Source organism: Rhizobium sp. SG570 (assembly GCF_012275345.1).
GTDB lineage: Bacteria > Pseudomonadota > Alphaproteobacteria > Rhizobiales > Rhizobiaceae > Rhizobium > Rhizobium lusitanum.
The window spans coordinates 1-56,444 of the sequence record NZ_JAAZQI010000014.1; the positions used below are offsets into that span (position 1 = coordinate 1).

A 56,444-nucleotide genomic window follows, 5' to 3' on the forward strand; every position below is an offset into this window, starting at 1 on the left:
AGCGTGTCGATGCCGGAGATCTCCGTCGTCAGCGACCGCGTGCCGATCAGGCCCATGACCCAGGGAATATGCACGGCATAATGGGTCTCGCGCGCCTCCTGGTCCGGAAAACCGAAGGCGGTGAAGGCAGCCGGCGCCGGCTCGGTCGTCCACATGCCCTCGATCGCCGCGAGCTTCATCTTCTGATGTTCGGTCGTCAGATAACCGCTTTCGTCGCCAAGCACGACGACCGACAGTGCCGAGGCGAGACCGAAGGATGCTGCGACCGTCATCGAGCGCTTGGCGATCTCGATATGCCGGCCTTTCAGCATGTACCAGGCGGAGACGCCAAGCACGAAGACCGAGGCACAGACGTAGCCTGCCGAAACGGTGTGGACGAATTTCGCCTGGGCGACCGGATTGAAGACGACATCGAAGAAGCTGGTGATCTCCATGCGCATGGTCTGCGGATTGAGCGCCGACCCAACAGGGTTCTGCATCCAGCCATTGGCGATCAGGATCCACAGTGCCGAGAAGTTCGAGCCGAGCGCGACAGCCCAGGTGGCCACCAGATGGCCGACCTTCGACAGCTTGTCCCAGCCGAAGAAGAACAGGCCGACAAAGGTCGCCTCCAGGAAGAAAGCCATCAGGCCTTCGATCGCCAGCGGTGCCCCGAAAATATCGCCGACATAATAGCTGTAGTAACTCCAGTTCATGCCGAACTGGAATTCCATCACGATGCCTGTGGCGACACCGAGCACGAAATTGATGCCGAACAGCGTCCCCCAGAACTTCGTCATCTGCCGCCAGATCTGCCGCCCGGTCATGACATAAGTCGTTTCCATGATGGCAAGCAGCACGGACAGGCCGAGTGTCAGCGGCACGAACAAGAAGTGATACAGCGCCGTCATGGCAAACTGCAGACGCGATAGCGCCACGATATCAAGGTCCATAGTCTTTCTCCAACGCCTCAAAGGGTGGTTGATGCACCTTGGCCTCGAACGGCCTCGGTTATGATTGATCGATCAGACGTCTCAGTCCTGCCTCAGCCGGGCGAGCGCTGCGTCGAATTTGGTTTCTCCTCGCCGCGCGGTCGCGACGATGCGGCCCTTGTCGAGAACGACGATCCGGTCGGCGATCTCTGCTTCACGGCGAATATGGGTGGCGATTACGAGCGACCGGCCGCAACCGTGACTGGCAAGGCGCCGCATTACATCCCGTCCGGTTTCGCGGTCGAGACCTTCGGTCGGCTCATCGAGCAGCCACAGTTTGGCGCCGCGCAGGAACAGACGGGCAAGCGCCAGGCGACGGGATTGTCCGCCGGACAGACCAAGGCCGCCTTCACCGAGGGGCGTGTCGATGCCTTTCCGCAGAGCCAATACGTCTTCAAGGAGGCCGGCATCCGCAAGCGCGGTGTAGAGCATCTGGTCGTTTGCATCCGGGGCAGCAAGACGCAAGTTATCTCGCAGACTGTCTTGGAACAGCTCCGTGCGCTGGGTCAGCATCGCGGCCGTTGCGGTTTCGACCGTGCCTCTTACGGTGGCGAGTTCGCCGGCGAGAATGGCAAACAGGGTTGATTTTCCGGCTCCGCTCGGGCCGATCACCGCGAGATGCTCGCCCAATGCCAGAGAAAGCGTGATATCCTCAAGCGAAGCCATCGCCGCTCCGTCATATCGGGCGGAGACACCGGAGACCCGGACGGCCAGGCCTTCTGGCGGCATCAGATGTGCAGGGGGGTGAGCAGTCTGTACTAGGCGAGGTGAAAGGCGGCGGGCGGCAAGCACGGTACGGCCGAGTTCCAGCGCCCCACGGCGCAGTGCTGCAAAGGGTTCGAGCGCCGCGAGGGCAATCAGCAGGCCGAGTGCGGCAACCGGTGCACCGATAATGCCGCGTTCGGCCAGCGAGGTGACTATCAGCAAACTGCCGGACAGCAGCGCTGCGGAGGCGAGGCCAAACCCCGCTGTTACTCCGCTTTCGATCCGGTTCAGTCTGTCGTCTGCCTCGCGCAGGCGGCGATCGGCGGCGGCGATCGCTGAGCATTGGGCCTGCAATCTCCCGGCCATGACGAGTTCGGTCTGTCCGGCGACGAGATCGACCGCGCGCGAGCGCAGCGCCTCGATCGCATGTGCGCGCCGCCGCGCCGGTTTCAGTGCCAAGCGTCCCGCAATGATTGGAATGCAGAGACCGGCAGCGAGCAACCACAGGCCAGCGAGCAGACCGAACGGAACCGACAGAAGCATCAGCGCGATGCTGACCGCCAGGCCCGAGACGATAGCGACAGCGGCCGGCACCAGGACACGCAAATAGAGGGAATCGAGCGCATCGATATCCGCCGTCAGCCGAAAAAGCAGCTTGGCTGGCCTGCGCATCAACATCGTTGCCGCATTGGGTGCCGCCCAGCCGCGAAAAAGATTTTCGCGCAGCGCGGCAAGGACGCCGAGCGTCGCGTCATGGGTGGTCAGCCGTTCGCCATAGCGCGCAGCGGTGCGAAGGATCGCCAGCAGCCTGATGCCCGCCGATGGAGCAAAGACGTCGAAGGTGATGGCTGTCGCCGTGAGGCCAGCGAGCGAAGCCGCCGTGATAAACCAGCCCGAGAGCCCGAGCAGTGCGATGCCGGCGAACACGGTCAGGGCTGACAAGAGTGCGCCGAGCAGCAATGCGCGCCCGCGCGCTGCCAGGAAAAGGCGAAAGACGGGATAGAGGGCGGAGAATGTCGATGTCATGCCGCTTTCTCCCGGGCCGATGCGTCAATATGGATGATCCGGTCCATTCTTGCGGCCAGAGCCGGATCATGGGTGGCAACAACAAGCGTCCGTCCATGCGCAACGGCCAACAATGCGTCGGTGACATCGCGCGCGGTTTCTGCGTCGAGATGAGCGGTCGGCTCGTCCGCGAGGATGATGTCGGCATGCGGGGTCGCGGCAGCGCGGGCAATCGCCAGCCGTAGGGCCTCGCCTCCGGACAGCCCCGCCCCACCTTCGCCGATCGGCGCCCCGCCACGCTGAATTGCGATCCGCCGGAGAGAGGCAAGATCGATTGCTTGTTGTACGTCATATGGAGTGACTTCGGGGCGGCCGAGCGTGACGTTGCTGTTCATCGTGCCGGCAAAAATATGCGGTCGTTGCCCGATCCAGGCCATCCGGGCGCGCAGTGTCGCGGCGGACGTGTCATCAAGCCGCTCTGCGCCGACATGGATCGTACCGCTCTGTGGAGGGGCCAGACCCGCGATCAACGACAGCATCGTTGTCTTGCCCGCACCGCTTGCTCCCAGGAGCGCCACGTGTTCGCCAGCTGCGATTGCAAGGCTGAGATCATCAAAAACAGGCGCAAGGTCGGGACGATGCCGGAAACAAAGGCCACGAATGTTGATTGTCGGCAATGGACGATCTCGGCCGGTTTCCATCGCCTTCTCGTCGCGCCAGCCCGACATAACCATACCAGTACCTGACAGTGCGTCGAGCGCCTCCAGCGCCGCTTCTCCCGCCGCCCGGTCGTGCCAGACTGCCGACAGTTCGCGCAACGGCTCGAAGAAGCTCGGAGCCAGCAAGAGAATGAATAGGCCGTGGGTCAGGCTCAACCGGCCGGACCATGTGCCGACATCGATCGCGCCGAGCAGGCTGAAGCCGACATATACGGCCACTGCGGCAACGCCCAGCGCGGCGAAAAGCTCCAGTACCGCGGAGGATAGAAAGGCAATTTTGAGCACCGCCATGGTTCTTATTCTGAGCTGTTCGGCATCGGCCCGCAGCCGCAAGGCGGTACGGTCGACTGCGCCGAGTGCGCGAATGGTGGCAAGCCCGCGCAGCCGGTCGAGCAGGAAGGCATTGAGCCCGCCGGTCTCAGTCAGTTGTTTCTCGCTCGCCGCCTTGGCGCGCCAACCGATCAGGGCCATGAACACCGGGATCAAAGGCGCCGTAAAGAGCAGAATAAATGCGGCTATCCAGGAAACCGGTGCAACGCAGATAAGAATGACAAGTGGTACCGCACTCGCCTTCAGCTTTGCGGGACGGAAGCGGGCAAGGTAGGGCACGATGGTTTCGGCCTGCTCGGCGATGAGACTGGCGGCAAATCCGGATGCGGCACGGTTACTGTCCAATGGTGAGCGGGCGGCAAGGGCTGTCGCCGCAATGTTGCGCCGAAGGGTTAGTTCGGTGCGCGCTGCTTTAAAGGCCAAACGTCCGCCGAACGCATCCAGCCCAGCGCGGAGTGCGCCAAGAAGAAAGATGAGCAGGGCCGGTATCGCCATGGCGGGTATGCTATGTCTGTCGGCGATCACACCTATCCCGCTGGCAAGCGAGGCAGCCTGGGGAATCCAGAGAAGGGCTGACAGGGTCTGCACGAGCGCAGCCAGCGATAGCTTGGCGGGAACTATCCTTCGCGATGGGACCTCCGTAGATCCCGATCGGGTCGAGACTTTGGCGACCTCGGTATCAGGCTCTTGTCCGGCTTCGGGTATTGCTCCTAGGTCGAAGAAAGCGCTGGTCATCACCTTACCCCTTGTCGGTGGGTGTGGTTCGTGCGCCTCCGGCTGAGCGAAACCATGGGTTTGTTCAGCTCCTCGACAAGTCCGAAATGAGGAATGAAGGATTGGACGAAAGGCGGAGGCATCGCGGTGATTGCCATCGCTGCCTTGCCTTCCGCCGGTTCAGAAGACCGGGCATTTCGTTCGAAAGCTTTGGCGAATGTGATGTCACTCATGCGTCGGTCCAGGCCGTTTGCGTATTGGTCTTGACGTTTTCTAGTTTGCCTGAGCGGACCTCGCTTTGACTTAGGTCAACCTCGAGAATTATGGGAGACATAGGCCTTGCCACGCGCGCCCACCATTTTCGCAAGATCCCAGTCGTCACGAACAAATAGGTTCTGGTTGCACAAGGCGCCCGAATAGCGACTAAACGGTCGGGAGGGGGTTCGAGCCAATCGATCGCCACCCGCCCCGCCGTCCTCCCTTACGCCGATAGAGATTGCACGGTTCAGACTGTTTCAGTCGGCGCCGGCATTGCAACGCCAAGATAGGGGTCGATCCATGCGATCTGATCGGTAACAGACTTGACGCCTGGCACGTTCTCCGCCGCAACCTTGGCAGCCAGTCGTTCTCGTTCGTCGAAGATGCTACCGGATAGTTCGACAACGCCGTTCTGAACGCTCACCTTTATGAAGCCATTCTGGCTCCAACTCTGATGCGACAGTTCCGCAATGACCGCCTCGGCGATCTGATCGTCGCTGGCCTGCGCCTTCTCCTTTGGCAGCATGTTGGCCAATGCCCGTAACAGATCCGATCGGCAGACGATGCCGATCACTTTGCCTTGTACGACGACGGGCAATCGCTTGATCCCATGCTTCTCCATCAGATCGACGGCATCGGTGAGCGCGGCTTTGGGGGCAATAGTGACAACGTCCGACGTCATCACTTCTCCGACGCTACGGCCATGCGAAAGCACATACTCATCAGCAAGCTTGCCGGGGCTGGTCAGAAACTCGAGCAGCCAGGATCGCTTGCGCTCCGTCTGCAATTCCCCGCGGCGAAGGAAATCGCCTTCGCTGACAATGCCGACAAGCTGTCCGCCGGCATCGACGACCGGAAGACCGCTGACGTGACGATCGAGCATAATCGTGGCCGCGTCCACGACAGATGTCTTGGGGCTTACGGTGATAGCTGGCGCGTTCATGATTTCTTGAATGAGCATGGTCGTCTCCGGGCGATGATTTGGCTTGTGGTTGCCGATAGGGGTGGCATGTTCCATGCCGAGAAAGTTATGGCGTGCAGGATGGCTATGCTTTGATCGACATCAAATGAGCAGGATTAGTTGAGGTCATTGGCAAGCTTTGTTTGCGCGACAGCCGAACGCTTGCTTGAAAGCAGTGCGGCAACTTCAAATGACCACAGCGGGAGAATGGCGGGGCGGCCGCTATGAGACGAACATCATTACGGCTGCGACCGCCATCAATGCGACCGTGGCCCAGCCGATGCATGCTGCCAATATCCCTATCGTGTATGGACCCATGACCTTTGGGTTTGCCGCCAACAACAGAATGACGGCAATCAGGGGAACCGCCAGCAGCCCATTTATGACGGCGCTCCAGAACAGTGCGCTCATCGGATTGATCGGCGAATACTGTATGACCAGAGCCAACAGCACACTTATGGCGATCACACCGTAAAAGCCTCGGGCATCGTTAGGAGTGCGCTCCAGTCCGAATTTCCAACCCATGGCCTCTGCAAGTGCATAACCGGCGGAACCTGCGAGAACAGGCACGCCGATGAGGCCGACACCTAAAATTCCGAGCGCGAAGATAAGAGCGGCAAACGGTCCGGCCAGTGGCCGCAACGCACTTGCCGCTTGCGCGGCGGTGTCGATCTGCGTGATGCCGGCGACATTCAGCGTCACGGCGGTTGCCAGTATGATGAAAAAAGCCGTGAGGTTGGAGTAGAGCATGCCGCTCCAGGTATCCCAGCCAATCCGTCGGAGCTCTTTGGGGGCTGACGCATTGTCTTTGGACAACGCCGTCGCATCGGACTGCGCGTTCATATCCTCCACCTCCTCAGATGCTTGCCAGAAGAAAAGATAGGGGCTGATTGTGGTCCCGAAGACGCCGACGACCACAGCGGCGTAGGCTGGTGTCGGGGTGATGGTCGGCCAGATGGTTCTCAAGGCGACCTGCTGCCAGTCAATATGGACGGTGAAAAGGACGGCCGCATAGGCCAGGAGCGAAACTGTCAGCCACTTCAGGAACGCGACATAGCGGTGGTATGGAATGAAGACCTGAAGCGCGAGCGTCCCGAAGACGAAGAGCATCGTCATCAGATGCCGGTTGAAGCCTGTGACCAACTCCGCGACTTCACCCATGGCCGCAACATCCGCGGCAATATTCAGAATATTGGCGATCAGAAGCGAGAACACCACGACATAGAGCACGAAGGGCGGGAAGGTTTCCTTTATGTTTGCCGCCAAGCCCCGCCCAGTCACACGCCCGATCCGCGCGCAAGTCGCCTGGACGACAGCCATCATCGGAAACGACACCGGCATGGTCCAAAGCATGTTCAGGCCAAACTGCGCGCCTGCCTGGGAGTAAGTCGCGATGCCGCTCGGGTCATCGTCGGCAACGCCGGTAATGAGACCCGGCCCGACGCTGGCGAGCGGGTGCTCGCGCAGACGAGCCAGCCGACCCGATATGCGCGAACGCCACGAGGTTTGTTGAACAGTGGTGAGTTCCTGTGTCATCGGCCATCGTCGGGGGTGGCTGAGAAGCTGACAACGTTCGAAGGGGAGAGTATTGTCCGATCAACATATCCGCCGACACCTCGAATGTTCTCCACAAGTATCCGGATCGCCTGACGTTGGATATCGGAATCGAGGTTTCCGCGCACCTCCACCTGTCCGTCTTTAACGGTGACGTCGACCCTGTCGCTCCCAATCCCCAGATCCGTTACCAACCGGGTTCTGATGGCGAGCCTCACGGCATCGTCACCAATGGCGATATTTTGAACAGGCGCGTCAATGATCAGGTTGAGCAGATCGCTCCGACTGACGATACCGACAAGGCGATGGTCACTGATGACCGGAACTCGTTTTATCTTGTGAGATAACATCAGGCCGCCAATCCGCCCGACATCGGTATCCGGGGCGACGCTTATAACGTCGTGGCTCATGGCCTCGCCGACCGACCAGCCGTACATTTGAATATAAGTGTTCAAACCATGCTGATCGTCACGTTTCAGGGTGCCATTCACAGCCGACGCGCAATTATTGCCAAAGCGTCGCATGAGATCCCCTTCAGTCAGCATGCCACACACCTTGCCATCGTCATCTATTATCGGCAAGCCGCTGATATCATTGGCGCGCATCAGCAATGCCGCATTTCGAACGTTCATTGTCGGCGGTGCCGTGATGACGTTCCGTGTCATGATGTCCTTCGCTTGCATTGCTCTCATCCCTGGTTGCTATGGATATTCCTGTTACAGTCGTGCTTACGGAAGCTGTAGCGCGGCGAAATGAACATCAGGCGTTCCCCGAGCCGCTCGATCTTCCGAGCGATCAGCAGGCATGTTTTCGGGTTTTCTCCAGATCGATCGCTTGTTCTTGTGCGCAAGCCAGCAAACCTTCCGCATATTTCTCGGCAGACTCAGTGTCGGTTCCGCACAATCTGGCATCATGGCATTTTCGATCGATGGCGTGCCGCATCGCTTTCATGAGATCGCCTCTCTCGCCGGCGTCATGAAGGCGTATCAGCCGAGTGAGCGCCGTCAGCGCGATGAGTTCGAGGATCATCATGCGACCTACTACATCGCCGAGGGAGGGGATGGCCCTAGAGGCTGCACCGCCGAGGCTATCGCGCTTGGCTCTGAGCATTGACTTGTTCCTTCATGGGTTGTTTGCATGAAACAGTTTGTCAACAATCGTTGCGGCATCATTGATCGGTATCAATGATGCAAGGAATCTTTCCGGCCACGCGAAAGTGTTAGTCAGGCGATTTATCTCTTAGGACAACTGTGTATTGGAGGCTGGTCTTGCCTCGGCATTCCTGCGGTGCCTGGATGAACCATCCTCCAATTCAGACGATAGTCCCAAAACGCGCAACGCATTCAAGATGACCGCGACGTCGATGGCTTCCTGCAGCAGAGCCCCATGCAGCGGCGGCAGATATCCAAACGCTGCGGCGATCATGCCGGCGACCGAGAGACCAAGCCCCACCATGACGCTTTCGCGCGCGATCGTAACGGTCCGGCGTGCGATGACCAGCGCATTTGCCAGAGGATCGAGCCGATCCACGAGCAGGACGACGGATGCCGCCTCCGAAGACGCTGCTGCTCCACGTGCGCCTAAGGCAACACCCACGTCCGCGGCCGCCAGCGCCGGAGCATCGTTGACGCCATCCCCCACCATCATAACCGGGCCGAAGCTTCTCGCGGCAACGACGGCGTCAACTTTCGAAGCGGGCGTCTGTTCGCCGAGCACCCGTTCAATGCCAAGTATGCTGCCGACATGCGAGGCAACATCCAAACGATCGCCGGAAGCAAGAATGATTTTCTCGATTCCAGCGCTGCGCAATCGCTGCAGAACGCCCACCGCTTCCGCACGCACCGGATCGGCCATGATGATACTTCCTGCGACCATACCGTCGATCGCGACCGTCACAACAACCTCGCCGGCGCGATGATGACCTTCAACGGTGTAGGATGGGCGCTCAGAGCTTCGACTTTTCACAAACCGGTCGCCGCCGACCACAACTCGGCGTCCATCGACCGTTCCTTCAAGCCCGGTTCCACCGATCTCTTCGACGTTGGTCGGCGGCGAGAGTGTCAGATGGCGCGCCTGCGCTTCTGCAATTAGCGCGGCCGCCATGACATGACTCGAGGCTTGATCAACCGAAGCGGCAAGACGCAACAACTCGTGCTTGTCGATCCAGTCGCTACAGCGAATGGCCACGATTTGTGCCTTACCGTGTGTGAGCGTGCCGGTCTTGTCGAGCACGGCAACCCGCACTCGGCTGAGAGCTTCAAGAGCGCCACCGTCTTTTACCAGGCAGCCGATCGAGGCGCAGCGCGAGATGCCCGACATAAGCGCGACCGGGACCGCCAGGATAAGCGGACATGGCGTCGCTATGACCAGTACCGCCAAGGCGCGCCGCGGATCGTCGGACAACAGCCAAGACGACGACGCTATCGTCACCGCCATGAGCAGAAACACCAGGCCGTAGCGGTCGGCAAGGCGTGTCATGGGCGCTTTGCTGTTCCGCGCCGTCTCGACGAGGCGCACGACCGCAGCGTAGGTGCTCTCAGACGCGGGGCGCAGTGCCTTGAGGGTAAACACAGGACCTATCGATGCGCTCCCGCTTAGAACCTCTTCGCCGGTCAGATGATCCACCGGCAGCGCCTCGCCCGTCAACGCTGACTCATCGAGGACAGCTCGGGGAGACAGGAGAATGCCATCAACGGGCAGAACTTCTCCTTGGCGAATCATGATGCGATCGCCTGCGCCGATCGCCTCGATCTGGATCAGTTCCAATTGGTCGCCAGAATAACGAAATGCAGTTCGTGCCACTCGTCCGACAAGGGCCGCCATTTCACGAGCTGCGCGGCCGGATGCATATCCTTCCAACATCTGTCCGCCCGCATACATCAGGGCTACGACATTGGCGGCCAGATACTCACCAAAGAAGAGCGCGAATGCCATCGATAGAGCGGCCAAGATATCGAGCCCAAAATCGCCGCGGCGCAAGGAACGGAAAGCCTGCAGCAACAATGTAGCCAGGATCGGCAAGGTAGCGAAAGTCCAGATAAGAGAGGCAAGCGCAACACTGTCGATCGATAGAAGGGTCAAGCCTGCGAGAAGCCCAGATGCTGCGATCAGCAACAACAATGCCCCTTCGATCTTAAGCGAGGATGCGAGAATGCTGATCACTCCGACGAATGGCATGTTTTGCTCCGGTGCTGCCTGTAGCCGATATGCGGCTCAACCAATCGGCTCATTGAAACCGGATTCCTCGGAACAGACATTGATCCGTCGCAATGTGGCCGGCTCCCCGACATCGCAATTTCACCGAAGGCGGCAGTCGTTCGTGTGTCGCCGCCTCTCTGCCAAGTATCGAACTTCTTTTTTGATCGCCTTTCGCGTGTCACGGCTGGTTGACCTTGATCAATGAAGCGATCCTCGCGCGGCCCTATGCTTCTTCAGTCAATAGAGTTTTAAGGAGGTGGCCATGGACGACATCGCTCTCAGACAGAATATTCTGGATGAACTGGAATTCGAGCCGAGAGTGGATGCGGCCGATATTGGTGTCGTCGCACGCGACGGCATCGTCACTCTCACCGGACATGTTGGCACATATGCGGAAAAGGATGCTGCCGAGAAGGCCGTGAGACGCGTCAAAGGCGTCCGCGCCATAGCCCAGGAAATGGACGTTCGGATCTTGGGTCCAAGGCGCACCGATGACGACGACATTGCCCGTCGCGCTGTCAAAATGGTGGACTGGAATATCTCCATTCCAAAGCAAATGGTGCAGATCCGCGTATGCAAGGGCGTCGTCACGCTTACCGGCAAGGTGGAATGGCAGTACCAAAAGAATGCTGCCACTGCCGCTGTCAGGGATCTCGCCGGAGTCGTCGGCGTCTCCAATCTCATAGATGTCGTTCCTGGCATCAGCGCCGACGACGTCAAGAGGCGCATTGAAAATGCGCTGGAACGCGACGCGGAATTAGAGGCCCAGGCAATCCAGGTCGATGTTTCCAGTGGCAAAGTCACCTTGAAGGGCAACGTCAGGACCTTGTCCGAGCGTCGTGCGGCGGAACGTGCCGCATGGTCGGCTCCCGGCGTCCACACGCTCGATGATCAGCTGTCCATCAGCTGATCCGCGTTCGACATTAAGAGAGGATGCAAAAACATGAGCACGGATTGCACACGAACGGGGGAAGCTCTGCTTGCAGGTGCAGGATATCCCCTCCCGCACCACCAGGACTGCGACTTTCGCCTCGACCGAGCAGACAGCGACGAATGGGAGATTGCGGTCCTGTCGCCTTGCGCCCAAGCGTGGGTTCGCGACGAACTGTGCTATCCTTTGGGCCAATCTCTGGGCGGCAGCTTCAAGGTAGACATACTGAGTGCGGACCGGTTTCTGAAGCAGGCGCGCGCGCGAGGATTTCGAACCGAATTTGTCGGCACGGGCGGTAAGGATCTCTTTTGAGAGGTGGGGGCATGTATAAGACAATCGTCTGTGCCATTGGTCCTGGATCGAAGGAGAGGGCCGAGCATCTCCTGCGTACCGCCCACGCGCTTCTCGATGCCGATGGCACCCTGCATCTCGCTCACTCCGTCGAGCGTTTTCCGTCTCTTGGCATGCAAGGACCGGATGATCGGGCTGTCTCTATCATCAGCGAGGCGGAAGAAAAGCTCTCGCAGCTTTGCAGGAAGCTTCCAATGCCGGCGCCTGTCCATGTTTCCACCGGCCGTGCCGCCGATGCGGTCCTGGCGATTGCCGCCGACGTGAAGGCCGATCTGATTGTCGTGGCCGCTCACGAGCCCGACATTCTCGATCATGTCTTTGGATCGACGGTCGATCACATTGTCCACCATGCAAAATGCTCCGTTCACATCGATCGGATTCCCCCGGCGCCGAGACAATAAATATCCAACCTATTCAGATGCTGGACTGCGTCGTCGCATTGGCCGTTCGATCGCTCAAGCGTAGGCTTGATGGCGTGTGTTGTGACCATTCACGGCCCTCGATCTCAAGACATATGGTTTGACCTCAGACGAGGTGGCGATACGCTGCCAGACAACAGCAAGTACGGATGTCGACAGGATCACCGTGCCTCAACAATCTTGTGTTCAGTCAATGCGGGCCATCCGTCGCCGATCTGAATGCTATCGCCGGCCTCGCACCTCATTGAGACATGTCAAAGTGTCCGTTCAAGCGCCTTGCTAAGCATGACATGTGCAACCATTCCGCTGGGATTTGCCCGCCCTTGCGTGGTTGCTGATGTTATCGCGCTGTGGAGACCATGCGCTATGAAATGGCATACATCGCATCAGTTTCCCGCGCTGAGGCTTGTCGTGCGCTCCGGTGAGAAATGCAGGGTCGTCAAAACCGTTTGGGATGCGGCGGTAACTTTGATCTCGGACTGGCCAACCGACGATGGCGAGGAATATGTCGTGGCGATAAGGGCATGCCTAGATGCCTTGCATGACGTCATCCCCCCGGAAGCGGTCAGGGAAGCTCTCATCCGCGCCGCTGCAGAAGAGCGGATCCTGTATATTTCGGTCATCGAATGACGAGGCTTTGCGCACACGAGGCTTACTCGCTTCACCCAACGACGCCGAACTTTGGCCTGTTGATGTATATCAAGGCCCCAAGTTCCAAGATCGCCTATCAATTAATGACGAATGCTCAGCGGAAATCTCATTGTTTGCTGTGACTTCAGGACGATAGATTCGTGACAAGGAGAAGAACATGCGTGCGGCTTTGCTGATCGCCGTGATAGCAGGTGCTATGTTCGGTGCTTACGCGTACCAATCCAGCGGCTCCGACAAACCAAAAGAACCGAGCCAACAGTCGTCGACCAATACGGGTAACGGTGCTGCCAAGCCTAAGCTCGGCTACCCGGATCCCTATATTCCCCCGACAAAGGGTAATGGCTTTTGACTTCTGACGACATTCAAGGGATTGGATAATGTCAATACGTAGCCCGATTATTGTGGTCAAGCGTCGGCGCCCCCGTGCGCCGAGATTGGCCAGGAGCCTATCCGAGACTTCGAACTTCCGTCCACCAGATGGGTCTCCCTCGAATACGCAAAATCTGCGAACTCGTCGGGTGCTCCATCTGTCGGCCATTCCTTCCAACGATGTGACAGCTCGTTTGCCGTGGCTGAATGCCCGAGCCCAGGCTTCTGACGAAGCCTGACGCCCTATCGATCTTCAGGTCATCCACATCGGGCACTGCAATTTTCACAGCCATCGGCCGAATTTCTAAGACACACAGGCGGGGAATACGGTCCCTATCGATATCGGGGACCTCCTCAGGCACGCTGTCGCTGTGCATCATCGATTTTTCTCTCAATATCCACGCGAACACGTTCGCTTCGCGGTTGCGGCAGTTGTCTCCGACATAACTGGTCGGACGCGAGATCCCCGATCAACATCGGCGAGAAGTGCAGTTTGCAGCACGGCTGCTCGACCGATCAATCCAGATACAGGTTTGCCACTTTCCGCAATATCCTGATCCCGGTGTCCGAGATCACCTGCGGAGGCAACGAGCCATTTTCAAGTCTCAGGAGCGAGCCGCTGGAAATGGGGTAGAGCCTGGTAATTCGCCCGCTATAGCGGTGCCAACCTGAGCGGAATTGTATATGAGGCCGTACTTCACCTGTGTCACACGCAGATCGCGATACCAGTTGACGAGATCGCCCCATGGGTCGTTTATTTTCGACAGACCGGATATGAAAGCGACGACAGTCCCGATTTCGGTCTTCCCGCTGACCACGAAATACCCGCCCATCGCGAAGATTCCTGCGTAACCCATCTGGGTCATCAGGTTCATCATGAAATTCATCGTGAACTTGATTTTGTAGATGCTCATGTTGATGCGGAAGACACCTCCGATACGCGACGCCTGAAGGCCGTTTGTGTCAATTGCTTGCCCCATTTGGACGATATCCTCGCTGACGTTGCGCATGATGCCGATCCTTTTCCCGACGCGCCGGTTGATCGCTGCCTGCATGATCGGGACGAAGCCACTTTGCGGAAGAAAAATCGTGACGACGATGATCGTCATGAGTGGCTGCAGATAAACCAGATAGCCGCAAACAGCTGTTAATATGCCGATCTGCAACAAAGGCTCTGAGACACTCGTGCCAACGAAGCCACCGACAGGCTCGGCTTCGGCCAGGATGATGGAGAGCTGGACACCTTCGCTGGCCATCATGGTGCCGTCCGTCAACGATGTTTGTGATGCCTCGAATACTTGGAGACGGAGCCATCGGACGGCCGCTTCTCCGATCCAACTGCTGTAGATATTGAGCCCAAGTTTCACGGCTCCCTCGATCAGAGCCAAAAGGACGTATATCAGCACTAGAATAGCGATCGTTCTATAGGAACCATTCTCTGTTGCTGCATTCACGATGCGTCGCTGTATCTCCAGCGGTATGGTTCCTGCCGTAAAGAGCACGATGGACAGCATTGCGACGGCAAGCTGATGCCATCCCGATACTCGAAAGACGAAACCGTAGAGCGTCCGGGGCAGAACTATTTCTTTCGGGATCTGGCGCGATGTCGCCGCCTTCGAACCTCGAAATTTTTTCAGGATGGTCATTGCGTTGCCGATTTCTCAAGCGCCGCCTGTCGCCCGGTGCCGGCGATCGGCTCCACCCATAGAATGCCGATGATCGTGGCAATCATGACGATCAATATGATCAGCAATAGCTTTTGCACCGATGCCCTCCTGGCGTGCCATACAATTTGGCCTGTCTTTGGACGTTTTCACGTTCTTGCTATGCGCGCGTTGATCCGGGTCAAAGCCGAGGCAGCATTTGTGTGGGAGGAGAAGGGTGGTAGATCAAACTGCTCGCCGGAGTGATCCAGTGGCGGAAAAGGTTGCTTGAAACGCAGATGGACGCGCCGTTTCTCGGCTTCTTCTTCCGACATTGAGCTTCGAAACGAGCCCCAATTTGGATGGGCTTCAGCCATGAAAGCGATGGTTCTTCGACAAATCGGGAAACCGCTGGAATTTGTCGAACGTGATAATCCAAGGCCTGGCCCAGGCGAGCTGAGGATCAAGGTTGAGGCCTGCGCCGTCTGTCGTACTGATCTTCATGTTGTAGACGGTGACCTCGACAATCCAAAGCTTCCGCTCGTACCGGGTCATGAGATCGTGGGTATTGTCGATGCTGTGGGCTCCGGCATCGAAAGCGCCAAACTTGGTCGCCGCGTCGGCGTTCCCTGGCTTGGCCACACATGCGGAACATGTTCTTTCTGTCAAATGAAGGCTGAGAACCTATGTGACCGGCCGCAATTCACCGGCTACACCCGCGACGGCGGTTTCGCGACGCATGTTGTGGCCGACGCAGCCTTTGCGTTCGATCTCGATGCGGACGCCAATCCGGTATCGCTCGCGCCACTTCTGTGTGCCGGATTGATTGGCTGGCGTTCGCTCAAGAAGGCCGGCAATGGCAAGAGCATCGGTCTCTTCGGCTTTGGTGCCGCCGCGCATATCCTGACCCAGATCTGCATCTGGCAGGGGCGTGACGTCTATGCGTTTACGCGCAGCGGCGACCATGCAGCGCAACAGTTCGCGCTGGAGCTGGGCGCGGTATGGGCCGGCTCGTCGGAAGAGAACGCTCCAATTCTGCTCGACGCAGCCATCATCTTTGCACCCGCAGGCGATCTGGTGCCGACAGCGCTCAAGGCTATTCGCAAGGGCGGGGTAGTCGTGTGCGGCGGAATTCACATGAGCGACATACCGTCCATGCCCTACGCTGTTCTATGGGGGGAACGCGAGCTTGTCTCGGTCGCCAATTTGACACGCGCGGACGCAGCTGAGTTTTTTCCGATTGCCCAGAGCGCCGGCGTGCGAACCCACACCACGGCCTATCCACTCGAGAGGGCCAATGAGGCGCTCGCCGATCTGCGCGCCGGGCGTCTTGTCGGTGCAGCGGTATTGGTGCCCAGGGCAAGCTGACCGGATATGAAAATGGGCTTTACCATACTGCCGACACCATCATCCCCGGCGGAAATAAATTCGTTTCACCAGCTCAAGCGTCGCCGCGTAGAGTGCCGAGATCGCGATCAGCCCTCCCATCAACGGAATGGGGAGCGGTGTGAAATCGAATATGCTCGCGACCAGCGAAAAATAGGGCAACACGAGGGCGATGAGCGTGATAAGCGCAGTCGACCAAAGGAGTAGGGGACCAGGCCTGTCCTTCCATGCCGCCATGGTCGTGCGAACGATCAGCATGGTCACGAGCTGCGTAATGAGTGATTCGACAAACCAGGCCGTGCGGAACTGACTGGTTGTCACGTGCACGACAAACAACAGAAATCCGAACGTCACGAAATCGAACAACGAGCTGACCGGGCCAAAGAAGATCATAAATCGTTGGATGCCACGAATGTCCCATCGCCTCGGACGCTGCACTTGCTGTCGATCGACCCTATCCGTGGCGATTGCCATAGATGGAATGTCCGCAAGCAGGTTGTTGAGCAAGATCTGTTTGGCGAGCAGCGGCAGGAACGGGAGGAATAGAGAGGCGATCGCCATGCTGATCATGTTGCCGAAGTTCGCGCTCGTCGCGATCGATATGTATTTCATGGTGTTGGCGAAGGTTCGCCGACCGTCGTCCACGCCGCGGATCAGCACGTTGAGGTCCTGTTGCAACAGCACGAGATCAGCAGCCTCCCGGGCGACATCGACCGCGCCGTCGACAGAAATGCCGACGTCGGCGTCGTGGAGGGCTGGAGCGTCGTTGATACCGTCACCCATATAACCGACCACATGACCGGAACGCCGCAACGCTTTGATAATGCGCTCTTTCTGGTTGGGATCAATCTCGACAAACAGATCTGTTTTGGGCGCACGGGCGAACAATGCATCGCTGCTCATCGATGCCAGCTCTCCGCCGGTCAAAACATGTTTCGTTCTCAGCCCGATCGTGTCGGCCAGGTGTTTGACGATGTAGCGATTGTCGCCGGATATGATCTTGATACCGATGCCGCGATGTTTCAGTCCTGCCAGCGCATCCTTGATGCCTGCCTTCGGCGGATCAAGAAACAGGAGAAAGCCCTCGAGGCAGAGCTCGCGCTCGTCGCCAACGTCATAAGATCCCTTGTCTTGAGCGAAGCGCCGAGTGGCGATTGCGATCACGCGAATGCCATCCTCGCCCCATTTGCGATAAAGCGCGTCGACGGCCGCACGCGACCGGTCATCGAGAGGCTCGACAGCATCGCCTGTCCTGACGGAGGTACAGACGGAAAGGATATTGGCGACGGCACCTTTGCAGACCATCATCGTATCCTGGCCGGCGCTGTTGACGATGACCGATAGGCGTTTGCGCATGAAATCGTATGGAATCTCGTCTTTCTTCACAAAGGCTTTCAGATCTGCGCCAATTTCGCCGGATGCCAGTATGGCATCGTCGAGCGGGTTTTTGAGGCCGGCCTGCAGCGATGCGTTCAAAACGGCGAGTAAATGGACCTGCTGCGAGCGCTTGCCGCCCGGATCGACGCAATCGTCGAGTTTTATGATGCCTTCCGTCAGCGTGCCGGTCTTGTCGGTGCACAGAAGGTTCATGCTCCCAAGATTTTCAATGGCGTCGAGCCGACGAATGATGACGCCGCCGGCAGCCATGGCGCGCGCGCCGCGGGCGAGCGTCATGCTGATAATCGCAGGCAGAAGCTCAGGAGTCAGCCCGACAGCCAACGCCAGAGAAAATAGCAGTGAGTCGATCAGCGGCCGGTGCAGGAGCAGGTTGGCAACAAAGACGGTAATGACGATCACCAACATGATGCGCGTCATCAAATAGCCGAAGCGACGTATACCTCGTGAAAAATCCGTTTCGGGTATCTGTTTCGCGATTGCGCCGGCGATGGTCGCGTACTCGGTGCGTCCACCTGTTTCGACAGCGACGACGGTTGCCGTGCCGCTGCGAACCGACGTGCCGGTGAAAACGCAATTGGACCTGGCGGCGATCGGAGCGTCGGGTGGACAGACACCGGCAAGCTTGCCGACCGGGAAGGTCTCGCCCGTCAGGGTGGCCTCGCTGACGTTCAAGTCACGCGACGAAAGGATCACACCATCGGCCGGAACAAGACTGCCAGCTGCAAGCTTGATGATGTCACCGGGGACGATGGTGTTTGCCGGCACGAGGGATTCTATTCCGCCCCTTACAACTGTTGCGGACAACGAAATGCTTTTCTTCAGCGCCTCCAACGCCTTCGTCGCTCCGTACTCTTGAGAAAAGCCGAGCAGACAGCTCGCAAGGACGATGAGGCTTATGATGATGGCATCATGCATCTCCCCGACCAGCGAAGATACCGTCGCGGCGAAGATAAGAATGAGAACGAGGGGATTCAGAAATTGCCGTGCCAGAATATGAAGCGCATTCGTGTGCGTCGTAGCGACGACGGTGTTCGGGCCGTAGTTCCTTAACCGGGACGCTGCCTCCTCGGGCGAAAGACCCCTTGCCTGTGAGCCGAGATCGTGCAGCAGGAGGTCTTCGGCCTTCGACCAATAGGGCGAGGTCGACGTCGTTGTATCTTGGCTTGCGGAAGCCCGATCTTTAAGCGGAGCGTTCATGTCAATTGACCCCTTGAGTGTAACTGACGTTAGCCGGTCCATCCCCATCGCTTCATTGACGCTCATCAAAACTCGCGGTTCATAGTGTTCGACGTCTTCCCGTTCAGAGACGTCGCGCGGGAGAAAACGCCGAATAGGTCGAAGCGGGCGCTAATCGAGCGACTTGCGAAACCGCATCACACTCAGTGTCAGCATTCCAGTTCCGAGGATTGCCATCGCGGCGAAATCGGGCCAGAGAACATCGATACCGGCTCCTTTGAGGAACACGGCGCGGATGACGACCAGGAAATAGCGCAGCGGATTGATGATGGTCAGCCATTGCAGGACTTTCGGCATGGCTGAGATCGGAAATGCAAATCCTGAAAGAATGAACAATGGATTGAGCAGAAAGAAATTCAACGCGAAGGCCTGCTGTTGCGTCCGCGAAAAAGCCGACAACAGAAGGCCGAGGCCGAGTGCTGCCAAGAGGAAGAGACAGGCGCCCAGAAGCATGATCCAGGGACTTCCGACAAATGGCACGCGAAACCAGAGCACCCCGATCGTCGCCACGAGAGCGATGTCGCCGAGGCCGATCAGGAAAAACGGCAAGGTTTTGCCCAGGATGAATTCGAAGGGGCGAATGGGGCTGACCATGACCTGTTCGAGTGTTCCCACTTCGCGTTCACGCACGATCGCAAACGCCGTGAGGCTCATCACCTGCATCAATGTCAACGTGCCGATAACGCCGGGAATGAAGAACCAGCGATCGTCCAGGCTCTCGTTGAACCAGGGGCGCTCTTGCAGCGACACGGTGACCGTGCGAGGTGCCACTTGGGTGTCCGGGCGCCTGTCGTCTGTGGAATTTTCTGCTTCAAACTGGGCAACGATCTGACTGACATAGCCGGCTGCGATCAGTGCCGTGTTGGAATTGGTGCCGTCCACCACGACTTCAAGAGCTGCGGAGCGTCCATTGTTCAGGTCCTGCTCGAATCCGGGATGGATCAAAACCGCGACGGTTGCTTGATCCGTGTCGATATCATGGGTGATCCTGCGTTCATCGTCCGTGCGGTCGACGATGTCAAAACGCCCCGCAGCCGCGAAATGGGAGATGAGATTGCGGCTCGCCTGGCTTCGATCCAGATCGAGTACGGCGGTCGCCACATGATTGACGGTAAACGTTGCGGCATATCCATAGATGACCACTTGGAGGACCAGCGGGACGACCAGCCGGAAAATCGCCCAACGATCACGCTTGAGTTCGATGAACTCCTTCATCAGCATAACGTATAGGCGCTCGAGCATGGCTAATCCAACCGTTTGCGAAAGGCGATGGCGGCCAGATAGGCAATCACGGTTGCAAAGATCACCAGCCCGAGAAGCGGGCCTGCCAGATCCGCTAGGGAGCTGCCCTTCAGAAATATGGAACGAAGGATGCTGACATAGTACCGGGCATAAACGAGGAACGTCACGGCGCGGACGGGTGCGGGCATCTGGTCGATCGGGAAAGTGTAACCGGACAACATGGTGGTCGGCAGCATCGTAAGGATTAATGCAATCTGGCTGGCGCCGAGCTGACTGCGAATGCGAACCGACAACAGGTATCCGATCCCCAGCACCACGACGGCAAACAGCGCGGTCGTCATCACCAAGGTCGTGACGCTGCCCCTGAACGGTACCTGAAACCAGAAAATCGTAACCAGAAGACAGAAGGCGGCGTCGATCAGCGCAATCAGAAAATAGGGAACCAATTTCCCGAGCATGACTTCGAATGCAGTGACAGGGGTGGAGATAAGCTGTTCCATCGTACCCCTTTCCCACTCGCGCGATATGGTGAGCGAGGTCAACTGAGCGCCGACGGCGGCAAGGATGACAGCCACCACGCCGGGAATGATAAAATTACGACTTTCCAGGCCGGCATTGAACCAGACACGCAGTTGCAGATCGATCTGGCCGATGGCGTCAGGCTGTAGGCCGTGCGCTTGCGCCCATCGGTTTTTGAAATCGGTCAAGGCCTCGGCAATTACCCCTTTTGCATAACCCGTCGCTATATTCGTGGTATTGGCATCGGTGCCGTCGAATATCGTTTGGATGTTGGCCTTGGCGCCGGAGCTCATGCTCCTCGTGAAGGTTACGGGAATGACCAGCGCGCCGATGCAGGTGCCGCGGTCGATGGCCTGTCGAATCGCGCGGTCGCTGTCGAGCGCGTGGACCGCTTCAAACCATCCCGATGCTACGAAACGGCTGGTGAGATCACGGCTGGTCTGACTGTTTTCCTGATCGTAGACGCAAAGGGAGACGTTTTTGATGTCGAGGCTGACGCCGTAGCCGAGCAGCGCCATCTGCAACAGCGGCATCAACAACGCTATCGCAAGACTGCGTGGATCGCGGCAGACTTGCAGTGTCTCCTTGTAGGCAATGGCGAACAATCGACGTCCATTCATGGATGAGCGCCTTCGACGTGGCCGCGGGAGACAAGCTGGACGAAAACGTCCTCCAGACTTGCCGAGATGCGATTGGGGGAGCCGGCGATGATGCCGCCTTGGCTAAGCAATAAGGGAAGACCTATCGCCATGGCGCTATCGCGGAGCAAAACATGCAATTTGTCTCCAAAAATTGCTGCATCGATCACGCCTGGGGCCTGCCGCAGCTTTGCAAGGCCGGCTCCCAACATGTTGCAGGAGATCTCGAACAATTCGCCACCGAGTTCGCGCCCTCGCAGTTCGCCCGGGCTTCCGAGAGCAACCAGTTTGCCCGCATTGATCAGCGCAATTCGGTTGCAATACTCGGCCTCGTCCATGTAGTGCGTCGACACGAGGATGGTTACGCCGCTACCGGCCAGATTGTGGATCATGTCCCAAAAATGACGCCGTGCTTCAGGCTCGACGCCCGAGGTGGGCTCGTCGAGAAACAGGACTGGCGGACGGTGCAGAATAGCGCAGCCGAGCGCCAGCCGCTGCTTCCAGCCACCAGCCAACGTTGCGACGAGAGCGTCTTCACGGCCTTCTAGGCCGGCGGTGGCTATCGCCTGCGCCATTCGCGAGGCCATTTCCCGGCGGGGAACGTGATACATCCCACCGAAGAATCGCAGGTTTTCCCTGACCGTAAGATCGGAATAAAGAGAGAATTTCTGCGACATGTAACCTATATGCGCGCGAACATCTTCAGGATGGCGTGCAACGTCATAACCCGCGACGAATGCCGATCCGGCGCTCGGCCGTAGCAGGCCGCAAAGCATGCGCAGCGTCGTCGATTTGCCCGCGCCGTTCGGACCGATGAATCCGACGATTTCACCCTTGGTGATGGTAAGATCAAGGTCGTCGACGGCCACAAATGTGCCGAACCGTTTGGTAAGTCCCTGCATCTGGACGGTTGGTGCCGATGGTGTCGGATCAATGTTATCCATCCCGCCGCTCCTTGCCCAGAAGTGCGACGAAGACATCCTCGATCGCCGGCTCGACCGGCGTGATCGCCATCACGGGGATAGCGCGCCCGGCGAGCCGCTCACGCAGTTCGGGTTCTCGCATGTCGGCGTCGTCTACCCGGACATTGACCCTGTCTCCCATCAGAAGCAGGCCAAGAACGCCAGGAGCGCCCACCAAGGCATCGCGTGCAGCGCGAGGATTGTCGGCAGAGACGGCAAGAAGGGCACCCGGCATCGCTTGTTTCAATTTCGCCGGCGTGTCGCAATGATGTATTTCGCCGCCGCTGACGAGCGCCAGGCGCGAACAGCGCTCGGCCTCATCCATGTATGCCGTTGAAAGGATGATGGTGACGCCTTCTTCGCGCAGGCCATAAAGGATCGCCCAAAAGTCCCGGCGTGAGACAGGATCGACTCCAGTTGTGGGCTCGTCGAGGAGCAGGACTTTCGGGGTGTGTATGAGTGCGCATATGAGCCCCAGTTTCTGTTTCATGCCGCCGGAGAGCTGACCGGCAAGACGGTGTTCGAAGCCACGAAGGCCGGCTGCATCCACAAGTGCCCCGGTACGTTCTCGGCGGATCGCCCGCGGAACGGAAAACAGCTCCCCATAGAAGAAGATGTTTTCGGCAACGGTCAGATCCTCATAAAGCCCGAAGCGCTGCGGCATATAGCTGATCTGCGATTTGGCCAGCTCCGGCATTGCAACGACGTCGATACCCTCGATGGTGACGGTGCCTGCATTCGGTCGCAGCACACCGGCGAGCACGCGCATGATGGTGGTCTTGCCGGCACCGTCCGGCCCAACCAGCCCGAATATCTCGCCACGCGCGATGTCGAGGTTGACGTTACTCACGGCCGACAGCGAACCGAAACGGCGAATGAGGCCCTGCACGTGGACAGCGATGTCGGTTGCCGCGCCGATCATTGGCCTGACGCCAGGAGAGAAATGGTCGCATCGGCCGGCATGCCTGGCAGCAATTCATGTGTCGGGTTGTCGATCTCGATGCGGATCCGGTAGACAAGCGTGATGCGTTCGGCGTGGGTCTCGACGGTTTTCGGCGTGAACTCAGCCTGCGGGGAGATGAAGCTAATTCGGCCCTTATAGATTTTACCAGGATAGGTATCGGTGACGACGTCCACCGCTTCACCCAGCCGCACCTTGCCAATATCGGGGCCGTTCACATAAGCGCGAAGCCAGATGTGATCGAGGTCATCAAGTGTGAGGATGGCGACGCCCGGAGCGGCAAGTTGACCGAGTTCGGCTTCGCGAACGGCGACAACCCCGGTGAAAGGGGCGCGAAGCGTGGCGTAGGCTAGAGTCATTTCGTCCAGCTTGATCCTCGCTTCAGCTGTCGCGACGCTTTCCGTAGCGAGCCGGACGTTGGCTTCTGCCACCCCGACCAGGGCTTGATCGTGCGCAAGAAGCGCTGAAGATTGCTGTTGCGCGGTCAATGCGAGATCTCGTGTCTGCTGCGAGACAACGTCACTCTTTGCCAGAGTTTCCGCGCGAGCGAAGTCGCGCTGTTTCTCGGCAAGATCGAATGTGTCGCTCACAACGCTATGCTGGGCAGCCGAGAGATTACTTTGGTTGACGCTGACCTGGGCAATTGCGACGTTGAGATTGGTGTGGTCTATTGCCAGCTGCTGTCGATAAAGACGGTCGTCGATCCGTGCGAGCACCGTGCCGGCCTCGACACGCGCCCCTTCGTCGAAAGGAAGCTCAATGATCGGAGCCTGTACTTGGGTAAAACTCAGGACGCTCTGATGTGCTTCGATATTGCCGGAGATCGTGATGTGGTCAACTGCGAGGGAGGGGCCGAATAGGGCATTTTGGAGCGGCTGCCGATACCAGAAGCCTAAACCGGCCATTGCAACGATGATCGCGACACCCGCAGCCAAGCGACGGTTTCGACGCATTCGCTCTCCAGCCCTATGATCTGCAGCTCGTCCAGTGATTGGATCATGCGGTGATCCATCGGGGGCGGGTGCGATCTTCATCGTCGCGATATCCCTCTGTCGATCGATCCCCTCCGCTTTGTTGACGGCGGGTTCAATCGATTTCTCCGCGGAGTTTTTGGTGGTTTCGTCAGTTTCAGTTGGCATCAGCGTTCACCTCTAATGCCTTGCTAACCATTGCACGGCGCGCGCGCCTTGACCTTTGTCAACAGGCGATCGTCTGAACGCGTTGGCTGCGGGAATGGGTTGAGTGCCAAGCGTCAAGTTGGCTGCGACGGAGCAATTCCCTGCCCACCTACCGGCAATCCGCGCGCCAGGCCGGCATGGAGGAATAAACGCCTTACCGACCTTCCATTGCTTGATCAGTGAGCGACAAGAACCGGCATTTCGAGATCGGCCAGCAATGATCGAGTGACGCCGCCAAGGACCAATTCACGCATTTTGGAATGCCCGTAGGCACCGGCGACAAGCAGATCCGCGTGAAGGGCTCTGGCGGCCGATTGGATAGCAACGGCTACCTCTTCGCCATTTGCACGAGCAACGACAACTTCGACATCCAGGCCGCTGTTGCGAAGGACATTCGCGTATCGGTCCCGAGCCTTCTCGTTCATTGGAGCCTCGTTGGTGATCGAGATCAAGATGATCTTCGAAGCACTTTCCAGGAATAATCTGGCACCGGTCAACGCAGTTGACAGCGGCGCGCTCCCATCCCAGGCGATTGCTACGGTATCGATCCGGCTACAAACATGGTTTACAGGGAACAGGACGAGAGGTCGGCCGCTTTCGAACAGAAGGTTCTCAAGCAAAGGCATCATGGTCTCGGACGCTTCGACGATTGAGAGATCATAAGCGCGCGAGATTTCCACCAGAGTATCCGGGATCAGCGGCTCCGACGCTTCGAATGTCTGAATGACGGCCCTTATGTCTGCTTTGTTGGCGTAGTCGCACACTGCTTCGCTCAATGCGACACCGCTGTCGCGGCTGAAGCGCTTTGCCTGCGAACTCAATCGTTCAACGTCGTCCACCCATGGGGATGATTGTCCGACGAGCGGCGTCTTGATCTGCAGAACGCTCGCGGTGAGATCTGCTTTTTGATGTCGCGCCAAGTCGACTGCGTTTTGAACCACGGAAAGCGAACTGGCACTGGGATAGGTGATCAATGGCAGATGGAATTGCGGTTTCATGTCAGTGTCCTCCAACAGGCTGACATAATGATCGCGTCGCTGCCCCACCGCCGCTTTGATGAAGATCAAGGTTGTCCCGCCCCGAAGGGGGCGCCGATCGATTTCATGATCGGCAAGATGACGATCGCGATCGCCTCGGGACGCGCGACAGCGCGCCATTTTGATGCTGATCAATGAACAACGTCGCAACACTGTCTTTGATGATATCGCGTCTTACGAAGACGATTTGGAAAAGGGCCGGGGCAAGGTCGTCCTCCAATGGTCCTCGCAACGAAGAGGAGAAATGATATGGCCGATATGGCAAGGAAGCTCCCCGTGAGCACGGAGAAGAAGGCGGCACCCGCTATGGAGCGCTGGGCGCCATTCGAGAGCCTGCGGTCTGAAATTGATCGCGTCTTCAATGACTTCACCCCTGGCTTTTTCGATCGCACACTCGCACGTTTCCCGAATGCTTTCGCACGTGGCATGCCGGCCATCGACTTCGTCGAGTCCGATAAGGCCTATGAGCTCACGGCAGAGCTTCCAGGTATCGATGCGAAGGACGTGGAACTGACGCTCGCGGACGGCATCCTGACGGTCAAAGGCGAAAAGCATGAAAGCAAGGAGGAAAAGGAGAAGGAATACTACCTCTCCGAACGGCGCTATGGTTCGTTCCAGCGCAGCCTCCAGCTTCCCGACGGCGTCGATGCCGAGAAGATCGATGCCTCCTTCGCAAATGGTGTTTTGAAGGTCGTTCTGCCGAAGACAGCCAATGCGCAGAAGAATGACCGGAAAATTGCGATCAAGGCAGGCTAACCCATCTGGCCTCAATCCCGTGTCCGTCGCGGCTCAGCTGTAGGTTATCAAGGGGGCCGGCGGCACAGGAAGGGAGGGGCTCGCCCCATATGCGCTAACTTAAGGGCTGGACGGGGCGAATCTGTCTGTGATTCATAAGGCGGATGCGAACGACTGATTCCATCGACCCCGATTGGTCCAGACTGCTATCGAAGCTGGAGCACGTCATCGATCTCGGCACGACAGCGCGTACATCCAAGGCGCTTGTGCGACGACGCGGGGTTGGTGACGCCGCGACCTTGCTGCGGCTGGCATTGGCTTATGGGCCTGGCGGCATGAGCTTACGCTCTGCGGCCGCTTGGGCGGGCCCGAATGATGTGGCCGCGATTTCCGATGTTGCTCTTTTGAAGCGATTGCGCGGCTCGGCGGACTGGCTGGGGGACATCGCCGGCGCATTGCGAGTCAACGTTAGCGAGGCGGCGTATAAGTTGGCGCATATGGCGCGCAAGGGGAGCCCTTCGAAGGCGGTCGGGTTCCTCGTAAAAACCCGGCCTGAAGCTCTGCCGCATCTCTCGGCGTCGCCATGAATGACATCCAACAAACGATCTCAAGCGTCAAGCCGCTAAGGTCACGGAGCCGATCGGCGACACGTTGCGAGGTTTCAAAGACCGGTCAGCTGCGAATGACGGCACATCAACGCCGCTTGATCTGCGCGCTCTTCTGCGTGATGAATGGTTTGACAGCCTCCGCAACCTTTCCCAAGAACGCCTTGCTGAACTGCCCCAAAATTTCGGCATTCGGATCGTAGTAAAACGAGGTTTCCGCCACATCATAATTGTATTCGGAAACCGTAATCCAGCCGTCTTTCCACTCGCGCAAACCTGAACGACGGCGCTCGAGAGCCGGGATTTCCAGCGCGGTCTGATCGCTGCGAGGTGGTGTTCCTGATATTGCCAGAAGGATCAAATGCGTCTGCTTCCCGCGTGGGATAGCGAGCATCATGCACACTGGACGCTCCTTGCGACCTTCTGTTTCCCCGCGGTCTTGCTGCCATTTCCACAGGTAGGGATACTGGAAGACTGAACCGTTGGGTGGCATGCGATTGTCACTCATCGCCAGACTTACCCTCCGCGATTAGCCGGTCAAGTTCCGGAACGATCAATTCAGCCAGTTCTGTCGGTGTCTCGCCAGGGCCGAAAACCCGGCGTGGATCGCTGTTTTCTTTCATCGCGGCAAAGTCCTCATAGGTCATGAGAACGTAGCGCGCCTTTCTGTGCTGCGTGATGGCCACTGGCTGGCGGTCCGCCGCCATGGTAACGGTCTTGATATCGCGCAATAATTCCACTGTCGAAAATTTCTGCATAAAAGCGCCTCCTATGACTTAAGCGAATAATACGAATTATTTGACTATTCCTCAAGCCCAATATTGAACTTGAGGGGCAGGGCCAAAGTGGGAGCCCCCCAATCCGGTCCTTTGCCATCGGTTTCATGGCCGGCGCAAACGACTCAGCCGAGCAAAAGAAAGCGATCTATAAGAAATTTAAATCTGACGTCCACTCCACCCTCCCTGATCTGACAACGCCGGATGGGCAGGTTTTGCCCAAGCCGGAGATTTTTGTGTTCCTCACCAATCCCGATTTGACAGTGACCGAGGAAACTACGTTGATCGGCTTCACCAAAGAAGAAGGTTTTGCGGGGTGCGAGATTATGGACCGCGAACGTATTCGCATCGCTCTAGACGCTGTCGACGGGTTTGCAACCCGCTTTCAATCTCTTGGGATTGTGCTTTCGGAAGCCGAACAGGCCAGTTTCTTCTCTCGTTGGGGCGATGACATTCAGTTTGTGATCTCAACGGGCTTTTCCTCGCTCAACCAAACTCTCAGCCGGGTACTGTTCCTTCAAGAAACCGGTGATGTCCTTGACGGACTGTATGTCCGATATGAACTCGATCGCGAATATACGGCCGATGAAATCGGTCATTTCCGGATTTTCGTCGCAATGACGCTCAATGAGCCGAAGCTCAATATATTTCAGATACTGTTTGGCGCGTCTGATAAGTCGGGTCGCTACAGACCTCAAGATAACACCTGGGACAATCCTGGCATTGGCGCCGGTAAGGGCGGCGGCTACTGGGAGCGCCACGTCGGAAGTCTTAGCGATGGCGATGAGGATGACGCAAATTCGAAATGGCAATGTGTTGGCACGTGGAGCAGCGTCGGCCAGGCCCCTGTTGATGGGCTGGAACCGTCGTGCCAGTGTTGAATGCCATTCAAGAGGGAAGACGATATTGATTGAGGCTCACACCCCAGTCTGGCGGGGCTCCGTCATGACTAGCAGGCGAGTGTAGATCCAGGCCCTCTGCGCCGGGACTAGGGGAGATGGGTTGTCGCAGCTCTGCCGACGGTCGATCGCCACCGGGTCTCTCGCGGTCTAGCTGTCGGAGAGGTCGCTGGCGATTAAGAGATGCCGGGCAAGCATCGAAGAAAGCCGTCGGCGCTTGTCGCTAATGGGCAAGAAACAGCGGAATGTCCGAGTCTTCCAGCATCGATCGCGTCACTCCGCCGAAAAGGCGCTCCCGCAGTCGTAGATGGCTGTAGGCTCCCATGACGATTATGTCGGCGCCGATATCGACCGCGTGTTGTCGCAGCGTTTCATCGACCAGTCGGCCGCCGCTCGCAATGCAATCGACACCGACGTTTACGCCATGCCGGGCGAGGAAGACGGCGATATCCGCGCCGGGCTCCTTGCCGTTGACAGACTGTGGGGCAAGCGGATCGACGATCGTGACATGCACCTTTCCGGCGGCTTGCAACAAATCGATCGACTGCCGCGCGGCGCGCGCAGCCTCCTCGCTCGAATCCCAAGCCAGTAAGATTACTTTTGACGCAAACTGCAGCGTTTTGCCGCTCGCGTTGACAAGTACCGGCGTCGGCGACTGGAACAATGCCCCATCGATTACCCTTTGCTGAAGCTCCTCGTTACGGGCCGCCTGGGGACCGATGAGGACGAGATCGCCATAAAGGGCGCGGTCCGCGATATCCTCGTCAGCCCAGGGAAATTCCGTATAGACTTCCTGCACGTCAAAGGATGCGATGTTCCCGCTGAGCTGGGATCTGATATCGGCTGCCTTCTCGGTCAGACTATCTATTTCACGCTGTCGCTCGTTGAGTTTGGTGATGGAGAGAGCATCGTATGCGCTGTGGGGAGGCGTGCCACCCATTGAAACGATCAGCGCGGTTAGGTGCGCACCATGTGTCTGGCAAAAGTCAACGGCGCCCTTCAAGTCATTTTTAAATTGATTGACGTCGAGGATACACAAGACGGTTTTGATGGACATGGTCGGATCGCCTTTCTCATTCGGAGGTCGGCAAAGATAGTCACCATCGCATCCCCGTTTCCTTGATCCTCATCAAAGCGAAGGCGATCCGGCATGCATTAAAGTCGAGACACATACGAGGAAAACTGATGACGGACCCCATATTACATTTCTACGGTGCAGCCGGATCGGTCACCGGATCGTGTTTCGTGCTTGAGCACGCCGGCGCTCGCACCATGATCGATTGTGGCATGTTTCAGGGTTCGAAGACCGAAAAGGAGTTGAATTACCGGCCTTTCCCGTTCGAACCGGCTCTGATTGACTCCGTCATCCTGACTCATGCCCACATCGATCACTCGGGCCTCATCCCGAAACTGGTCAAAGCCGGTTTCGAGGGGGCCGTACATTGTACGCCGGCTACCTTGGATCTGTGTTCGATCATGCTGCAAGATTCGGGACATATTCAGGAATCGGAAGTCGAGCAGCTGAACCGCCGCAACCGGCACCGATCGCGTGACATGTTGCAACCCATTTACACAGCAGAAGACGCGCGCGCCGCGATGACGCAGTTTCGAACGGTTGCCTATAAAGAATGGCAAAGATTGGAAGGTGGTCTGCGGTTTCGGCTTTGGGACGCCGGACATCTGCTCGGTTCGGCCTCGGTCGAGATCGAGTTGGCGACCGAAACTGGACCGATCCGCATTCTGTTTTCTGGAGATGTTGGTCCGCAGCACAAGTTGTTGGAGGGTCGGCCAGATGCTCCGCAGGACTTTGACTATGTCATCTGTGAAAGCACGTATGGGGATCGGGAACGAGACGAAGTCTCGGACGTCGCCCGTCGCGGGCAACTTCGAGAGATCCTTCTCAATGCCTATCATTCCAACGGCGCCCTGCTGATCCCATCATTTGCGGTAGAACGCACGCAGGAATTGCTCGCCGATCTCAACGTCCTCATGGATGCGGGCGAGATATCGCGGTGTCCGATAATCATCGATTCTCCACTAGCATCCCGCGCAACCGCGATCTTCAAGCAGCACGCACATTCCATCCCCAATGGCGACCTGCTGATCAAAGCGCTGAATGCGAAAAATGTGCGCTTCACGGAAACGGCCGAGCAATCAAAAGCAATCGATTTCATTCGCGGCTTCCATATCATCATTGCTGCCAGCGGCATGTGTGAAGCCGGTCGCATTCGTCATCGTCTCAAGAATTGGCTCTGGCGGGATGAAGGCACCGTATTGCTGGTCGGATTCCAGGCAGCGGGCACGCTTGGGAGAATTCTTGAAGAGGGTGCGCGCACCGTTAAAATCCAGGGTGAGGAAATCATCGTCCGCGCGACTGTGCGATCACTAGATGCCTATAGCGGTCACGCCGACGCTAGCGAATTGAGAGCTTGGATAGAAGCCAGAGAGCCGATTCGATCAGGACTGTTTCTGGTTCACGGCGAGCCTGGCGCACGCGACAGTTTGAAATCCCGTCTGTTAGTCGGGAAGCCGGACACAGCCATCATCGTACCATCGCTCGACGACAGCTACAGCCTGACGAAAACAGCCGCCGTATCGCTCGCACGCGTCACGCCGCCCCCGCGCCTCGTGCCCCAGGATGTCGGCCATTCGGATTGGCACAATGACTATCAATCGATCGTCCTCGATCTGGAGGAGCGGTTGCGTAAAACCGCCGACAGGAAGGCGCGCTCCGTTATTCTTCGGCGCGTCAAAAGAGCTCTTGAGGAAGACGGACGTGGAAGCTAGCCGCAAAGGAGTAAGACCATGCTGACGACGGATCGCGATTGCAGAAGGGGAGGGCAGCGATTTGCCATTCCGACACTCGGAGAGGTCGAGGGCAAGCTTATCGCCTCGGAGATTGTCGCCACAAGTTGCCTCCACGAGCTTTTGGCCTATTCCAGTAGCAACGGAATGCTCTCGCTCAAGAGTAGGATCAGACAGGCCCTTGATGCGCGCTGCACAAACGCAAGCCTTTGCCGCGAGGATACCGATGCGGCGGTAGCATATGCCTTGGAACTGCTTGACGCAGCAGCCGAGGTCGCAGGCAACCAAGCTGGAACCTCCGCGAAGTCCGGTGGATGCGAGACGGTCCGCCGACTGCGTCGCATGGCGAGCATGAGATGACAGCGCACGGCCGTAATTGGCCGGAATAAAGGGAGCCCGGCAAGCCTATTCGGTTCTCACATCGCCGTTTGCCGGTGTTCTTCCTTTTAAGCTACGCGGCGCTATTCGATTGCTGCGGGCGCTCGGGCCAGAGCGTTCCGAGAGAAGGATTCATCGCCAGTTTGACTCTTTTAATTACAGGCAGGCTCAAGTGATGATCCAGCAACTTGAAGACATTCCGTGCTGCCTGCTCGACGCCAATGTCGTTCAGCTTCACTGACCGCCTGCCTATGCTTGCAAAGAAGTCCATTCTATCTGAGCACGGCTGGGCGCGTTGAGGCTGCCAGTTTTCGTAGAATATTCCCCGGATCAATGGCGGCAGATGCGATGAAAAATCGGCCATCGCCTTCAGATCCATTGAATCTCGAAGCGCGTGCAGGACGGACCGCAGGCAATCGTAGGCCTCATTCCGTTCACAATGGAGATACTCTGACAACTCTACGACCCAGATTTCGGCTTGGTGCGCAGAATCCGAGAAGGTCTGGGAAGGGATAAAGCTCATGGTAGGCCTCCTTGATGAAGGGTATCCTCACCGAATTCCCGCTGATGCGCATTGTCTTGGGTCAACATCACGATTCTATTCGCATAGAACGTTGGGACGATGTCCCTCAAAGCTGGTTTCTATCTTTGCTATCGCGGGCATCCTGGGGTCAACCTTTCAACCTTTGCTCAATTTCCGGAATGGGAAGCATGGTGAAATCATTTGCTACCTCGCCTTTGACGACGGAGTGCACCGTCGGTGTCAAATGCGCTCGAAGGACGCCCAGGACTTTCGGCGGAGCGATGATGATCAAATGCTTGACTGTGCGGTTGCGGACCAGTTGATCAAGTCTGCGGGCGACATCGCTCACAAACGCCTCTTCGCTCTGCCATTTCAGATCGACCGCCTCAACGGAGCTGCGCGATCGGCCTTGTGATTGATAAATCCGACCGGGGCGATCCGAGGCGGGCGCCTGAAAAGCTGTTTTGTCACCGTAGATCTCAACTGGAATCAGATTGATGAGTTCGGCGTCGCCATCGTTGCGCAGAAACAGCGCCTTGACGCCGTCACAAACCAATACCCAACTGTCTCTCGGGATTCTGTGCTTTTCCATCTTTCGCTCCTGTTGGCACGATGTCGAATGCTACGACCAGACTGACCGTCTTCACGCATCGGCGGGCTGGTGTCTTGCGGTCGCGCCTGCCGCCGCTTGGACGGCCGCAGATTTCTTTCGTCGCTTTGAAGCTTCATCTGCGCCTGTCGCCACTGAATTGAAGGAGCAAGACGAAAAGGTTAATGAAATCAAGGTAAAGTGTGAGGGCGCCCATTAGCGCCATCTTCACAGTTGGCTCCGACGGATAACAGGCCTGATAGATCTGTTTGAGGCGCTGTGTGTCGTAGGCAGTCAGCCCGACGAAGAGAACGGCGGCCACTGCCGAGACGGCAATTTGCAGAATGGTCGAGGCCAGCAAAATGTTTGCGAAGCTAACAACAATGGTTGCGAGGAGTGCCATTGTCAAAATGGAACCAAAGCGCGAAAGATCGGCTTTCGTGGCGTAGCCGTAAAGGCTCGTGGCGGCGAAGATCGCTGCGCTGATGAAAAAGGTCCGCACAATGCTTTCATTGGTGTAGATCAGGAAAATGCCGGCGAACGATAGTCCCATCAGGCAAGCATAGATCCAGAACAGCGCCATGACTGAGGCGAGGGGCATCTTCTCCAGCCGGATGGTCAAAAACAGCAGTGCCACCAGCGGAGCGAAAATAACCAACCAGATGAAGCCAGTCCCAGCGATCCTTTGATAGAAGCCGGTCTCGATTGCCAGATATGCGGTAAGGCCGCTCAGGCACAGCGCTCCGGCCATACAATTATAGACTTGCAGCAGAAATTGCCGCAGCCCGAGATCGACATTGTCATTTGCGGACCGGTCGTGGCGAAGTGATGTTGCGGGGACGAAGCGATCTTGGGCCATAGTCATCTCGTGAACTGGGGTTTTCCGAAGGGGCCATGACGCTGGGCAAGCTGATGGCCAATAAGGCCGCACACCATGGAAAGCGTCTTGAGAGAGCTACCACCGGGCGCCAAACCGGTCTTTGATCCGTGTCAAGGACGTGGCTGCGGCCGCATGAAACCAATGAGGTGTCGATACGCTACGCCCGGAGGCACCCATGGACCGGAAACACACCTTCAGCATCGGTTATTTTCTCGTGGCGTTCCTGCTGCTCAGCCTTTTCCAGATATGGTTCGCCTATCGCGACACGGCCGAGATATCCTACAGCGACCTGATGCGCATGGTGGCCGACGGCAAGGTTCAATCGGTCACGCTGACTGAGACGATGGTCCAAGGTGTCTTCAAGGTTCCCCAAGATGGCAAAACGCTCTTCATATCCAACCGCGTGGACCCAGCCGCTGCTGCGACCTTCGAAAAGGCCGGGGTTCAAGTCTCCGGCGGCACCGACAGCAATTGGCTGACAACCATCCTCTCCTGGACGCTGCCGACGCTCTTCTTCCTTGGAATTTGGGTCTTCTTCTTTCGCGGAATGATCGACCGACAAGGCGTGGGTGGCTTGATCAATATCGGAAAATCAAAGGCGAAGGTCTATTTGGAGCGCAAGACCGGAGTCACGTTCGACGACGTGGCAGGCGCGGACGAGGCCAAGGCCGAACTACAGGAAATCGTTTCCTTTCTGAAGGAGCAGGATAATTACGGTCGGCTCGGCGCGCGGATTCCCAAGGGTGTGCTGTTGGTCGGCCCACCCGGTACAGGCAAGACGCTTCTGGCGCGAGCTATCGCCGGGGAAGCGAACGTGCCGTTCTTTTCCATCTCCGGCGCTGAATTCGTCGAGATGTTTGTCGGCGTCGGCGCCGCCCGCGTCCGCGATCTGTTCGAACAAGCACGCAAGGCTGCTCCTTGCATAATTTTCATCGATGAACTGGATGCTCTCGGCCGAGCTCGCAGCCCGCTTTCAGGTTATGGCGGCGGCGACGAGAAGGAGCAGACGCTCAATCAGCTGCTGTCGGAACTTGACGGATTCGACCCGCGCGTCGGTATCGTGCTGCTCGCTGCAACCAATCGCCCCGAAGTTCTCGATGCAGCCTTGCTGCGAGCGGGCCGGTTCGACCGCCAGATCGTCATCGATCGTCCCGACCGGAAAGGTCGCGCAGATATTCTCAAGGTTCATATCAAGAAGATCGCGGTTGCCGCCGATTTCGACATAAACGACGTCGCCGCACTAACGCCGGGCTTTACCGGCGCAGATCTCGCAAACCTCGTCAATGAGGCTGCCATCATCGCTACCAGGCGTCACGGCGATACCGTCACCACCGAGGACTTTGTGCAGGCAACGGAGCGTATCGTTGCGGGGTCGGAGCGCCGAAGCCGGCTGCTCAATGCAAACGAGAGGGAACGCGTTGCCTATCACGAGATGGGGCATGCGCTGGTCGCGACTTCGCTTGCCAAGACGGATCCCGTTCAAAAGGTCTCGATCATTCCGCGGTCGATCGGTGCGCTCGGATATACCTTGCAGAGGCCGACGGAGGATCGCTTTCTCATCACGTCGAGTGAATTGAGGGAACGCATGATCGCCTTGCTGGCCGGTCGCGCGGCAGAGGAGGTGGTCTTTGGAGAGGTATCGACCGGTGCTGCCGACGATCTTGGCAAGGCCACCGATATCGCGCGTGAAAGCATCACTCGATTCGGGATGAATGCCTCGGTCGGTCAGGCGGTCCTTGAACCCCAAAGAGCACAGTGGCTCGACGACAATCAGCTCGGCGTCCGTCCGCGCGACTATTCCGAAGCAACCGCTCGGGAAGTCGATCTGGCGATAAGGGGGATGATCGACGAAGCGTACCAGATGGCGAAGGAGATGCTTTCGGCCAACATCGAGAATCTGAAAGCCGGCGCAAAACTTCTGCTTGAAAGGGAGACCATCACGCCCGCAGATTTCGCACCGCTTCAGCGCCAGCCAAAATTGCCGGACGCTGGTATTTCGCCTCGCCTTGCCGTTAGAGGGATTTGAGGGCGATCCAGCCCTTTAACATCATGGCCAAGTCAGCGAGCCGATCGCGCATTTGCCGACAGATGCGGATCGAACAAGGTTCCCTTTTCGCCGCGGACGATAGCGCTGGCGTCCTCGAGCTTGCCGATGCCAGCCGGTCTGTCCATTTCCACTGCAAACTGGATTGCGGCAGCGACTTTCGGCGCCATCGACCCTGGTGGAAACCTCGCGCCGGATAACATCTCCGGAGCAATACGACCCAAGCTTCGAGCCTTCGGTGTCCCGTAATCCAGATAGACTGCGTCGACATCAGTTAGAAGAAGCAACATGTCGGCATTCAGCTGTCGCGCCAGGAGCGCACTGGCGGCATCCTTATCGATGACGGCCTCGATCCCGGTAAGTCCGCCGTCCGCCTGTTCGATCACAGGAATGCCGCCGCCACCGGTGCAGATGACGGTCACGCCGTGATTGACGAGCAACGCGATGGTTTTGGCCTCGATGATTGCCAAGGGTTTTGGCGACGCGACGACACGCCGCCAGCTTTCACCGTCGGGCGCGATTCTCCAGCCGCGCTCTCTGCCAAGCCGGCGGGCGGTCGGCGCGTCGTAAACCGGGCCGATGAACTTGGTCGGATGTGAAAAGGCGGGATCGCCTGCCTCCACCCGTGCCATCGTCAGCAAGGTTGCAATTGGATGGTTCTTCAGGACATTTCCGAGCTCCTGTTCGATCATATAGCCGATCATCCCCTCTGTTTCGGCACCGAGAACATCCAACGGAATACCATTGCCGTTGGAGGCTTCTGCCTGCAAGGCAAGGAGCCCAACCTGAGGGCCGTTGCCATGGGTGATGACCAGAGAGTGGCCGGCAAGGATGAGTTCGGCCAAAGCAGCGACGGCAAGCCGGACATTTGCCCGCTGGTGTTCAGCCGTCATCGGCTCTCCGCGACGCAAAAGCGCGTTTCCTCCCAATGCTGCGACGATCAACATCTCAACTTCCGATCGTCGCAACGAGCAGCGCCTTGATCGTATGCATTCTGTTTTCGGCCTGATCGAAGACAATGGAGGCGTGGGACTCGAAAACCTGGTCCGTCACCTCCATGCAATCGATGCCGTATTCCTTGGCGATGCGGGCACCGACTTCCGTCTCGGTGTTGTGAAACGCCGGAAGACAATGCATGAATTTCGCATAGGGATTTTCGGTCGCCTCGATCACCTGGGCGGTGACCCGGAAGGGAGAAAGAAGCCGGATGCGCTCCGCCCAAGCCGATTCATTCTCGCCCATTGAAAGCCAGACATCCGTGTAGATAAAATCGGCTCCCAGCACTCCGGAGCCGACATGTTCCATCAAAGCGAACTTGCCGCCGCTTTTCCAGGCTTGCGACTTCACATGATCGACAAAAGCTTGGTCCGGCCACAGGGCCGTCGGCGAGACGAGACGAAAATCGATTCCGACCTTGGCAGCGCCGAGCGCCAGCGACATCGCCACATTGTCGCGCCCGTCGCCAAGGAAGGTCACGACCATGTCCGACAGGTGCTTGTGAGTGAATTCGCGCATCGTCATGAGATCCGCGAGAATTTGCGTCGGATGAGAAACGTCGGTGAGCCCATTATAGACCGGCACGCCGGAATAGGTTTTCAGGGTCTCGACCGCACTCTGCGCGAAACCGCGATACTCGATGGCATCATAAATGCGGCCGAGAACACGCGCGGTATCCTTCATCGATTCCTTGTGGCCGATATGACTGCCGGTGGGACCCATGTAGGTGACGTGTGCACCCTGATCATAGGCTGCCACCTCGAACCCGGTTCGGGTGCGGGTCGAATCCTTTTCGAAGATAAGTGCGATATTCTTTCGTGTCAGGCGCGGCACTTCGTATCCGCCTAGTTTTGCGACCTTGAGATCGGCCGCAAGGCGCAGCAGGTGGCGGATCTCCTCGGCTTCCAGATCATCGAGGGACAGAACGCTGCGACCATGGAGATTGATAGGCATGACAAGTTCCTCTGTAGCTAAAGGGGGGCGCGATCAATCGGGCACGTCATGCAGTGTCCGCCACCACGGCCACGGCTGAGTTCTGCCCCTTCGATGGTGATCACCTCGACGCCTGCGCGGCGCAGCAGCGTATTGGTGTAGACGTTGCGGTCGTAGGCGATGACGACGCCGGGCTCGACGGCGATCACATTGTTGCCGTCATCCCACTGCTCGCGTTCGGCTTCGTAGCGGTCGCCGCCAGTCGCAATGATACGCAAGCTCTTCAATCCAAGCGATTGCGCAACCACGTCCGTAAATGGAGATGTCTCCTCCCGGGTGTCCACCGAACCTTCGACATCACCTGGTCGCAGCGAGAAGCTCCGCAACCGATCGACGACGGGAGGATACATCGTCACCAGATCCCGGTCGCAGAAGGTAAACACGGTATCGAGATGCATGAAGCTGCGATCGCGCGGCATTAGTGCCGCGATAATGCGTTTTGCGATACCAGCGGCAAAAAGACTTCGGGCCAGCGCGCCGACCGCCTGCGGGGTGGTGCGTTCACCCATGCCGATCAGGACGACCCCGTCGCCAACTGGCATTACGTCCCCACCTTCAAGACTGGTTCCGGTGACCGGGTTCTCAGGCGAGACGAATGTGAAGTCGGCGGCGTCGAAGCGAGGATGAAAACGATAGATCGCCTCGACATTTGCAGCCTCTGGCCGTCGCGCCTGCCAATACATGGCATTGACCGAAACGCCACCATAGATCCAGCAGGAACTGTCGCGGGTAAAGAGCTGGTTCGGCAGCGGCGGTAGCACGAAATCCTGCGGTGCCAGCGTGCGTCCGGTCAGCCCGAGGGGTTCGAATGGCAATTCGGCACGAGCAATGCCGCCGACGAGGTAGGTTGCCAGACGATCCGCCGGCATCTCGTTCAGCCAGCCGCGCAGTTCATCGACCATGTCACCTCCGACAACCGCGGATTCGACGCGGCGATCAAGCAACCAGCGGCGCGCCTTGGGCAAAGCCATCGTTTCCGTGAGCAATTCGCCCAACGACTGCACAACCACGCCGCGTTCGCGCAAGGCATCAACGAAGATGTCGTGCTCCTGCCGGGCACGCTTGACCCACAGCACGTCGTCGAAAAGCAAGGCCTTGCAATTGTCCGGTGTCAGGCGCTGCAGGCTTAGGTCAGGGCGGTGAACCATGACTTCGCGAAGACGACCAACTTCCGAATGAACCCCAAGAATATTCATGACGCTGATCCCTGTTAAAACGGGCTGACAATGCCGGCCCACATTTCGTAGGCAGCAAGGAAGGCTACCGCGACAAGCGCGACGGCCAGGAGCGCCTCGAACGGCTGGAAGGGTCTTTGCCCCGCTTCTCGACGCGCAAGAAAAAAGAACAGAATGCCCGGCGCATAGAGGATCGCACACATGAACAGGTAAGCCGGGCCGGCGGCATAGACGAGCCACAGCCCGTAAAGCGTTGCCAGAAGCCCGACCAGCATCGGAGCTGTTCGCTGTTCGTCCGGTGCATAGCCTTCTCCGGTTATGGCCAGCTTTGCGGCATAGGCGCCCGAGAAGATGTAGGGCACGAGGATCGCGGTTGATGCGATGGAAAACAACGCCTGATAGGTGCTGTGGGCGTAGAGGGTAACGACAAGGAACGCCTGGACGAGAAGATTGGTGATCAGGAGCGAGGCCCATGGGACGCCCCGTTCACTTTCCGAGGCGAGGAATTTCGGCATGGTCCCGTCCTTCGCCGCCGCGAAGGGAATCTCGGCTGCCAGAAGCGTCCAACTCAGAAAGGCACCGATCACCGAGATGACAAGCGCGATGTTGATGAGAGCCGCACCCCAGGGACCGACCACCACCTCAAGTACCCCAGCCATGGAAGGATTTTTCAGGGCAGCAAGTTCAGGTTGGTTCAGAATGCCGAGCGAAAGCAGGGACACGAGCGCGTAGAAAGCAAGGCAGGTGAAAAAGCCAAGGACCGTTGCCGTCGCAATGTCGCGCCGGCGCTCGGCGCGGGCGGAGAACACGCTGGCGCCTTCTATGCCGATGAACACCCAGAGCGTGACCAGCATGGTGCTCTTGACCTGCGTGGTGATCGAGCCGAGGCTTGCGTTGCCCAGACCGGTAAAATCGAGCGAGAAGACGTTCAGCTTGAAGGCGACGACGCCGACGCCGATGAATAAGAGAATCGGTGCGACTTTTGCGACGGTGACGATAAGGTTCACGACCGCCGCTTCACGAATGCCCGCCAGCACAATAGCATGAATCAACCACAGCAAGATGGACGCACCAAGCACGGCCTGCCAGGTGTTTCCGTCGCCGAAGGACGGAAAGAAATAGGATAGCGCGCTGAAGACGATAACCGCATAGGAGACATTGCCGATCCATGCGCTCAGCCAGTAGCCCCATGCACTGTTGAAGCCGATAAATGGACCGAATCCGGCTTTTGCATAGGCATAGGGGCCGACGTTAAGGTCTGGTTTGCGGGTGGCCAGGGACTGATATACGAAGACCAGCGCCAGCATGCCGATCGCCGTAATCCCCCAGCCGATTGCGATGGCCAAAGGGCCGGCGCCTGCCGCCATGTTCTGCGGCAGGCTGAAGACGCCGGAGCCGATCATCGAGCCGATGACTAACGCCGTTAACGAACCCAGCCGCAATTTCCTGCTAACCGCCACCGGCTCGGTCGAGGTGACAAGCTTTATGCCGATCGAAGTCATCGTCTTCTCCCAAGGATCGAAAATATCTATGGGAGACACTGGACACCGGGTGGCGGCGACAAACCTTGATCCTGGTCAAGACGGTTGTAATTTTTCGCAGGCTCGGACACAGCACCGCTAGAATGTTGGCCAACGATCCCGGAGTTGGCCGCAGCTACAATGCGGCATCACCTGCCGTCCGTCTGGCTGACAGTACCTTGCGCGCCCGGGCAATGCAGTCTCTCCAGGCGTTCGAGGAAGGGACGTTGACCGCCGACGATCTTTTGGCCCGCCTCGGAAAGGGTGAACCATTCGGCACGATCGATCTCGGGGAAGGACTCGAAGCGTCCGCTTCGTGGCGGCCACTCGATTTCAAACAGATTGCTGTGCAAGCAGGATGTGTCGAATACCCCCTCAAGGGCAAAGGCGGTGACGGTCTTTCCGCTCTTCTGGCGCAATTCGCCAAGAGGCTGCAGCGCACCTTCAGGCGCGGAACCTGTTTCCTCGGCGAATTCCCGTCGAGCGGCCGCTTCAGGTGCTTCAGCCTCGCCGTATTCGCCCTTGGGAATGGACCACGCGCCGTCATCACGTTTGCGCCAGAATGGGCCGCCTGGATGGACAAGCAGAACCAAAATACCGTCCTGCGCCTTTTTATACATTAGGATGCCGGCGCTCTTCTTCATGTCCGATCGTTCCTACGAATGGAACCCCATATGTCTTTGCCTTGTCTCCAAGATTTTGACCTCTCGATGGCGATCGAATGCAAGGAAAAAACGGATACGAAACCAAAATTGGCCAACCGGCGACATGTCCCAGCTCGTGACTTCGGAAGCAAGTCGTGAAACGGTGGACAATCGCATTGTCATCTCTGGCCGGGATCAAGGCAAAGGGGCAAGCCCGCCGCCGTCTGAGCGGCATATGGTCTCGACCAACCAATGACGGCGATCAACCATGTTTAGATGATGAACACCGACGGTCATCATCCAAAATCTCGCCGCAGCACGACGATCGTAGGATCGTCTTTGTCGTCATGGGCCTGGAAAGCCATGTCGCGCTCCAACTCGATTGCGGCATGGTTTTCGCGGCTTTCTATGGATTCGATGCTTTTGAAATTATGTCGTTCCGCATAGCGGCAGATGTGCGCGAGCATTTCCCAACTTATACCCTGATGCTTGTAGTCTTCACGAATGGTCAGCGCGACCTCTCCGCGTTGAGCATCCTTGCCGACCGCCAGCATTGCCACCGCCAGCAAAGTCTGATCCGGTGAAAAGGCAAGGAAGTTGACGCGCTTGGCATCGCCAGCGCTTGTCATTTCAACGAGCCTTTCATGAGAAACGGATTTCATTCCGGATAGGAAACGAAATCTGACGTCCTCTGGTGTCACATGATTGAAAAAATCAGCGACAATTGCTTCATCCTTCGGCTCGGCGCCCCGAACGTGAAAGTGAAATCCGCTACGCGTGGTCAGGTCACCCTTGGTATCTTCGATTTCCATCATGCTTCTCCTTCAGGTCCGCGGAACAACTGCTCGCTGCGGCCGAGACGCAGGGAGTAATGCATTTATTATAGCAGTTAGGATTCATTGACTTTGACTCAACTCAAGGCACGCGCATTTTCCGGAGCGGGGATGTAGCGTGACCGCCAGCGGTTTGGCGGCAGTGCGGATGATGATGCTGAACCAGGAGGCTATTACGGCTACTGCAGTAGGCCAAACCGTCACAAGCAATCGTGATAGGGTCCTCCGGAACGGTAGATGCCATGGTCCCCAATCTCCGCGAAATCCAGGTTGCCCAAGCGCGTTTGTATTCGATTTTGGGAAATGGCGAGATGGCCGAGGACCACGGTCATGTCGGATTGACCCTGCGCAGCCATCCGCTTTCCTTCCTGAGCGCGGATCTGGGGAGGGGCCGTATCGTCACCTGTCGCAAGGCGATGCAGGCCAGCGATGGCACATGGCTCTCGAGGCTGCGGGGCCCTTGTGCTTGTTCGCTAGCGGCCCGGTTCGAACCGCACTCGAGAAGCGTTGGTCGCGAAAACGAGGCTTCGCCTGCCCGAGTTCAGATCTCATATTTTTTGCTCGCCCATGCTGTCGTTTGTGGGCGTGGCGGCGGTGGTGGTGCTTTGGCCAGTTCCTCAATAAAGAGTGCAAGCGGGCGGATATTCTCGTTCTGGCTGGCCTCCTCAAGACATGACATATACCTGTCGCGTTGATCGACAGGTACTACCGTCCAAGGTAGTCCGGCTTCAGCCAGCAGTGCGTTCATGAGGAAGCGACCTGAGCGTCCATTTCCATCTGGAAAGGGGTGAATGTAGGTGAAGAGGAAAGGGGCAACAATAGCCTTGGCCCGTGGATCGGATTCATCCTCGATGCACTCGAACAGAGCGTCCATGGCATCAGCTATCGCATGCGGTGGTAGGGGGACATGAGAGGAACCCCGCAGATACACATTGTGACTCCTATAACCCGCGAGCTTGTACGCTTCTATGATGCCAGCTTGTACTGATGGCCGGAACATCTCCCTGAACCAGTCCTGATGTCGGTGCGATAGAAGAGGTCCCGATGGTTCTCCCTCAAGGATCGACCGGATATCCTTTCTTACCTCTTCGTACGCGAGGCGGTAGCCTTTCGCAGCCAAGGCGTTCCGGGCATCGGCATCCCCTGCATGCTCTTCGGGGTTCCAGGTACCCGACTGAACCCTCTCAATGAGTTCTTCCGACACCTGATAACCTTCGATTGAAAGGGAATTCAGCGCATCCGCGACATATCGTTCTTCGATCTCCTCCATGTAGGCGTCGATGTCGTTGAAACGCGTGCCTTCTATATCGATGCTGTCCAGAGCATCCCGGCTCATTTTCGCCCACAGATTCTTGATGCGGGTGGCCGCAGGTGTCGCCGCTCTTCGTTCGTCAAGCAGAGCGTGGCCACTATCGTCAAATGGGTCGTCTTCGTGAACGACATATCCGGCCGCGCTCATCGTTGACAGGATGCTATCGGCGTCGCGGATCCTTCCAAGATGGCGCAGGGCACCGGCTATCCTTCCGGCCATGGTGCTTCTTGCGCCGGAAAGGAGACCGCGAAGAAGCGATGCAGAACCGCGAATAGACCCCATGACGGCGATCATGTCGGTCGGTATTGCGGTCCAGCTATTCTTTGCACTGTTGATGATCGCCTCTTCCTTGGTGAGCACCCGGACGCCATTGTGAACGACAGATTGGTCGGGTTGTGGAACCCGCAACAAGTAAAGGGACGTTCCGCCCGGCATTGGAAGAACCTGATTATTGGCTGCAGGACTGCGAACGACAATCTGCGGCGCGACAGACCAGTTTTCGGCCCACAAAGTCACCGACGTTTCCGGCGAAAAGCACCAATTGCTTCCGAAGCGATCGTCAAGATAGCTCCGTACGAATTCCCAGTAGACGGTGCTCCACTCGGAGTCGATCCGACGCCTATCGGAAGGTCGGGAATTAACCGCGAGCCACCCGCGCATTATCTCTTCCACAAATCCCGCCTTGGCGAGACGCTCGCGATGAACCCTGCTCAAGAGGTCGCTCTTCAGAACTGATCGAGCCCCTTGTTCGGTTGCACCTCGAAGCTCCCGAAGCGATGAGGCAAGCAGTTCATTTGGCGGGCGTCCTGACATTTCGTAAATCCTACAGGTGCGACGACGGCACTAATCCGGCGCTTTGCGCCAACACTAATTAGACGTATTTGTCTCACACTAATTTGCTGTATTTGCAACACACTAATTAGACGCAGGCATCACGCAAGGCTCAATAGCTGCGAACCAATTGAAGCGATGTTGGCGAAGACCGATCTCTGCCTGCTTTTTCACCGACAGGAAGTCTGGTGGCAGTTGCTACCTAATTCCGCATAGTTCTTGGAAGCCCGCGCCGTGATGGCTCCGACATGGCATTCCGCGAGGGTGCGCACCGGAATAGGAGATCCTCGATGAAGCCGCGTGGGATCCCGAGGCTGGACAAACGTGATAAACACACTTTGGGGCGCGCCCCGTCTACCATTAACTACATGAATTTGCTGGCAAATCCATAGCATGAGTGGGGTCATCATCGGCGCCGATCATGACCCCACCCAATTGTCATTTTCTGTCTGTAGATCAAAGCCTTAGACTCACGTCACGAGGGGTCAGCCTCGGCTCCGACTCACAGTCTACCGGACGGTGAGAACAGAGACCGACGTCTTTCCCTCCAGGCGCCTATCGGAACCGTCTGATGTCTGAAGTGTTACCCCGCCATCGAAAGGAGTCGACCATGCCGTTTCCCTCGCCAACAACCGAAGACCCACGACAGCGCTTCGAAGAATTGAAGGTCGCCGCAAGGGCTGTATTGGAAGAGATCATCGCCTCCGCAAACGAAGCTGGATGGGGCACTCAGGAGATCGCTGTCGCGCTAAGCGAGGCAGCTCAGTCTCTCAAGGATGACAACACCGTCGATCCCGATCCGGCCGACGAACCGCTAGTGCCAGACGCCGTTCGCGAGCAGATCGGCCATGGCGAGCAGTTTGATTAGATTTGCCGCTCTCATTACACCAATTCGTTGGCTTGAACTATAAGGTTCTAGCATGACAGAGTACGGCGGACTCAGACAGGAGATCGCTACACGTGCCGACGCGGCCGATGCCGATCCCGAAAGGGCGGCAGGCCTCAAGTCTTTGGCAGCGCAGCTTTGGGCCAACTTCGACGAGTTCACGGTCGAGGAACTGGAGGATACGGACGGTCGCGATCCGGGGGGGGTTGACCAGCCGCGGGCATGCCGGAGGGAACAAATTCCTCTCTCATAGCTCGACGGCATGTAGGAGAACCACGATGGCCAACGATCAATGGCACATGCCCGTCGTTCTGGAGCTACATGCGGTCGGACAATACCGAACAATCTCCTGCAACGCTGAGGCCTCGACTGTCTTTGGGATAGATGGCCAGGCGAAGACGATCGCGCGTACAGCGATGCGCTTCTGGTCTGTCTAGCAACGCTGGATGGAAGGACGACACGCGAAATGGCCCATCAAGCCTTTGTCGAGGCGGCGCGGGGTGCTGGCATTTGCAACCAATCCGCTTCAGAATGCTGACGGTCAGTGAGACGATGCCGCGGCTGAAACGCGCGCGCAAGGCGTCACCGCTCGCCGGTTTGCCAGCGTTACACCTATCCACATATCCTCTCGTACTCGCCATGTCGTATCGCCGCGCCAGCCGTAGACGCGATTATAGCCAACGTCGCAATCGTCGGCGACCGTCAGGGCGAATAATGGCTAAACACAAAATCCTTCGAGCGGTCCAGTTTGGTGTGACACGCAAAACACGATTTCAAAAGCGGTTCGCTCTGGTTCGCGACGCCATTTTCGAACTGCCCATAACCCCAGCCGCCGCTATCCGCGAACTTTTTTGAGTCTTTCACACTGATCTGCACGTTCGTCGGGTCACCCGCCACAAAGGATTGCGGCGCCGGGAATACGGCGTCATTCTCGGGAGACGATTTGTAGACGTATGCCAGGCGAGCGATTACCGCTCCATCCGGAAACGGCCGAGTGCCTTCGCGAAAAGCCTTCACCGCGACGTCGTTTCCCAAGATCGCGCGGATGTCGTTGTTCTTTCCGGCTTCGTGGGCGACCGTTATGACCCGCCAGTCGCGATATCCTTCGGGAAGGTTGACTCCGTAGATCGGCGATGCGTTCTCGCTCGCAGCACGGGCAACGACAAGGGAGAGGCAGATCACAGCAATGCCTGACGGCACGATCCAGAAAGCAGTTATTTTCCGCATTTTCACCCTCCAGATTACACTTATCTGGCTTGCCGCTCCGTACGCCAGACGACTTCTTGGAACCCGCGAACGCGTGGACCAATTTATTAAGGCGACCGCAGACGATATTTCGAATTCGTGCGATGACGGAACTCGCACTAAAACGGACGCGGTAGCGCGGCATCGTACTCTTTCGATAACCATCCACCAAAGAAAGGCCGATGATGGGTTCAAAGTATAGTAACCCATTGAAGGAACAGCGTCGTGCCGAGCAAAGTTTTCCAAACCGTCAAGCATCGTCACCGATGGCCGTGCGGGCGCAGACATCGTTGTCTGCAGACCGGTGTCGGACGCGGGATGCCGAGCGCTGAAACGCGTTCGGAACTGGCTTTCCTCGGCCCTCAGGATTAGCATCCCGGCATGTGATCGCGGAGCAGTCGCATCGATGAACGATGTCTCGCATGACTGGAAAGGAACATGGCCGGATCATCAACGTGATCAGCGAGGATTGCGGCTCCCACTCCGTGGTTGTCCGGGTCGAGGACAATGGCAAAGGTCTCGACACCATTGCATCAGAGCGCATTTTCGAAGCATTCTTTTCGACCAAGCCGGAGGGGGCCGGCATGGGTCTGGCGATCTGCAGGTCTATCATCGAGTCGCATGGTGGGATGCGGGCGGCACGGTCGCTGGCGTCTGGAGGATCGGCGTTCAAATTCGCGGTGCCGTACGCAAGGGGGGCAAATGAACCAGAAGCAACGTGAGGACGTTTCCCCGCAGGTCGTCGTCATTGAAGACGACGTCGGCGTACGCGAGTCCCTTGTCGGTCTGCTGAAGTCCATGAAGTTCAACGTGACCGCATTTTCGTCGGCGACCGAGTTCTCGACGAAGGGCCAATTGGGGTCTGTCGGCTGCATGATCCTGGACGTGCGGCTCCCCGGCCAGAGCGGCATTGAATTCTACGAAGAGGTACGATCCCGTGGTTTCCACAGGCCGGTGATCTTCATGAGCGGCCATGCCGACGTTCCGATCGCCGTGCGGGCGATGAAGGCAGGCGCGGTGGAGTTCCTGACGAAACCGGTGCGCGAGCAGGATCTCCTGGACGCCGTCCACTCTGCGATGAAACGGGACAGCCGCTCGACGATGAAGGAGGAGGCGGCAGCGAGTGCGCGAGCCGACTTCGAAACGCTGACGAAACGTGAGCAGGAAGTTCTGATCCGGGTGGTGGAGGGACAGCGCAACAAGCAGATCTCCACGGCCTTGGGGATTTCCGAGGCGACAGTTAAACTGCACCGCGGGAATGTGATGCAGAAGATGCATGTCCAGTCCCTTCCGGAACTGGTGCGCCATTACGATTTGCTCGAGTCGGCAGAGCAGGCGAACACCTCTACTAAAGGCTAGTTTTAATAGAATATTTCCAGACGTTAGTCGCATTGCGAGCGCTCAACCCCGGCCATAGGATTACAGCGATTGGATCGATTGATGGTTGATGCGCCGAAGACCTCCCTAGTGGTTTGCGTCGAGGATGACGAGCCCGTCCGTGACGCGCTCAGAGGGCTGCTGCGCGCCAACGGCATGCGGGTTGCCGCCTTCGCGTCGGCCGAAGAATTCCTCGCGTCGACGGAGTTGCGGACCGCGGCTTGCCTGGTCACCGACATCCAGCTCGGCGGTATTTCGGGACTGGACTTGCTGGACAAGCTGTCCGGGATGACTAGACGGATTCCGTCAATTCTTATCACCGCCCACTCCGATCTCGCGGTCGGCGACCGTGCCAGAAATTCAGGGGCGCTAAGGATCTTCTTGAAACCTGTCAATCCGACGGACTTGCTGGAGGCGATCAGGAACGCTTTGGCGAGCGGTCCTGCTCCAACTGCGTGAGAGCATTCATGCCACCGATTGCCGCACCAGATCCGACCGTACCTCACGACAACTAACTAGACTTCATCAACCCTCCGGCAGAAAATGGCGGAGCGTTGAGAGCCGTCGCACGGATCATCGAAGCAATCGAGCCAAGGGGCGCGCGATGACGACGCCTGGCGCCTCGGGCCAGACGGCTCGGCCTATCAAGGGTCCTTCACCGCTGATTGCCATTGAAGACGAGCCGGGGCCGAAGCTTGTCGTCGATCTGCCGCTGCCCGAGCCATTGTCCCACGGACTTGTCTTCATCCAGTATCGGGCGGAGAACATCTGCATAGTCTCCGTTTTTGGAGGAGGCGCGCTGCAGGTCTCGCCCTGCGTCGGATGCGTGCACGTGACGGTCGATGATCTTCCATGGCACTTCATCGATAAGAGCGGCGAGACGCTAACTATCGTCGGTCTTGCGGCCGGCCGGCATAAGGTGCTCTTGGAATAGGCGGATCCGAAGCATCATGTGATCACGGAGCAGGCGGTCACCTTCCTGGCGCAGGAGAAGAGATAGCCGATAGGATTCGAGCTCTCAAGGCGATCGCAGGCGGAACGTGCTGCCCCAAGTAAGGTCTGCCCCAATCAGGCCACGATCGCCGAAAACATGCCCTCGCACACCCTGTCGTGAGAGCATGTTCTATTGCGAATAGGGAGGCGAATGTAATGACAGATTCCTGGATGGCGGGATTGCCGCCCTCCAGGGAGGTGCCTCGTTCAGGCGGCTTCGCGTTCGACTTTCGGGAAGTCGACGTCGGTCATGAAGACCTCGTTCATGTAGTTCGTGAAGGTGTTCGCCGCGAGGTGCGCGACAATCTCCAGAAGCTCGCCGTCATCGAAGCCGGCCGCCTTCAGTCCTTCCACTTCCTGTTCGGAAACACCGCCTCTGGCTTCTGCAACCCTGACCGCGAACTTCACCGCGGCGTCGGCCCTTCCCTCGGAGGATCCGCCCCGGCGGGCCGCTGCAATCTCCTCGAGACTGAGCTTGGTCACGTGGGTGCCGGTGTAAGTGTGGGCGGCGAGGCAATACTCGCAGCCGTTCTTCTGAGCGATCGCCAACGCGATGCGCTCGCGGATCTTTTTGTCGAGCTTGCCCTTGCCGAGCGCTCCGTTGAGGCCTGCGTAAGCTTCCAGCACGGCGGGGCTGGTCGACATCATGCGGAACACGTTGGGCAGTGCGCCGATCTGCTTCTTGATCGCCTCCAGCGTCGGCTTGGAAGCTTCAGGCGCCGCGTCGAGTGTCGCGGGAATTGGAATTCGTGTCATTTTGGATCTCTTTTGTTGCTTCGGTTGCTGTAGTCGGGCCGCCCCGGTGCGGGTCTTCAATGCAGTGCGTGCGGAAGGAATCCCTCAGGCTGTCCCGGCAGGTGTTCGATAACAACGACGCCGTCAGCCATTTGCTCGCGGCTTTGCGCCATTACGGCGGACCGACGGGACTTCCGCCATTTTCGCGGCGTGACTGCGGTGATCCTCTTGAAGACCGTCGTGAAATGCGGCTGGTTCTGGAACCCCGTCTGCAAGGCGATCTCGACGAGAGCCAGATCGGTGCCAATGAGTAGCCTTGCCGCGGCCTGGATTCGCATCCGTAGAAGGAACTCGTGAGCGCTCATCGAGGTGGCCGCTTTGAACGTGGCTGCGAAATGCGCTCGCGAGAAGCCCGCGACGTCGGCGAGTTCCTCCAGCGACATCCTCCGGTCGAGACGAGATTCGGCGTAGCGTCTGACGCGGCTCAGTCGCCATGCCGAAAGGGGATGGACACGCGGCAGCGATCGATAGTGTTCGAACGCCAACCGCGAGAAGTCCTTGGTGAGTTCGCCTCTTCGCGCCGGCGAGCTTTCACAAATCTCGCCTATCAGGTCCCTTAATCGGACATCGCGGATGTTGAACCTTCCCCCCACAACGGAGCAGGGGCCTCGAAAGGGCTCTCGCAGAAAGGTGAGCACATAGAGACACGCATCGGACTGAAGTTCGACGGCGATCGGATCCGGGCCTTCCACGAAGGTGAGGCTGTCCTCGACCATCAGCCCCTGAAACAGGACACGCCCTTTTTGCTCAAGGCGTAGCTCGGAATCGCGGGCCGCGACGACGAACGTCCCGACGCCGGAACCCAGCGAGGTGGTGATCGCCCGGTTTCCGTTCTCGCGTGTCAGCTTTGCAAGAGAAACGTTCGGGTCGGCGACGCTGTAGTGCTCGACGTGCAGGCAGTCGTCGACGGCTTCGAAGACGCGACGCATCCCGCCTAAGCTCACCTTGATTGCGATATCGGTCTGCATCTGCTGCTCCTCATCGGAAGGGCGCGAATTAGTGGATGGTCGTGGCGTTACTTGTCGGCGGCGGCCCGCTCGATCATTGCGGACACGAGATCGGGATGGGAGATCATCACCACATGCGACGCGCCGTTCACGCCAACCGTTTCCTTTGCGCCAGCCCGCTTCGCCATGAACTCGTGGAGCTCAGTTGGGATGTTTTTGTCAGCGGTGCCGTAGATGAAATGCGAGGGCAGCTTCTTCCAGGATGGATCGCCGGAAGGATCGTTCAGGGCCTCAGCCGTAACCGGACGCTGTTCCGCGCCCATGAGCGCTGCTTCCTGCTCCGGAACGTCTGCGGCAAACTGCTTCCAGAACTTGCTCTGCAGGATGTAGAGATCGTGCTTTCCATCGGACTGCACTACGGGCGGCGCCAAGGCGTCCCCGAGTGTGCCGGTTGGGAACTTCTTGCCCAGGCCGCTGGCGCTCTCTCCAGTGTCCGGCGCGAGTCCTGAGACGAAGACCAGGGACTTGACGTTCATGCCTTCGACCGCGACGTCGGTGATGACCGAGCCGCCGTACGAGTGACCGACGAGGACGACGGGGCCGTCAATGGACTTCAGGACTGCCAAGACGTAATCGGCGTCGTATTTCAGTCCTCGTAGCGGGTTGGCGACTGCGACGACAGGATAGCCGTCCGTCAGCAGCTTGGCGGCGACGCCGTCCCAGCTCGCGGACTCCGCGAAGGCTCCGTGGACAAGGACGATCGTCGGCTTCGACTCCGCCATCGCGCTCTGGCTTAAGATGAGAGCCGCGACCATTACTGAACTCGACAGCCACTTGTTCATGCGAAGAACCTCACGGTGGGCGCGTGCAGCAGTGCGCATGCGCGCTCGGTTTATCTTCCAGTGAGGCTACCACGCGGCGCCGTCCAATGGTGTGAGTTGTCGAGATGGCGTGTGAGATTCAGTTGGCCGCTGGATCTGCTTTCGGTTTCGGGTCAGATATACCGTGAAGGCTAAAATTGATGCCACAATGGACGAAGGCGGCCCTCGCGGCCGCCTTGAGTTTAAACGTCAATGTTCGGTCGTGCTTATACGGCGTTTATCGCTATATCCACCGCCGATAACAGATCCTGATGCCGAACAGGCTTCGTCAGGAACTCGACCGCGCCCGCCTTCATCGCGCGCACCGACATCTGGATGTCCGCATGGCCACTGATGAAGATGATCGGGTATCGTATTCCAGTCTTCAGGAGGTCGGCCTGAAAGTCCAAGCCGCTTCTGCCGGGCAGGCAGACGTCGAGGATGAGACAATCGGGTTGAGGTGCGTCCCCGCTCTCTTGGTATTCCTTGACGGATTCAAAGGATGCGACGCAAAAGCCGACCGATCGCAGCAGTGTTGAAATAGAGCGCCGGACGCTCTCGTCATCCTCGATCAGCACGATGTAGGGTGCCGCGACCTTCATTGCCGCAGGCTTGCCTATCTGCGAAATTGTCGTCGATCTTGTCGCGTCGAACGGCGCCCTGTCCTCGGGTAGCACGTCGTCCCTGATCAGCATGTAGCCTCTTCTGACGATCGTCTTGATGATGTTGCCTTGACTACCCAACGCCCGCCTCAAGGACTTCACCTGGAAGCGGAGATTGCATTCCTCGACCACCATCGACGGCCACACCTGGTTCAGGATCTCGTCCTTGCTGACGATCCTGCCGTTGGACCTGAGCAGAACCATCAGAAGATCGAAAGCCCGCCCGCCAATTTCCTGCGGGCGCCCGTCCAGCAAAAGCTGCCGGGAATGCGGGACTGCGCAGAACCTGCCAAAGCGGATCGCGTCGTTATAGGATTCGCGGCGCTTCGCCTCTCTGGAAGGGTGAGGCAGGTATGGGTCTGCTGGGTTCGTTTGTTCGAGCGTATCGGCGAATTGGACTTGCATGGCTGACTTCTCCGTCGGCTGCAATTGTTCATCGCGCTGCTGAAGATCGAACTCTTACAAATCTGGCCCCGCTAGCGGGAGGCGATCTTCAATTGGGTGCGAGTGGGAAGAGCCTAGCTCCGGCCCGGCACGCGAACAATCCGACCAATGGCCAGCCCGACCCCGACAACGTCGTGATGAACTAGACCAAGGTCTAGGAATTCGAACGATTTGGCGATGTCGTTTGGCACGACGCCTCACGCAAACTCACAACGGCTTACGACAACTAGCTCGTCGTTTCCGCTCGCTGAGAGTAGCAATTAAGGAGAAATCAGCGACGCAACGAGCAGTCGCACTCGCGTCCTCATTCGAAAAACCGGAGGCTGAAATGAACAGATCGATCCTAGGCAGGAGCGCATTGGCCATCGCGATCGCGTTGTCCGCGTCGGCGACGTTGCCGGCCACGTCCTATGCTGCGAAGAAGGTCGTCGCCGCCCACAAGCTAATAGTGCCACAGGTGACCTATCACACGGTGGACGTCGATGGGACGAGCATCTTTTACCGTGAGGCCGGCCCCGCCGACGCTCCCGTCGTACTTCTGCTTCATGGGTTCCCGACGTCGTCCCACATGTTCAGGAACTTGATCCCGATCCTCGCCGACAAGTATCACGTGATCGCGCCGGACTACCCGGGATTCGGCCAGAGCGCCGCGCCCGACCATACAAAGTTCGCCTACACGTTCCAGCACTACGCGGACATCGTCGACGGTCTTCTTGGCAAGCTGGATGTCAAGGAATACGCGATGTATGTGATGGACTATGGTGCTCCGGTCGGATACCGCCTCGCGCTCAAGCATCCCGACCGCGTGACGGCGCTGATCGTCCAGAACGGCAATGCCTACGAAGAGGGGCTCAAGGAGTTCTGGGACCCGATCAAGGCGTACTGGAAACACGACACCCCAGAAAACCGCCAGGCCTTGATGGTGCTCTTCAAGCCCGAGACGACCAAGTTCCAGTACACGGACGGGATGAGCGACCTCGCGCACATCGATCCCGACAACTGGGGTCACGATCAGCCGTTGCTTGATCGCCCTGGGAATAACGACATTCAGCTAGACCTCTTCCACGACTACGGCACGAACGTCCCGCTCTATCCGGAATTCCAGAAATTCTTCCGCGACAAGAAGCCGCCGACCCTGATCGTCTGGGGCAAGAACGACAAGATCTTCCCGGCCGACGGCGCGTCGCCCTACCTTCGCGACCTGCCGCATGCCGAGATGCACCTTCTCGACACCGGGCACTTCGCCCTGGAGGACAAGCTTCCGGAGATGGCCCCGCTCATTCACGACTTCCTCGATCGAAAACTGAGCCGGGACTAGATCGAGGCTTGGCCACCACGCACGCCTCCCTGCGTGGTGGCGCCCATCCACCGCGACTGTCCAAACAGATGGAGCCGGAAATGAACAAGCACGATTACGCACTATCGAGACGTGGTTTCTGCCTTTGCTGCCTCGGTGGCGCGACGTTCGCGGCCACGGGCGGCTGGCTTTCGCCAGCGGAATCGTTCGCGGCCGCCAAAAGTCTTGTCGTCCAGATCCGCGAGGCCGCGGCGGCGGCGGACATCACCACGACTAAGCTTCGTGGCGGCATCAGCGCTTTTTCGGGTTCCGGCGGTAACATGGGCGTCCTGGTCGGAGATGACGGAAAGCTCCTTGTCGACGCAGGGATCACGGCGACGCGCCCCAAGATCGAGAAGGCGCTGGCCGATCTCGGTCTGCAGCCGATCAAGCACCTCATCAATTCGCATTGGCACTTCGACCACACCGACGGCAACGAATGGCTCAATTCGGAAGGCGCCATGATCACGGCCCACCCGAATTCATTGAAGCATCTGACGGTCGCCACTCGAGTCTTCGACTGGGATTTCGACTTCCCAGCCTCGCCGAAGGGCGCGCTGCCGACGATGCTGATGAAGGGCGACGAGGAGACGTTGAAGCTCAACGGTCAGACGATCGCGCTGAAGTACTACGGTCCCGCCCACACCGACAGCGACATCTCGGTGTTCTTCCAGGAGGCGAACGTCGTGCACGTCGCCGACACCTTCTGGAATGGCGTCTATCCCTTCATCGACTATTCGACGGGTGGCAGCATCGACGGGCAGATCCAGGCCGCCGAGGCCAACGTCAAGATGGTCGACGACCAGACGATCGTCATCCCTGGGCATGGCGAGATCGGCAACAAGAAGGACCTGATCGCCTGGCGGGACATGCTCGTCGGCATCCGGGAGAACGTCGCCAAGCTGAAGAAGGATGGCCGGACCGTGGATGAGACGATCGCCGCGAAACCCACGGCGAAATGGGACCCGGTCTTCGGCAACTGGGCGATCTCTCCGGCACTATTCACCCGCCTTGCCTACGAAGGCGTGTAAGTGGAAACTCCTCGCGGCGGCGTGGATCGCCGATCCTATAGGGAGGGCAGGCGGCCGTGGATACCGAAAGACATTTCTCGAGCGACGTCGCCTTCTCACGATCCGTGAAGGAGATCCAGGAGCGGAAGGGCTCTCGCAAATCCTACGCCCGCGTCGAGGAGCGCGGCGGATGGGCGACCGCGATCACGCCCGATCTCAAAGACTTCATTGAAAAGCAGATCAGCATCTTCATGGCGACCGCCAACAAGGAATGCCAGCCGTATATCCAGCACCGGGGCGGGCCACCAGGGTTCCTCCATGTGATCGACGAAACCACGCTGGGATTCGCGGACTATATCGGCAACCGGCAGTACATCACTCAGGGAAATCTTGCCGACAATGATAAGGCTCAGCTTTTTCTGATCGACTACGGAAGCCGAACGCGCATCAAGATCTGGGGAACGGCCAAGGTGGTCGAAAACGACCCGGCGCTCCTCGAGCAGTTGACGCCGAAGGGATATCAAGCCAGACCCGAGCAGGTGATCCTCTTCCATGTCGAAGCCTGGGACGCGAACTGCCCGCAGCATATTCCGCTCCGGTTCGAGGCCGACGAAGTTCTGAAGGCGATCGAAAGCAGGGACGCGAGGATCAAGGAACTGGAGGCGGAGATCGCCACACTAAAATCTGCGGCGTCTGCTGGCGTTTAATAGTTGAACTCGAAAGGATTCAGACATGACTCGTCCGCCGTTGCCTCCCTTAACCCTGCGGTGCGCGATCGAGAAAGTGCGGCTGGCGGAGGACGGCTAGAATATAGGAATTGAATGGGCGCCTCCATCTCTCGTACACAAGCTTTGATCCGCCCGGTTATTCAGGAGTTGCACATTGCTCTTGCGAGGATAGCGGAGGTGGCAGGGTGAAGCTGAATGTGCTCCCCTTGCCCTTTTCAGTCGCGACCCAGATATGGCCCCCGTGCGCCTCGATGATGGATCGGCAAATCGAGAGCCCCATTCCGATGCCGGTCGCTTTGGTGGTGAAGAAGGCCTCGAACGCCCTTTCCGCAGTATCCGGATCAAGACCTACGCCGCTGTCCGAAACGCTCACCTGGATCATTCCTTCGCACCGCCTCGTGACGACGTGGAGCACTCGCCGCTGGCCTTCCAACGCTGCCATTGCGTCCGCGCCGTTCATGACCAGATTGATCAGGACTTGCTGGAGTTGGATCCGATCCCCGTTGACCGCATCCGCTGCACCCTCATAAACGGTTTCGACAAGGACGCCTTTTTGCCGGAGTTCGTTCTTGGTCAACAGGAGCACTTCTTCGATCACGCTACGGATGCTCAGCGGCCCGACCTTGGGTCGAGAATTCCGCGCCAGTGCAAGGATGCTGCTCAACACCTTGCCCGCCCGGTAGCCGTCGCGCAGAACCCAGTCGATCGCCTGCACGGCCTCTTCGATGTTCGGGGAAGCGGATTTCAGCCAACTCATGGATGCTGCGGCGTTGGTGACAATGGCCATGAGGGGCTGATTCATTTCGTGCGCGACGGACACCGCCAACTCGCCTATGGCGGTCAGGCGGCTCATGCGAGCAAGATCTTCCTTCGACTTTCGCAGAGCGTCCGAGGTCTCGTTTCTCTGGGTCATGTCCCTGAACACGAGAACCGCGCCTTTCATCTCGCCGCTCGTGTCGATGATCGGTGCCCCAGATACATCAATCACCATCTCGGAGCCGGCCTTCGAGCGGAGCGCGTATTGGGTACTTATCGTAAGCTCGGCTTCGCGGCCGAGGATCTCCGAGACGGGGTCGACCAGGACTTGGTGTGCCTCGTCGATCAGCTTGAAGACCTGTTCGACAGGTCTGTCAGCGGCCTCCTGCTGTGTCCATCCCGTCAGCTTTTCTGCAACCGGATTGAGAAACGTCAGCCGCCCTTGGTCGTCTGTCGATATGACCGCATCCCCGATACTCGAGAGCGTTGCCGCGTAGCGCTGTTCGCTCTCCTGAATTCGGTTTTGCGCAA

General features: G+C 58.2%; 55 protein-coding genes and 3 pseudogenes (1 of these 58 running past the window's edge). 22 read left to right on the top strand and 36 right to left on the bottom strand.

Features of this window, described 5'->3' with window-relative positions; genetic code table 11:
• The 8 genes from FHT28_RS24985 to FHT28_RS25020 all read right to left on the bottom strand — a co-directional run.
• Positions 1–932 (bottom strand): cytochrome ubiquinol oxidase subunit I (locus FHT28_RS24985; RefSeq protein ID WP_210255859.1); only part of this gene is annotated, 932 nt, incomplete at its 3' end.
• Positions 933–1,013: 81 nt separating this feature from the next.
• Entirely contained in the window at positions 1,014–2,702 is a 1,689-nt protein-coding gene (cydC, locus tag FHT28_RS24990; protein ID WP_168597619.1) for a thiol reductant ABC exporter subunit CydC, read from the bottom strand.
• Complete coding sequence (gene cydD / locus FHT28_RS24995) at positions 2,699–4,465, bottom strand: thiol reductant ABC exporter subunit CydD (protein WP_168597620.1); 1,767 nt, start codon at positions 4,463–4,465, stop codon at positions 2,699–2,701. Before cydD ends, cydC begins: the two co-directional genes overlap by 4 nt.
• Before the next feature lie 484 nt (positions 4,466–4,949).
• Complete coding sequence (locus tag FHT28_RS25000) at positions 4,950–5,663, bottom strand: CBS domain-containing protein (RefSeq protein WP_047562117.1); 714 nt, start codon at positions 5,661–5,663, stop codon at positions 4,950–4,952.
• Between the two features lie 222 nt (positions 5,664–5,885).
• Positions 5,886–7,199 (bottom strand): divalent metal cation transporter, encoded by a 1,314-nt coding sequence (locus FHT28_RS25005; protein ID WP_210255860.1) that lies wholly within the window; start codon positions 7,197–7,199, stop codon positions 5,886–5,888.
• Complete coding sequence (locus FHT28_RS25010; protein WP_047562093.1) at positions 7,196–7,900, bottom strand: CBS domain-containing protein; 705 nt, start codon at positions 7,898–7,900, stop codon at positions 7,196–7,198. Before FHT28_RS25010 ends, FHT28_RS25005 begins: the two co-directional genes overlap by 4 nt.
• Positions 7,901–8,012: 112 nt before the next feature.
• Positions 8,013–8,327 carry a hypothetical protein gene (locus FHT28_RS25015; protein WP_168597621.1) on the bottom strand — a complete coding sequence of 105 codons (315 nt, stop codon included), beginning with the start codon at positions 8,325–8,327 and terminating at the stop codon, positions 8,013–8,015.
• 129 nt (positions 8,328–8,456) lie between these two features.
• A complete protein-coding gene (locus FHT28_RS25020) occupies positions 8,457–10,394 on the bottom strand; it encodes a heavy metal translocating P-type ATPase (protein WP_168597622.1) in 1,938 nt (645 codons plus the stop codon).
• A gap of 283 nt (positions 10,395–10,677) precedes the next feature.
• Here FHT28_RS25020 and FHT28_RS25025 point away from each other — a divergent pair, with 283 nt between their 5' ends.
• The 4 genes from FHT28_RS25025 to FHT28_RS25040 all read left to right on the top strand — a co-directional run bounded on the left by FHT28_RS25025 (position 10,678) and on the right by FHT28_RS25040 (position 13,116).
• A complete protein-coding gene (locus FHT28_RS25025) occupies positions 10,678–11,325 on the top strand; it encodes a BON domain-containing protein (protein WP_168597623.1) in 648 nt (215 codons plus the stop codon).
• A gap of 344 nt (positions 11,326–11,669) precedes the next feature.
• Positions 11,670–12,098 carry a universal stress protein gene (locus tag FHT28_RS25030; RefSeq protein WP_037201039.1) on the top strand — a complete coding sequence of 143 codons (429 nt, stop codon included), beginning with the start codon at positions 11,670–11,672 and terminating at the stop codon, positions 12,096–12,098.
• Between the two features lie 384 nt (positions 12,099–12,482).
• The gene (locus FHT28_RS25035; RefSeq protein ID WP_037201041.1) at positions 12,483–12,746 is read left to right on the top strand and encodes a DUF982 domain-containing protein; all 264 of its coding nucleotides are present in this window, start codon (positions 12,483–12,485) and stop codon (positions 12,744–12,746) included.
• Positions 12,747–12,924: 178 nt separating this feature from the next.
• A complete protein-coding gene (locus FHT28_RS25040; RefSeq protein ID WP_037201044.1) occupies positions 12,925–13,116 on the top strand; it encodes a hypothetical protein in 192 nt (63 codons plus the stop codon).
• Positions 13,117–13,741: 625 nt separating this feature from the next.
• On the opposite strand, the gene FHT28_RS25045 is transcribed toward FHT28_RS25040, so the two are convergent.
• Entirely contained in the window at positions 13,742–14,650 is a 909-nt protein-coding gene (locus tag FHT28_RS25045; RefSeq protein ID WP_348645013.1) for an ABC transporter transmembrane domain-containing protein, read from the bottom strand.
• Between the two features lie 128 nt (positions 14,651–14,778).
• Entirely contained in the window at positions 14,779–14,901 is a 123-nt protein-coding gene (locus FHT28_RS36720) for a hypothetical protein (protein WP_280518139.1), read from the bottom strand.
• A 253-nt stretch (positions 14,902–15,154) separates the two neighbouring features.
• Between FHT28_RS36720 and FHT28_RS25050 the strand changes: the two genes are divergently transcribed.
• Positions 15,155–16,147 carry a zinc-dependent alcohol dehydrogenase family protein gene (locus tag FHT28_RS25050; protein WP_168597624.1) on the top strand — a complete coding sequence of 331 codons (993 nt, stop codon included), beginning with the start codon at positions 15,155–15,157 and terminating at the stop codon, positions 16,145–16,147.
• Positions 16,148–16,186: 39 nt separating this feature from the next.
• Here FHT28_RS25050 and mgtA read toward each other — a convergent pair whose 3' ends face one another.
• From mgtA to FHT28_RS25085, 7 genes are all read right to left on the bottom strand, one after another.
• Positions 16,187–18,760, bottom strand: a complete 2,574-nt coding sequence (gene mgtA, locus FHT28_RS25055) for a magnesium-translocating P-type ATPase (protein ID WP_052212681.1) — start codon at positions 18,758–18,760, stop codon at positions 16,187–16,189.
• A 150-nt stretch (positions 18,761–18,910) separates the two neighbouring features.
• Positions 18,911–20,041, bottom strand: a complete 1,131-nt coding sequence (locus FHT28_RS25060; protein WP_047562077.1) for an ABC transporter permease — start codon at positions 20,039–20,041, stop codon at positions 18,911–18,913.
• 2 nt (positions 20,042–20,043) lie between these two features.
• Entirely contained in the window at positions 20,044–21,180 is a 1,137-nt protein-coding gene (locus FHT28_RS25065; RefSeq protein WP_168597625.1) for an ABC transporter permease, read from the bottom strand.
• Positions 21,177–22,142, bottom strand: coding sequence for an ABC transporter ATP-binding protein (locus FHT28_RS25070; RefSeq protein WP_131512280.1), 966 nt, complete (start codon positions 22,140–22,142; stop codon positions 21,177–21,179). The genes FHT28_RS25065 and FHT28_RS25070 overlap by 4 nt, the downstream gene beginning before the upstream one ends.
• Complete coding sequence (locus tag FHT28_RS25075) at positions 22,135–23,082, bottom strand: ABC transporter ATP-binding protein (RefSeq protein WP_047562073.1); 948 nt, start codon at positions 23,080–23,082, stop codon at positions 22,135–22,137. Before FHT28_RS25075 ends, FHT28_RS25070 begins: the two co-directional genes overlap by 8 nt.
• Positions 23,079–24,260 carry an efflux RND transporter periplasmic adaptor subunit gene (locus FHT28_RS25080; RefSeq protein WP_210166113.1) on the bottom strand — a complete coding sequence of 394 codons (1,182 nt, stop codon included), beginning with the start codon at positions 24,258–24,260 and terminating at the stop codon, positions 23,079–23,081. Before FHT28_RS25080 ends, FHT28_RS25075 begins: the two co-directional genes overlap by 4 nt.
• 215 nt (positions 24,261–24,475) lie before the next feature.
• On the bottom strand, positions 24,476–25,297 hold the full coding sequence (locus FHT28_RS25085; protein WP_047562101.1) for a universal stress protein: 822 nt from the start codon (positions 25,295–25,297) through the stop codon (positions 24,476–24,478).
• 27 nt (positions 25,298–25,324) lie between these two features.
• On the opposite strand from FHT28_RS25085, the gene FHT28_RS25090 reads away from it, so the two are divergent.
• The 3 genes and pseudogenes from FHT28_RS25090 to FHT28_RS25100 form a co-directional block, all read left to right on the top strand.
• Positions 25,325–25,474, top strand: coding sequence for a hypothetical protein (locus FHT28_RS25090; RefSeq protein WP_156151567.1), 150 nt, complete (start codon positions 25,325–25,327; stop codon positions 25,472–25,474).
• Between the two features lie 111 nt (positions 25,475–25,585).
• Entirely contained in the window at positions 25,586–26,092 is a 507-nt protein-coding gene (locus FHT28_RS25095; RefSeq protein ID WP_037201058.1) for an Hsp20/alpha crystallin family protein, read from the top strand.
• 143 nt (positions 26,093–26,235) lie between these two features.
• Positions 26,236–26,520 (top strand): annotated as a pseudogene (locus tag FHT28_RS25100) (IS4 family transposase); the annotation flags it as partial.
• Positions 26,521–26,764: 244 nt separating this feature from the next.
• Here FHT28_RS25100 and FHT28_RS25105 read toward each other — a convergent pair.
• Entirely contained in the window at positions 26,765–27,184 is a 420-nt protein-coding gene (locus FHT28_RS25105) for a hypothetical protein (RefSeq protein ID WP_047562279.1), read from the bottom strand.
• On the bottom strand, positions 27,177–27,434 hold the full coding sequence (locus FHT28_RS25110) for a prevent-host-death protein (RefSeq protein ID WP_047562281.1): 258 nt from the start codon (positions 27,432–27,434) through the stop codon (positions 27,177–27,179). Before FHT28_RS25110 ends, FHT28_RS25105 begins: the two co-directional genes overlap by 8 nt.
• A gap of 125 nt (positions 27,435–27,559) precedes the next feature.
• Here FHT28_RS25110 and FHT28_RS25115 point away from each other — a divergent pair, with 125 nt between their 5' ends.
• On the top strand, positions 27,560–28,333 hold the full coding sequence (locus tag FHT28_RS25115) for a hypothetical protein (protein WP_168597626.1): 774 nt from the start codon (positions 27,560–27,562) through the stop codon (positions 28,331–28,333).
• A 241-nt stretch (positions 28,334–28,574) separates the two neighbouring features.
• On the opposite strand, the gene FHT28_RS25120 is transcribed toward FHT28_RS25115, so the two are convergent.
• Positions 28,575–29,408, bottom strand: coding sequence for a universal stress protein (locus tag FHT28_RS25120; protein ID WP_168597627.1), 834 nt, complete (start codon positions 29,406–29,408; stop codon positions 28,575–28,577).
• A 128-nt stretch (positions 29,409–29,536) separates the two neighbouring features.
• Here FHT28_RS25120 and FHT28_RS25125 point away from each other — a divergent pair, with 128 nt between their 5' ends.
• A complete protein-coding gene (locus FHT28_RS25125; RefSeq protein WP_168597628.1) occupies positions 29,537–31,138 on the top strand; it encodes an MBL fold metallo-hydrolase in 1,602 nt (533 codons plus the stop codon).
• A gap of 469 nt (positions 31,139–31,607) precedes the next feature.
• Here FHT28_RS25125 and FHT28_RS25130 read toward each other — a convergent pair whose 3' ends face one another.
• The 3 genes from FHT28_RS25130 to FHT28_RS25140 form a co-directional block, all read right to left on the bottom strand.
• Positions 31,608–32,057 carry a DUF2267 domain-containing protein gene (locus tag FHT28_RS25130; protein WP_168597629.1) on the bottom strand — a complete coding sequence of 150 codons (450 nt, stop codon included), beginning with the start codon at positions 32,055–32,057 and terminating at the stop codon, positions 31,608–31,610.
• Between the two features lie 148 nt (positions 32,058–32,205).
• Positions 32,206–32,649: a host attachment family protein gene (locus FHT28_RS25135; protein WP_037200766.1), complete on the bottom strand. Its 444-nt coding sequence runs from the start codon at positions 32,647–32,649 to the stop codon at positions 32,206–32,208.
• A gap of 133 nt (positions 32,650–32,782) precedes the next feature.
• Positions 32,783–33,505: a Bax inhibitor-1/YccA family protein gene (locus FHT28_RS25140; RefSeq protein ID WP_168597630.1), complete on the bottom strand. Its 723-nt coding sequence runs from the start codon at positions 33,503–33,505 to the stop codon at positions 32,783–32,785.
• 196 nt (positions 33,506–33,701) lie between these two features.
• Here FHT28_RS25140 and ftsH point away from each other — a divergent pair, with 196 nt between their 5' ends.
• The gene (gene ftsH, locus FHT28_RS25145) at positions 33,702–35,552 is read left to right on the top strand and encodes an ATP-dependent zinc metalloprotease FtsH (RefSeq protein ID WP_168597631.1); all 1,851 of its coding nucleotides are present in this window, start codon (positions 33,702–33,704) and stop codon (positions 35,550–35,552) included.
• A gap of 32 nt (positions 35,553–35,584) precedes the next feature.
• Here ftsH and arcC read toward each other — a convergent pair whose 3' ends face one another.
• The 6 genes from arcC to FHT28_RS25175 form a co-directional block, all read right to left on the bottom strand.
• Positions 35,585–36,517: a carbamate kinase gene (arcC, locus tag FHT28_RS25150; RefSeq protein ID WP_037200760.1), complete on the bottom strand. Its 933-nt coding sequence runs from the start codon at positions 36,515–36,517 to the stop codon at positions 35,585–35,587.
• Position 36,518: 1 nt separating this feature from the next.
• Positions 36,519–37,520, bottom strand: a complete 1,002-nt coding sequence (gene argF / locus FHT28_RS25155; protein ID WP_047640478.1) for an ornithine carbamoyltransferase — start codon at positions 37,518–37,520, stop codon at positions 36,519–36,521.
• Positions 37,521–37,537: 17 nt separating this feature from the next.
• The gene (locus tag FHT28_RS25160; protein WP_168597632.1) at positions 37,538–38,755 is read right to left on the bottom strand and encodes an arginine deiminase; all 1,218 of its coding nucleotides are present in this window, start codon (positions 38,753–38,755) and stop codon (positions 37,538–37,540) included.
• A 14-nt stretch (positions 38,756–38,769) separates the two neighbouring features.
• Positions 38,770–40,236, bottom strand: coding sequence for an arginine-ornithine antiporter (arcD, locus tag FHT28_RS25165; RefSeq protein WP_168597633.1), 1,467 nt, complete (start codon positions 40,234–40,236; stop codon positions 38,770–38,772).
• Between the two features lie 167 nt (positions 40,237–40,403).
• Positions 40,404–40,898 (bottom strand): NUDIX domain-containing protein, encoded by a 495-nt coding sequence (locus FHT28_RS25170; protein WP_047561961.1) that lies wholly within the window; start codon positions 40,896–40,898, stop codon positions 40,404–40,406.
• A gap of 296 nt (positions 40,899–41,194) precedes the next feature.
• Positions 41,195–41,710, bottom strand: coding sequence for a GNAT family N-acetyltransferase (locus FHT28_RS25175; RefSeq protein WP_047561983.1), 516 nt, complete (start codon positions 41,708–41,710; stop codon positions 41,195–41,197).
• A 326-nt stretch (positions 41,711–42,036) separates the two neighbouring features.
• Between FHT28_RS25175 and FHT28_RS36350 the strand changes: the two are divergent.
• Positions 42,037–42,205 (top strand): annotated as a pseudogene (locus FHT28_RS36350) (DNA polymerase-like protein); the annotation flags it as partial.
• Positions 42,206–42,272: 67 nt separating this feature from the next.
• Here FHT28_RS36350 and FHT28_RS25180 read toward each other — a convergent pair.
• Entirely contained in the window at positions 42,273–43,856 is a 1,584-nt protein-coding gene (locus tag FHT28_RS25180) for a Fic family protein (protein WP_168597634.1), read from the bottom strand.
• Between the two features lie 628 nt (positions 43,857–44,484).
• On the opposite strand from FHT28_RS25180, the gene FHT28_RS25185 reads away from it, so the two are divergent.
• Positions 44,485–44,742 (top strand): hypothetical protein, encoded by a 258-nt coding sequence (locus FHT28_RS25185; RefSeq protein ID WP_168597635.1) that lies wholly within the window; start codon positions 44,485–44,487, stop codon positions 44,740–44,742.
• A gap of 296 nt (positions 44,743–45,038) precedes the next feature.
• Entirely contained in the window at positions 45,039–45,197 is a 159-nt protein-coding gene (locus FHT28_RS25190; RefSeq protein WP_168597636.1) for a hypothetical protein, read from the top strand.
• Positions 45,198–45,462: 265 nt separating this feature from the next.
• Here FHT28_RS25190 and FHT28_RS25200 read toward each other — a convergent pair whose 3' ends face one another.
• Positions 45,463–45,987 (bottom strand): cytochrome P460 family protein, encoded by a 525-nt coding sequence (locus FHT28_RS25200; RefSeq protein ID WP_168597637.1) that lies wholly within the window; start codon positions 45,985–45,987, stop codon positions 45,463–45,465.
• Between the two features lie 440 nt (positions 45,988–46,427).
• On the opposite strand from FHT28_RS25200, the gene FHT28_RS25205 reads away from it, so the two are divergent.
• The 4 genes from FHT28_RS25205 (at position 46,428) to FHT28_RS25220 (ending at position 48,316) form a co-directional block, all read left to right on the top strand.
• A complete protein-coding gene (locus FHT28_RS25205; RefSeq protein ID WP_246704936.1) occupies positions 46,428–46,727 on the top strand; it encodes an ATP-binding protein in 300 nt (99 codons plus the stop codon).
• Positions 46,708–47,364, top strand: coding sequence for a response regulator (locus tag FHT28_RS25210; RefSeq protein ID WP_168597639.1), 657 nt, complete (start codon positions 46,708–46,710; stop codon positions 47,362–47,364). The genes FHT28_RS25205 and FHT28_RS25210 overlap by 20 nt, the downstream gene beginning before the upstream one ends.
• An 81-nt stretch (positions 47,365–47,445) precedes the next feature.
• A complete protein-coding gene (locus tag FHT28_RS25215) occupies positions 47,446–47,841 on the top strand; it encodes a response regulator (RefSeq protein ID WP_037200746.1) in 396 nt (131 codons plus the stop codon).
• 145 nt (positions 47,842–47,986) lie between these two features.
• On the top strand, positions 47,987–48,316 hold the full coding sequence (locus tag FHT28_RS25220) for a DUF6130 family protein (RefSeq protein WP_234903946.1): 330 nt from the start codon (positions 47,987–47,989) through the stop codon (positions 48,314–48,316).
• 266 nt (positions 48,317–48,582) lie between these two features.
• Here FHT28_RS25220 and FHT28_RS25225 read toward each other — a convergent pair whose 3' ends face one another.
• The 4 genes from FHT28_RS25225 to FHT28_RS25240 all read right to left on the bottom strand — a co-directional run bounded on the left by FHT28_RS25225 (position 48,583) and on the right by FHT28_RS25240 (position 52,044).
• Entirely contained in the window at positions 48,583–49,131 is a 549-nt protein-coding gene (locus FHT28_RS25225; RefSeq protein WP_168597640.1) for a carboxymuconolactone decarboxylase family protein, read from the bottom strand.
• Between the two features lie 56 nt (positions 49,132–49,187).
• Positions 49,188–50,138, bottom strand: a complete 951-nt coding sequence (locus FHT28_RS25230; RefSeq protein WP_047561945.1) for an AraC family transcriptional regulator — start codon at positions 50,136–50,138, stop codon at positions 49,188–49,190.
• Positions 50,139–50,185: 47 nt separating this feature from the next.
• A complete protein-coding gene (locus FHT28_RS25235) occupies positions 50,186–50,959 on the bottom strand; it encodes an alpha/beta hydrolase (RefSeq protein ID WP_037200773.1) in 774 nt (257 codons plus the stop codon).
• Between the two features lie 245 nt (positions 50,960–51,204).
• Complete coding sequence (locus FHT28_RS25240; RefSeq protein WP_168597641.1) at positions 51,205–52,044, bottom strand: response regulator; 840 nt, start codon at positions 52,042–52,044, stop codon at positions 51,205–51,207.
• A gap of 367 nt (positions 52,045–52,411) precedes the next feature.
• On the opposite strand from FHT28_RS25240, the gene FHT28_RS25245 reads away from it, so the two are divergent.
• The 4 genes and pseudogenes from FHT28_RS25245 to FHT28_RS36895 form a co-directional block, all read left to right on the top strand.
• A complete protein-coding gene (locus FHT28_RS25245; RefSeq protein ID WP_168597642.1) occupies positions 52,412–53,401 on the top strand; it encodes an alpha/beta hydrolase in 990 nt (329 codons plus the stop codon).
• An 80-nt stretch (positions 53,402–53,481) separates the two neighbouring features.
• The gene (locus FHT28_RS25250; protein WP_037200740.1) at positions 53,482–54,450 is read left to right on the top strand and encodes an MBL fold metallo-hydrolase; all 969 of its coding nucleotides are present in this window, start codon (positions 53,482–53,484) and stop codon (positions 54,448–54,450) included.
• 56 nt (positions 54,451–54,506) lie between these two features.
• Positions 54,507–55,136, top strand: coding sequence for a pyridoxamine 5'-phosphate oxidase family protein (locus FHT28_RS25255; RefSeq protein WP_037200739.1), 630 nt, complete (start codon positions 54,507–54,509; stop codon positions 55,134–55,136).
• Between the two features lie 25 nt (positions 55,137–55,161).
• A pseudogene (locus tag FHT28_RS36895) lies at positions 55,162–55,233 on the top strand (DUF1348 domain-containing protein); the annotation flags it as partial.
• 60 nt (positions 55,234–55,293) lie between these two features.
• Here the strand turns inward: FHT28_RS36895 and FHT28_RS25260 are convergent.
• On the bottom strand, positions 55,294–56,444 hold the 3' portion of the coding sequence (locus tag FHT28_RS25260) for a PAS domain S-box protein (protein ID WP_246704937.1). It continues 499 nt past the right edge of the window; 1,151 of the gene's 1,650 nt are visible here — the last part of the coding sequence; its start codon lies beyond the right edge, outside the window; it ends in the stop codon at positions 55,294–55,296.

Excerpts from the sequence above, each read along its gene's own strand:
- cydC (WP_168597619.1), bottom strand. The coding sequence starts at position 2,702 with ATGACATCGACATTCTCCGCCCTCTATCCCGTCTTTCGCCTTTTCCTG.
- cydD (WP_168597620.1), bottom strand. The coding sequence starts at position 4,465 with ATGACCAGCGCTTTCTTCGACCTAGGAGCAATACCCGAAGCCGGACAA.
- FHT28_RS25000 (WP_047562117.1), bottom strand. The coding sequence starts at position 5,663 with ATGCTCATTCAAGAAATCATGAACGCGCCAGCTATCACCGTAAGCCCC.
- FHT28_RS25005 (WP_210255860.1), bottom strand. The coding sequence starts at position 7,199 with ATGACACAGGAACTCACCACTGTTCAACAAACCTCGTGGCGTTCGCGC.
- FHT28_RS25010 (WP_047562093.1), bottom strand. The coding sequence starts at position 7,900 with ATGCAAGCGAAGGACATCATGACACGGAACGTCATCACGGCACCGCCG.
- FHT28_RS25015 (WP_168597621.1), bottom strand. The coding sequence starts at position 8,327 with ATGCTCAGAGCCAAGCGCGATAGCCTCGGCGGTGCAGCCTCTAGGGCC.
- FHT28_RS25020 (WP_168597622.1), bottom strand. The coding sequence starts at position 10,394 with ATGCCATTCGTCGGAGTGATCAGCATTCTCGCATCCTCGCTTAAGATC.
- FHT28_RS25025 (WP_168597623.1), top strand. The coding sequence starts at position 10,678 with ATGGACGACATCGCTCTCAGACAGAATATTCTGGATGAACTGGAATTC.
- FHT28_RS25030 (WP_037201039.1), top strand. The coding sequence starts at position 11,670 with ATGTATAAGACAATCGTCTGTGCCATTGGTCCTGGATCGAAGGAGAGG.
- FHT28_RS25035 (WP_037201041.1), top strand. The coding sequence starts at position 12,483 with ATGAAATGGCATACATCGCATCAGTTTCCCGCGCTGAGGCTTGTCGTG.
- FHT28_RS25040 (WP_037201044.1), top strand. The coding sequence starts at position 12,925 with ATGCGTGCGGCTTTGCTGATCGCCGTGATAGCAGGTGCTATGTTCGGT.
- FHT28_RS25045 (WP_348645013.1), bottom strand. The coding sequence starts at position 14,650 with ATGCTGTCCATCGTGCTCTTTACGGCAGGAACCATACCGCTGGAGATA.
- FHT28_RS25050 (WP_168597624.1), top strand. The coding sequence starts at position 15,155 with ATGAAAGCGATGGTTCTTCGACAAATCGGGAAACCGCTGGAATTTGTC.
- mgtA (WP_052212681.1), bottom strand. The coding sequence starts at position 18,760 with ATGAACGCTCCGCTTAAAGATCGGGCTTCCGCAAGCCAAGATACAACG.
- FHT28_RS25060 (WP_047562077.1), bottom strand. The coding sequence starts at position 20,041 with ATGCTCGAGCGCCTATACGTTATGCTGATGAAGGAGTTCATCGAACTC.
- FHT28_RS25065 (WP_168597625.1), bottom strand. The coding sequence starts at position 21,180 with ATGAATGGACGTCGATTGTTCGCCATTGCCTACAAGGAGACACTGCAA.
- FHT28_RS25070 (WP_131512280.1), bottom strand. The coding sequence starts at position 22,142 with ATGGATAACATTGATCCGACACCATCGGCACCAACCGTCCAGATGCAG.
- FHT28_RS25075 (WP_047562073.1), bottom strand. The coding sequence starts at position 23,082 with ATGATCGGCGCGGCAACCGACATCGCTGTCCACGTGCAGGGCCTCATT.
- FHT28_RS25080 (WP_210166113.1), bottom strand. The coding sequence starts at position 24,260 with ATGCCAACTGAAACTGACGAAACCACCAAAAACTCCGCGGAGAAATCG.
- FHT28_RS25085 (WP_047562101.1), bottom strand. The coding sequence starts at position 25,297 with ATGAAACCGCAATTCCATCTGCCATTGATCACCTATCCCAGTGCCAGT.
- FHT28_RS25090 (WP_156151567.1), top strand. The coding sequence starts at position 25,325 with ATGATCGCGTCGCTGCCCCACCGCCGCTTTGATGAAGATCAAGGTTGT.
- FHT28_RS25095 (WP_037201058.1), top strand. The coding sequence starts at position 25,586 with ATGGCCGATATGGCAAGGAAGCTCCCCGTGAGCACGGAGAAGAAGGCG.
- FHT28_RS25105 (WP_047562279.1), bottom strand. The coding sequence starts at position 27,184 with ATGAGTGACAATCGCATGCCACCCAACGGTTCAGTCTTCCAGTATCCC.
- FHT28_RS25110 (WP_047562281.1), bottom strand. The coding sequence starts at position 27,434 with ATGCAGAAATTTTCGACAGTGGAATTATTGCGCGATATCAAGACCGTT.
- FHT28_RS25115 (WP_168597626.1), top strand. The coding sequence starts at position 27,560 with ATGGCCGGCGCAAACGACTCAGCCGAGCAAAAGAAAGCGATCTATAAG.
- FHT28_RS25120 (WP_168597627.1), bottom strand. The coding sequence starts at position 29,408 with ATGTCCATCAAAACCGTCTTGTGTATCCTCGACGTCAATCAATTTAAA.
- FHT28_RS25125 (WP_168597628.1), top strand. The coding sequence starts at position 29,537 with ATGACGGACCCCATATTACATTTCTACGGTGCAGCCGGATCGGTCACC.
- FHT28_RS25130 (WP_168597629.1), bottom strand. The coding sequence starts at position 32,057 with ATGAGCTTTATCCCTTCCCAGACCTTCTCGGATTCTGCGCACCAAGCC.
- FHT28_RS25135 (WP_037200766.1), bottom strand. The coding sequence starts at position 32,649 with ATGGAAAAGCACAGAATCCCGAGAGACAGTTGGGTATTGGTTTGTGAC.
- FHT28_RS25140 (WP_168597630.1), bottom strand. The coding sequence starts at position 33,505 with ATGGCCCAAGATCGCTTCGTCCCCGCAACATCACTTCGCCACGACCGG.
- ftsH (WP_168597631.1), top strand. The coding sequence starts at position 33,702 with ATGGACCGGAAACACACCTTCAGCATCGGTTATTTTCTCGTGGCGTTC.
- arcC (WP_037200760.1), bottom strand. The coding sequence starts at position 36,517 with ATGTTGATCGTCGCAGCATTGGGAGGAAACGCGCTTTTGCGTCGCGGA.
- argF (WP_047640478.1), bottom strand. The coding sequence starts at position 37,520 with ATGCCTATCAATCTCCATGGTCGCAGCGTTCTGTCCCTCGATGATCTG.
- FHT28_RS25160 (WP_168597632.1), bottom strand. The coding sequence starts at position 38,755 with ATGAATATTCTTGGGGTTCATTCGGAAGTTGGTCGTCTTCGCGAAGTC.
- arcD (WP_168597633.1), bottom strand. The coding sequence starts at position 40,236 with ATGACTTCGATCGGCATAAAGCTTGTCACCTCGACCGAGCCGGTGGCG.
- FHT28_RS25170 (WP_047561961.1), bottom strand. The coding sequence starts at position 40,898 with ATGAAGAAGAGCGCCGGCATCCTAATGTATAAAAAGGCGCAGGACGGT.
- FHT28_RS25175 (WP_047561983.1), bottom strand. The coding sequence starts at position 41,710 with ATGGAAATCGAAGATACCAAGGGTGACCTGACCACGCGTAGCGGATTT.
- FHT28_RS25180 (WP_168597634.1), bottom strand. The coding sequence starts at position 43,856 with ATGTCAGGACGCCCGCCAAATGAACTGCTTGCCTCATCGCTTCGGGAG.
- FHT28_RS25185 (WP_168597635.1), top strand. The coding sequence starts at position 44,485 with ATGCCGTTTCCCTCGCCAACAACCGAAGACCCACGACAGCGCTTCGAA.
- FHT28_RS25190 (WP_168597636.1), top strand. The coding sequence starts at position 45,039 with ATGGCCAACGATCAATGGCACATGCCCGTCGTTCTGGAGCTACATGCG.
- FHT28_RS25200 (WP_168597637.1), bottom strand. The coding sequence starts at position 45,987 with ATGCGGAAAATAACTGCTTTCTGGATCGTGCCGTCAGGCATTGCTGTG.
- FHT28_RS25205 (WP_246704936.1), top strand. The coding sequence starts at position 46,428 with ATGACTGGAAAGGAACATGGCCGGATCATCAACGTGATCAGCGAGGAT.
- FHT28_RS25210 (WP_168597639.1), top strand. The coding sequence starts at position 46,708 with ATGAACCAGAAGCAACGTGAGGACGTTTCCCCGCAGGTCGTCGTCATT.
- FHT28_RS25215 (WP_037200746.1), top strand. The coding sequence starts at position 47,446 with ATGGTTGATGCGCCGAAGACCTCCCTAGTGGTTTGCGTCGAGGATGAC.
- FHT28_RS25220 (WP_234903946.1), top strand. The coding sequence starts at position 47,987 with ATGACGACGCCTGGCGCCTCGGGCCAGACGGCTCGGCCTATCAAGGGT.
- FHT28_RS25225 (WP_168597640.1), bottom strand. The coding sequence starts at position 49,131 with ATGACACGAATTCCAATTCCCGCGACACTCGACGCGGCGCCTGAAGCT.
- FHT28_RS25230 (WP_047561945.1), bottom strand. The coding sequence starts at position 50,138 with ATGCAGACCGATATCGCAATCAAGGTGAGCTTAGGCGGGATGCGTCGC.
- FHT28_RS25235 (WP_037200773.1), bottom strand. The coding sequence starts at position 50,959 with ATGAACAAGTGGCTGTCGAGTTCAGTAATGGTCGCGGCTCTCATCTTA.
- FHT28_RS25240 (WP_168597641.1), bottom strand. The coding sequence starts at position 52,044 with ATGCAAGTCCAATTCGCCGATACGCTCGAACAAACGAACCCAGCAGAC.
- FHT28_RS25245 (WP_168597642.1), top strand. The coding sequence starts at position 52,412 with ATGAACAGATCGATCCTAGGCAGGAGCGCATTGGCCATCGCGATCGCG.
- FHT28_RS25250 (WP_037200740.1), top strand. The coding sequence starts at position 53,482 with ATGAACAAGCACGATTACGCACTATCGAGACGTGGTTTCTGCCTTTGC.